The sequence below is a fragment of the Xylanimonas protaetiae genome, assembly GCF_004135385.1.
Lineage (GTDB): Bacteria > Actinomycetota > Actinomycetes > Actinomycetales > Cellulomonadaceae > Xylanimonas > Xylanimonas protaetiae.
Genome location: NZ_CP035493.1, coordinates 3,542,232 through 3,599,902, shown reverse-complemented (window position 1 = coordinate 3,599,902; position 57,671 = coordinate 3,542,232). Strand labels below are relative to the sequence as shown.

51 protein-coding genes, 2 tRNA genes and 1 pseudogene (1 of these 54 only partly in view) are annotated in these 57,671 nt (G+C 74.3%); 31 read left to right on the top strand and 23 right to left on the bottom strand.

Features of this window, described 5'->3' with window-relative positions; genetic code table 11:
* Positions 1-141: 141 nt before the first annotated feature.
* The 7 genes from ET471_RS16730 to ET471_RS16700 form a co-directional block, all read right to left on the bottom strand.
* On the bottom strand, positions 142-966 hold the full coding sequence (locus ET471_RS16730; RefSeq protein ID WP_129191103.1) for an ABC transporter ATP-binding protein: 825 nt from the start codon (positions 964-966) through the stop codon (positions 142-144).
* A gap of 62 nt (positions 967-1,028) precedes the next feature.
* Positions 1,029-2,060: a FecCD family ABC transporter permease gene (locus ET471_RS16725; protein WP_129190181.1), complete on the bottom strand. Its 1,032-nt coding sequence runs from the start codon at positions 2,058-2,060 to the stop codon at positions 1,029-1,031.
* Positions 2,061-2,177: 117 nt separating this feature from the next.
* Complete coding sequence (locus ET471_RS16720) at positions 2,178-3,242, bottom strand: FecCD family ABC transporter permease (protein WP_129190179.1); 1,065 nt, start codon at positions 3,240-3,242, stop codon at positions 2,178-2,180.
* 50 nt (positions 3,243-3,292) lie between these two features.
* Positions 3,293-3,706: a Fur family transcriptional regulator gene (locus ET471_RS16715; RefSeq protein WP_129190177.1), complete on the bottom strand. Its 414-nt coding sequence runs from the start codon at positions 3,704-3,706 to the stop codon at positions 3,293-3,295.
* Positions 3,703-4,668, bottom strand: a complete 966-nt coding sequence (locus tag ET471_RS16710; RefSeq protein ID WP_129191101.1) for a metal ABC transporter permease — start codon at positions 4,666-4,668, stop codon at positions 3,703-3,705. Before ET471_RS16710 ends, ET471_RS16715 begins: the two co-directional genes overlap by 4 nt.
* Positions 4,669-4,673: 5 nt before the next feature.
* Positions 4,674-5,486 (bottom strand): metal ABC transporter ATP-binding protein, encoded by an 813-nt coding sequence (locus ET471_RS16705; protein WP_129190175.1) that lies wholly within the window; start codon positions 5,484-5,486, stop codon positions 4,674-4,676.
* Positions 5,483-6,622 carry a metal ABC transporter solute-binding protein, Zn/Mn family gene (locus tag ET471_RS16700; RefSeq protein ID WP_129190173.1) on the bottom strand — a complete coding sequence of 380 codons (1,140 nt, stop codon included), beginning with the start codon at positions 6,620-6,622 and terminating at the stop codon, positions 5,483-5,485. Before ET471_RS16700 ends, ET471_RS16705 begins: the two co-directional genes overlap by 4 nt.
* A gap of 187 nt (positions 6,623-6,809) precedes the next feature.
* On the opposite strand from ET471_RS16700, the gene ET471_RS16695 reads away from it, so the two are divergent.
* Positions 6,810-8,210, top strand: coding sequence for a glycine--tRNA ligase (locus ET471_RS16695; protein ID WP_129190172.1), 1,401 nt, complete (start codon positions 6,810-6,812; stop codon positions 8,208-8,210).
* An 87-nt stretch (positions 8,211-8,297) separates the two neighbouring features.
* Here ET471_RS16695 and ET471_RS16690 read toward each other — a convergent pair whose 3' ends face one another.
* Positions 8,298-9,755, bottom strand: coding sequence for an MFS transporter (locus tag ET471_RS16690; protein WP_129190170.1), 1,458 nt, complete (start codon positions 9,753-9,755; stop codon positions 8,298-8,300).
* Positions 9,748-10,317, bottom strand: coding sequence for a PadR family transcriptional regulator (locus ET471_RS16685; protein WP_129190168.1), 570 nt, complete (start codon positions 10,315-10,317; stop codon positions 9,748-9,750). Before ET471_RS16685 ends, ET471_RS16690 begins: the two co-directional genes overlap by 8 nt.
* Before the next feature lie 120 nt (positions 10,318-10,437).
* On the opposite strand from ET471_RS16685, the gene ET471_RS16680 reads away from it, so the two are divergent.
* The 5 genes from ET471_RS16680 to dusB are packed head-to-tail and all read left to right on the top strand — an operon-like array spanning position 10,438 to position 15,361.
* Positions 10,438-11,367, top strand: coding sequence for an ABC transporter ATP-binding protein (locus ET471_RS16680; protein ID WP_129190166.1), 930 nt, complete (start codon positions 10,438-10,440; stop codon positions 11,365-11,367).
* Positions 11,364-12,191, top strand: a complete 828-nt coding sequence (locus ET471_RS16675; RefSeq protein ID WP_129190164.1) for an ABC transporter permease — start codon at positions 11,364-11,366, stop codon at positions 12,189-12,191. Before ET471_RS16680 ends, ET471_RS16675 begins: the two co-directional genes overlap by 4 nt.
* 31 nt (positions 12,192-12,222) lie before the next feature.
* Positions 12,223-13,425 carry a sensor histidine kinase gene (locus ET471_RS16670; protein WP_165350526.1) on the top strand — a complete coding sequence of 401 codons (1,203 nt, stop codon included), beginning with the start codon at positions 12,223-12,225 and terminating at the stop codon, positions 13,423-13,425.
* The gene (locus ET471_RS16660) at positions 13,422-14,027 is read left to right on the top strand and encodes a response regulator transcription factor (protein WP_129190162.1); all 606 of its coding nucleotides are present in this window, start codon (positions 13,422-13,424) and stop codon (positions 14,025-14,027) included. The genes ET471_RS16670 and ET471_RS16660 overlap by 4 nt, the downstream gene beginning before the upstream one ends.
* A 32-nt stretch (positions 14,028-14,059) precedes the next feature.
* Positions 14,060-15,361 (top strand): tRNA dihydrouridine synthase DusB, encoded by a 1,302-nt coding sequence (gene dusB / locus ET471_RS16655; protein ID WP_242496342.1) that lies wholly within the window; start codon positions 14,060-14,062, stop codon positions 15,359-15,361.
* A gap of 38 nt (positions 15,362-15,399) precedes the next feature.
* On the opposite strand, the gene ET471_RS16645 is transcribed toward dusB, so the two are convergent.
* Together ET471_RS16645 and ET471_RS16640 are read right to left on the bottom strand one after the other, a co-directional pair.
* Positions 15,400-17,103 (bottom strand): glycoside hydrolase family 13 protein, encoded by a 1,704-nt coding sequence (locus ET471_RS16645; RefSeq protein ID WP_129190160.1) that lies wholly within the window; start codon positions 17,101-17,103, stop codon positions 15,400-15,402.
* Positions 17,100-18,181: pseudogene (locus ET471_RS16640) on the bottom strand (LacI family DNA-binding transcriptional regulator). The gene ET471_RS16645 and the pseudogene ET471_RS16640 overlap by 4 nt, the downstream one beginning before the upstream one ends.
* A gap of 174 nt (positions 18,182-18,355) precedes the next feature.
* Here ET471_RS16640 and ET471_RS16635 point away from each other — a divergent pair.
* From ET471_RS16635 to ET471_RS16575, 13 genes are all read left to right on the top strand, one after another.
* Positions 18,356-19,594, top strand: coding sequence for a sugar ABC transporter substrate-binding protein (locus ET471_RS16635; RefSeq protein ID WP_242496341.1), 1,239 nt, complete (start codon positions 18,356-18,358; stop codon positions 19,592-19,594).
* A 72-nt stretch (positions 19,595-19,666) separates the two neighbouring features.
* Positions 19,667-21,022: a carbohydrate ABC transporter permease gene (locus ET471_RS16630; RefSeq protein ID WP_129190158.1), complete on the top strand. Its 1,356-nt coding sequence runs from the start codon at positions 19,667-19,669 to the stop codon at positions 21,020-21,022.
* Entirely contained in the window at positions 21,022-21,849 is an 828-nt protein-coding gene (locus ET471_RS16625) for a sugar ABC transporter permease (RefSeq protein WP_129190156.1), read from the top strand. The genes ET471_RS16630 and ET471_RS16625 overlap by 1 nt, the downstream gene beginning before the upstream one ends.
* A complete protein-coding gene (locus ET471_RS16620; RefSeq protein WP_129190155.1) occupies positions 21,846-23,828 on the top strand; it encodes a beta-galactosidase in 1,983 nt (660 codons plus the stop codon). Before ET471_RS16625 ends, ET471_RS16620 begins: the two co-directional genes overlap by 4 nt.
* Positions 23,825-25,705 (top strand): glycoside hydrolase family 13 protein, encoded by a 1,881-nt coding sequence (locus ET471_RS16615; RefSeq protein ID WP_129190154.1) that lies wholly within the window; start codon positions 23,825-23,827, stop codon positions 25,703-25,705. Before ET471_RS16620 ends, ET471_RS16615 begins: the two co-directional genes overlap by 4 nt.
* A gap of 9 nt (positions 25,706-25,714) precedes the next feature.
* Positions 25,715-27,040, top strand: a complete 1,326-nt coding sequence (locus ET471_RS16610; protein WP_129190152.1) for a deoxyguanosinetriphosphate triphosphohydrolase — start codon at positions 25,715-25,717, stop codon at positions 27,038-27,040.
* 58 nt (positions 27,041-27,098) lie between these two features.
* Entirely contained in the window at positions 27,099-29,021 is a 1,923-nt protein-coding gene (gene dnaG, locus ET471_RS16605; protein WP_129190150.1) for a DNA primase, read from the top strand.
* Between the two features lie 138 nt (positions 29,022-29,159).
* Positions 29,160-29,858: an HAD family hydrolase gene (locus ET471_RS16600; protein WP_129190148.1), complete on the top strand. Its 699-nt coding sequence runs from the start codon at positions 29,160-29,162 to the stop codon at positions 29,856-29,858.
* Positions 29,859-29,863: 5 nt separating this feature from the next.
* Positions 29,864-30,877, top strand: a complete 1,014-nt coding sequence (locus ET471_RS16595; protein ID WP_165350525.1) for a phosphate/phosphite/phosphonate ABC transporter substrate-binding protein — start codon at positions 29,864-29,866, stop codon at positions 30,875-30,877.
* Positions 30,874-31,704 (top strand): phosphonate ABC transporter ATP-binding protein, encoded by an 831-nt coding sequence (phnC, locus tag ET471_RS16590; RefSeq protein ID WP_129190143.1) that lies wholly within the window; start codon positions 30,874-30,876, stop codon positions 31,702-31,704. The genes ET471_RS16595 and phnC overlap by 4 nt, the downstream gene beginning before the upstream one ends.
* Positions 31,701-32,492 carry a phosphonate ABC transporter, permease protein PhnE gene (gene phnE / locus ET471_RS16585; RefSeq protein WP_129190141.1) on the top strand — a complete coding sequence of 264 codons (792 nt, stop codon included), beginning with the start codon at positions 31,701-31,703 and terminating at the stop codon, positions 32,490-32,492. Before phnC ends, phnE (ET471_RS16585) begins: the two co-directional genes overlap by 4 nt.
* A complete protein-coding gene (gene phnE, locus ET471_RS16580) occupies positions 32,489-33,334 on the top strand; it encodes a phosphonate ABC transporter, permease protein PhnE (RefSeq protein ID WP_129190139.1) in 846 nt (281 codons plus the stop codon). The genes phnE (ET471_RS16585) and phnE (ET471_RS16580) overlap by 4 nt, the downstream gene beginning before the upstream one ends.
* A 13-nt stretch (positions 33,335-33,347) precedes the next feature.
* On the top strand, positions 33,348-34,175 hold the full coding sequence (locus ET471_RS16575; protein WP_242496340.1) for a MurR/RpiR family transcriptional regulator: 828 nt from the start codon (positions 33,348-33,350) through the stop codon (positions 34,173-34,175).
* Between the two features lie 94 nt (positions 34,176-34,269).
* Here ET471_RS16575 and ET471_RS16570 read toward each other — a convergent pair whose 3' ends face one another.
* A complete protein-coding gene (locus tag ET471_RS16570; RefSeq protein ID WP_207207294.1) occupies positions 34,270-35,745 on the bottom strand; it encodes an MDR family MFS transporter in 1,476 nt (491 codons plus the stop codon).
* Between the two features lie 206 nt (positions 35,746-35,951).
* Between ET471_RS16570 and ET471_RS16565 the strand changes: the two genes are divergently transcribed.
* The 9 genes from ET471_RS16565 to ET471_RS16525 all read left to right on the top strand — a co-directional run bounded on the left by ET471_RS16565 (position 35,952) and on the right by ET471_RS16525 (position 46,586).
* Positions 35,952-36,794: a DUF2690 domain-containing protein gene (locus tag ET471_RS16565; RefSeq protein WP_129190135.1), complete on the top strand. Its 843-nt coding sequence runs from the start codon at positions 35,952-35,954 to the stop codon at positions 36,792-36,794.
* Between the two features lie 517 nt (positions 36,795-37,311).
* Positions 37,312-38,103, top strand: coding sequence for a hypothetical protein (locus ET471_RS16560; RefSeq protein WP_129190133.1), 792 nt, complete (start codon positions 37,312-37,314; stop codon positions 38,101-38,103).
* 79 nt (positions 38,104-38,182) lie between these two features.
* Positions 38,183-39,355 carry a hypothetical protein gene (locus ET471_RS16555; RefSeq protein ID WP_129190131.1) on the top strand — a complete coding sequence of 391 codons (1,173 nt, stop codon included), beginning with the start codon at positions 38,183-38,185 and terminating at the stop codon, positions 39,353-39,355.
* Positions 39,352-41,169: an AAA family ATPase gene (locus ET471_RS16550; RefSeq protein ID WP_129190129.1), complete on the top strand. Its 1,818-nt coding sequence runs from the start codon at positions 39,352-39,354 to the stop codon at positions 41,167-41,169. Before ET471_RS16555 ends, ET471_RS16550 begins: the two co-directional genes overlap by 4 nt.
* Complete coding sequence (locus tag ET471_RS16545) at positions 41,166-41,795, top strand: 4Fe-4S single cluster domain-containing protein (RefSeq protein ID WP_129190127.1); 630 nt, start codon at positions 41,166-41,168, stop codon at positions 41,793-41,795. The genes ET471_RS16550 and ET471_RS16545 overlap by 4 nt, the downstream gene beginning before the upstream one ends.
* On the top strand, positions 41,783-42,373 hold the full coding sequence (locus tag ET471_RS16540; RefSeq protein ID WP_129190125.1) for a double zinc ribbon and FHA domain-containing protein: 591 nt from the start codon (positions 41,783-41,785) through the stop codon (positions 42,371-42,373). Before ET471_RS16545 ends, ET471_RS16540 begins: the two co-directional genes overlap by 13 nt.
* Positions 42,374-42,388: 15 nt before the next feature.
* A complete protein-coding gene (locus ET471_RS16535; protein WP_129190123.1) occupies positions 42,389-45,094 on the top strand; it encodes a protein kinase domain-containing protein in 2,706 nt (901 codons plus the stop codon).
* Positions 45,091-45,810, top strand: coding sequence for a PP2C family protein-serine/threonine phosphatase (locus ET471_RS16530; RefSeq protein WP_129190121.1), 720 nt, complete (start codon positions 45,091-45,093; stop codon positions 45,808-45,810). The genes ET471_RS16535 and ET471_RS16530 overlap by 4 nt, the downstream gene beginning before the upstream one ends.
* On the top strand, positions 45,807-46,586 hold the full coding sequence (locus tag ET471_RS16525) for a hypothetical protein (RefSeq protein ID WP_129190119.1): 780 nt from the start codon (positions 45,807-45,809) through the stop codon (positions 46,584-46,586). Before ET471_RS16530 ends, ET471_RS16525 begins: the two co-directional genes overlap by 4 nt.
* Positions 46,587-46,710: 124 nt before the next feature.
* On the opposite strand, the gene ET471_RS16520 is transcribed toward ET471_RS16525, so the two are convergent.
* From ET471_RS16520 to ET471_RS16495, 5 genes are all read right to left on the bottom strand, one after another.
* The gene (locus ET471_RS16520) at positions 46,711-47,184 is read right to left on the bottom strand and encodes a hypothetical protein (RefSeq protein ID WP_129190117.1); all 474 of its coding nucleotides are present in this window, start codon (positions 47,182-47,184) and stop codon (positions 46,711-46,713) included.
* Complete coding sequence (locus ET471_RS16515) at positions 47,181-47,480, bottom strand: toxin-antitoxin system HicB family antitoxin (protein ID WP_165350524.1); 300 nt, start codon at positions 47,478-47,480, stop codon at positions 47,181-47,183. The genes ET471_RS16520 and ET471_RS16515 overlap by 4 nt, the downstream gene beginning before the upstream one ends.
* Positions 47,481-47,644: 164 nt before the next feature.
* Positions 47,645-47,717 (bottom strand) — tRNA-Asn (locus tag ET471_RS16510).
* Between the two features lie 86 nt (positions 47,718-47,803).
* Entirely contained in the window at positions 47,804-48,310 is a 507-nt protein-coding gene (locus tag ET471_RS16505; RefSeq protein ID WP_242496339.1) for a hypothetical protein, read from the bottom strand.
* Positions 48,311-48,988: 678 nt separating this feature from the next.
* Positions 48,989-49,065: transfer RNA gene (locus ET471_RS16495), tRNA-Ile, on the bottom strand.
* Between the two features lie 91 nt (positions 49,066-49,156).
* Between ET471_RS16495 and def the strand changes: the two genes are divergently transcribed.
* Positions 49,157-49,642 (top strand): peptide deformylase, encoded by a 486-nt coding sequence (gene def / locus ET471_RS16490; RefSeq protein WP_129190111.1) that lies wholly within the window; start codon positions 49,157-49,159, stop codon positions 49,640-49,642.
* A 137-nt stretch (positions 49,643-49,779) separates the two neighbouring features.
* Entirely contained in the window at positions 49,780-50,280 is a 501-nt protein-coding gene (locus tag ET471_RS16485) for a DUF3145 domain-containing protein (protein ID WP_129190109.1), read from the top strand.
* A gap of 70 nt (positions 50,281-50,350) precedes the next feature.
* Here the strand turns inward: ET471_RS16485 and ET471_RS16480 are convergent, their stop codons facing one another.
* The 5 genes from ET471_RS16480 to ET471_RS16460 form a co-directional block, all read right to left on the bottom strand.
* A complete protein-coding gene (locus ET471_RS16480) occupies positions 50,351-51,616 on the bottom strand; it encodes a beta-ketoacyl-[acyl-carrier-protein] synthase family protein (protein WP_129190107.1) in 1,266 nt (421 codons plus the stop codon).
* Between the two features lie 135 nt (positions 51,617-51,751).
* Complete coding sequence (locus ET471_RS16475) at positions 51,752-52,000, bottom strand: acyl carrier protein (RefSeq protein WP_129190105.1); 249 nt, start codon at positions 51,998-52,000, stop codon at positions 51,752-51,754.
* Positions 52,001-52,040: 40 nt separating this feature from the next.
* Positions 52,041-53,042: a beta-ketoacyl-ACP synthase III gene (locus ET471_RS16470; protein ID WP_129190104.1), complete on the bottom strand. Its 1,002-nt coding sequence runs from the start codon at positions 53,040-53,042 to the stop codon at positions 52,041-52,043.
* Entirely contained in the window at positions 53,039-54,001 is a 963-nt protein-coding gene (locus ET471_RS16465; protein WP_129190102.1) for an ACP S-malonyltransferase, read from the bottom strand. Before ET471_RS16465 ends, ET471_RS16470 begins: the two co-directional genes overlap by 4 nt.
* A gap of 91 nt (positions 54,002-54,092) precedes the next feature.
* Complete coding sequence (locus ET471_RS16460; protein ID WP_129190100.1) at positions 54,093-55,268, bottom strand: PucR family transcriptional regulator; 1,176 nt, start codon at positions 55,266-55,268, stop codon at positions 54,093-54,095.
* A 135-nt stretch (positions 55,269-55,403) separates the two neighbouring features.
* On the opposite strand from ET471_RS16460, the gene ET471_RS16455 reads away from it, so the two are divergent.
* Positions 55,404-56,111 (top strand): hypothetical protein, encoded by a 708-nt coding sequence (locus ET471_RS16455; RefSeq protein ID WP_129190098.1) that lies wholly within the window; start codon positions 55,404-55,406, stop codon positions 56,109-56,111.
* A 69-nt stretch (positions 56,112-56,180) separates the two neighbouring features.
* On the opposite strand, the gene aceE is transcribed toward ET471_RS16455, so the two are convergent.
* Positions 56,181-57,671, bottom strand: partial view of a pyruvate dehydrogenase (acetyl-transferring), homodimeric type gene (aceE, locus tag ET471_RS16450; protein ID WP_129190096.1) — the 3' portion only. Its footprint extends 1,272 nt past the window's final position; the window shows 1,491 of its 2,763 coding nt (coding positions 1,273-2,763); its start codon lies beyond the right edge, outside the window — the gene reads right to left on this strand; it ends in the stop codon at positions 56,181-56,183.

The window sequence follows — 57,671 nt, the reverse complement described above, 5'->3', positions numbered from 1 at the left end:
GGTGGGGTAAGGCTCGGCCCCGCGAGCGGCCGAGTGAGGTAAGGCTAACCTGGCCGCTCGCGAATAACGAAACGCGCGTATGACGTATCTCAGTCGGCGGGCAGCCGGCGGGCGGTCAGCAGGCGCAGTCAGCGGGCGCGATCAGTGGGCCGGCCGGCCCGGCCGGGGCCGCCCGATCGGCACCACGAGGGGCGTCCCCGACACCGGGTCCGGCACCACGCGGGCCTCGAGCCCGAACGCGTCACGCACCGACTCCGCCGTCAGCACGTCCGAGGGTGCCCCCTGCGCGACGACGCCGCCGTCGCGCATCACCACGAGGTGGTCCGCGTAGCGGGCCGCGAGGTTGAGCTCGTGCAGCACCATCACCACGGTGGTGCCGCGCTCCTCGTTGAGGGACGCGAGCAGGTCGAGAAGGTCGACCTGGTGGGCCACGTCCAGGAACGTCGTGGGCTCGTCGAGCAGGACGATGTCGGTCTCCTGCGCGAGCACCATCGCGATCCACACGCGCTGCCGCTGCCCGCCCGACAGCTCGGCCACCGGCCGGTCCGCGAGCGACGCCGTCCCCGTCGACTCCAGCGCGCGGGCGACGACGGCGTCGTCGGTCGACGAGTGCCGCCCGAACCAGCCCTGGTGCGGGTACCGCCCGCGGGCGACGAGCTCGGCGACCCGGACGCCGTCGGGCGCGATGGACGACTGCGGCAGCACGCCGAGCGCCTTCGCGAGCTCGCGGCGCGGCATCGCGGCGACGTCGCGACCGCCGAGCAGCACCCGCCCGGCGTCGAGCGGCAGCAGCCGGGCGAGGCCCTTGAGCAGCGTCGACTTGCCCGAGGCGTTGGGGCCGACGATCGCCGTCACCCTCCCGGCGGGCAGGTCGAGCGTGAGGCCGTCGACGACGGTGCGACCGTCGTAGCCGAGCCGCACGCCCTCGGCGCGCAGCGCGGGCGCGGCACCGGGGGCGCGGAGCACGGAGTCGGGCCCGGCGCCGTCGCGCCCGGTGCTGTCGGACACGGTGTTGTCGGGGAGCGCGGTCACGCGGCAGCCACCCTTCGGTCGGCGCGGCCGCTGAGCAGCCACAGGAGGTACGGGGCCCCGACGAGGCCGGTCACGACGCCCGCGGGGACGGTGAGCCCGCCGAGCGCGTGCTGGCCGAGCAGGTCGGCGGCGAGGACGAGGACCGCGCCCACCGCGGCCGAGGCGGTGAGGTCAGCCCCGCCGTCGTCGAGCAGGCGGCGCGCGATGGCGGGGGAGACGAGCGCGACGAACGCGACCGGCCCGGCCGCCGACGTCGCGACGGCGACGAGCCCGACGGCGACGAGCAGCGCGCCGGCGCGGGCGGCGGGGACGCGCACGCCGAGCGCGGCGGCGTGCTCGTCGCCGAGCGCGAGGGGCGGCTGGGTGCGGGCGAGCAGCGCGGCGGCCAGCGCGAGCACGCCCACGCCGACGGCGAGGATCGCCAGCGACGTGCCGCGGACGTCCGCGACGGACCCGATGGTCCACAGCAGCGCGGACTGCGCGTCGCGGACCTCGGCCCGGGCGAGGAGCCACGAGAGCACGGCCCCGCAGACGTACGAGATGCCGACGCCCACGAGCACGAACCGGATCGAGTGCAGGCCGCGCCGCCAGGCGAGCAGCCAGATCGCGGCGGCCGCGGCGAGCGCCCCGCCGAACGCCCAGGCGGCCACGACCACGCCGGACGCCCCGAGCACGAGCAGCGACCAGACGGCGCCGAGGCTCGCGCCCGTCGAGACGCCGAGGATGTCGGGGGAGGCGAGCGGGTTGCGCAGCGTCGACTGGAACAGCGCCCCGGCCAGCGCGAACGCGGCCCCGGCGAGCAGCGCGGCGAGCACCCGGGGCAGGCGGAGCCGCTGCACCACGAACAGGTCGGTCCGCTCGCCGACGCCGACCACTGCGGCCAGGGCGCGCCCGGGCGTCAGCCCGGCGGCCCCGAGCGTGAGCCCCAGGGTGCCCAGGACGAGGATCGCGACCACCGCGACGCCGACCACGACCAGGCTGCGCCGGCGCCGCGCGGCGCGCAGCCCCGCGACGGCCACGGCGGTCATGCGGCGCTCCCCGGCGCGCCCTGGTCAGCCCGGCAGTACGTCGTCGCACCGGCAGCTCGATCTGCCGGTCTGACGACGAGCTGCCGGGTCGACACGAGCCAGTGGGATCCGGTCATCTCACACCCCCGCCACGTGACGGCCGCGCGCCACGGCGACCAGGACGGGAGCGCCCAGGAACGCTGCGACGACGCCCGCCTCGAGCTCGGCGTTGGGCACGACGAGCCGCCCGATGACGTCGGCCCCGAGCAGCACGACCGGCCCGAGCAGCGCCGCCACGGGCGTCAGCCGCCGGTAGTCGGTGCCGACGAGCCGCCGGGCCGCGTGCGGCACCACGAGCCCGACGAGCGCGACGGGCCCGGCCAGCGCCGTCGAGACGCCCGCCAGCAGCACGACGGCCACGGCGGCGAGGCCGCGCGTGGTCCGCACGTCCTGCCCGAGCGCGGTCGCGACGTCGTCGCCCATGGCCAGCAGCGTGAGCCGCGGGGCGAGCATGGCCGTGAGCAGCACGCCGACCACCAGGAACGGCCACAGCGCGGAGGCGGCGTCGAGCCCGCGACCGGTGAGCGCGCCGACGGCCCAGAAGCGGTACTGGTTGAAGGCCTGGACGTCGCGCAGCAGGAGCAGCGCGATGACCGGCGTGACGAACGCGGTCAGCGCCGCGCCCACGAGGGCCAGGCGCACGGGCTGCGCCCGCCCGATGGAGAAGACGACGACGGCGGCCAGCGCGGCCCCCGCGAACGCGAACCAGACGAAGCCCAGCGGCGTCGCGACGCCGAGGAACGACACGGCGACGACGACGGCGAGCGACGCGCCCGGCGTGATGCCGAGCAGGCCCGGGTCGGCGATGGGGTTGCGCGTGACGCCCTGGATCACGGTGCCGACGCACCCGAGCGCGAGGCCCGCGAGCAGGCCGAGCACCGTGCGCGGCACGCGCAGCTGCGCGACGACGGCCTGGTCGGGGTTCGTCAGGTCGTGCCCGGCGGCCCCCGGCCACACGGCGTCCCACACCGCGGAGGCGGGCACGGAGCGCACGCCGAGCAGGAGGCTCGCGGCGACGACGAGGACGAGCAGCAGCGCCGTCCCCGCAAGGACGAGCGCGAGGCGCGTACGGCCTCGCGGGAGCGCGGCGCCGGCCGTCGCCGACGCCGCCGCACCCGGTGGCACGGCCGGTGAGGTAAGCATTGCCTTACTTTCTCACGCTGTGCGCAGTGCTCCGGACCACGCCCCCGGGATCAGTCGCCGGCCGCCCGGCAGTCGGCGCACGTGCCCCACAGCTCGATGGTGTGCTCGATGCCGCTGAAGCCGTGCTCGGTGCCCACCATCTGCGCCCACGCCTCGACGGTCGGACCGTCGATCTCGACCGTCTTGCCGCACGCGCGGCACACCAGGTGGTGGTGGTGCTCGCGGCGCGCGCACCAGCGGTAGACGCTCTCGCCGTCGTCGGTGCGCAGCACGTCGACGTCGCCGCCGTCCACGAGCGCCTGGAGGGTGCGGTAGACGGTGGCGAGGCCGACGGCGTCGCCGCGCTGCCGCAGCGTCTCGTGCAGCTGCTGGGCGCTGCGGAACTCGTCGACGCCCTGGAGCGCCTCGGCCACGGCGGCGCGCTGCCGCGTCATGCGGACCGGGGCGGGGTGCGACGCGCTCATGACGGGCACTCCTCGCCCGAGCCTGAGCCCGAGCCCGAGCCCGAGGTCGCCCCGGAGACCCCGCCGGACCCCGTCGCCACCGGCACGCGGACGTCGTCGGGGATGTCCGGGTGCGGGTCGTGCTGGGCCAGCGCGGCACGGCGGTGCAGCAGCGGGCGGACCATCGCCGCGAGCAGGTACACGACGATCGCGAGGACGACGATCGTCGCGCCCGGCGAGACGTTGTGCCAGTACGTGATCGACAGGCCGACGATGCACACGACGACGCCGACCGCGCTGGCCAGGCCCATCGTCAGGCGGAACGAGTGCGTGAGCTGCTGCGCCACGGCCACCGGCACGATCATGAGCGCCGAGACGAGCAGGAGCCCGACCACGCGCATCGCCACGGTCACGGTCAGCGCGGCGACGATCGCCACCGCCATGTTGAGCAGCCACACGGGCAGCCCGGACGCGATCGCGAACTCCTCGTCGTGCGAGACGGCGAACAGCGCGGTGCGCAGCCCGATGCCGACGGCGAGGATGATGACCGACAGCACGGCGGTGAGCACGAGGTCCGACACCGTGACCGTCGAGATCGACCCGAACAGGTACGCCATGAGGTTGCCCGACGTGCCGCCGGCGAGGCCGATGATCAGCACGCCGCCCGCGATGCCGCCGTAGAACATGAGCGCCAGCGCGAGGTCGCCCGAGGTGCGGCCGCGGCGGCGGACCACCTCGATGAGCACCGAGCCGATCACGGCGACGACGACGGCGCCGGGGATGGTCAGGGCGTCCGCGGGCCGCAGCCCCATGGCCGCGCCGACGAGCCAGCCGAGCGCGACGCCGGTCAGGGCGATGTGCCCGATGCCGTCGCCGAGCAGGGACAGGCGCCGCTGCACCAGGTAGGTGCCGACGATGGGGGCCGCGGCACCCACGAGCAGCGCCGCGAGCAGCGCCCGCTGCATGAGCGGGTCGGTGAGCATCTCGATCACGGGTGGACCTCGGTTCCAGGGTGGTCGGTCAACGCCGCGGTGGAGTCCTCGAAACCGGAGAAGCCGGTCTCGTCGCCGCGCTCCGCCGCGGTCGCCGCGGCGTGGGGGTGCACGTGCTCGTGGTCGCGGGCCGCGTGGCCGTCGAGCGCCGCCGGCGGGGCGCCGTCGTGCACCACGCGGCCGTGCCGCAGGACGACGGCGCGCGTGACGAGCGGGGCGAGCTCGCCGAGCTCGTGCAGCACCACCAGCACGGTGAGCCCCCGGGCGACCAGGCGGGTCATCGTCGCGGCGAACTGCTGCTGGGACGGCTGGTCGACGCCGGCCACGGGCTCGTCGAGCACGAGCACGTCAGGCCGGCGCACCAGGGCGCGCGCGATGAGCACGCGCTGCTGCTGGCCGCCCGAGAGGTGGTTGGTGGCGTCGTGGCAGCGGTCCACGAGCCCGACGAGCTCGAGCGCCTCGTGCGCGCGGGCGCGCCACCCGCGCGGCAGGCGCAGGCGGCGCGGCCCGAGCAGGCCCGAGGCCACGACCTCCTGCGCGGTGGCGGGGATGCCGCCCGCAGCGCTCACGCGCTGCGGGACGTACCCCATGCGGTCCGCCGGGGGCACGTCCACGGTGCCCGACGTCGGGGCCAGCGCGCCGACGAGCGTGCGCACCAGCGTCGACTTACCCGAGCCGTTGGCACCCAGGAGCGCCACGACCTCGCCGCGGCGCACCTGGAGGTCGACGCCGCGCAGCACGTTGCTGGTGCCGAGGCGGACGTGCAGGTCGCGGGCTTCGATCACGACGTCGTGCTCAGGGTCTGTCATGGTGCGGTGAGTCCCTCGGTGAGAGTGATGAGGTTGCGCTGCATGATGGTGACATAGTCCTCGCCGGCGTCGACCTTGGCCTGGGTGAGCCCCTCGAGGGTGTCGAGGACGGTGGCGTGGATGCCCAGGTCGGAGGCCAGGGTCTGGATCACGCGGGGGCTGACGAGGTTCTCGTAGAACAGCGTGGTGACGCCGTGCTGGCGGGCGATCTCGCCGATCTCGCGCATGCGGGCCGGGGACGGCTCGATGTCGTGGTCGAGGCCCGTGACACCCACCTGGCGGAGCCCGTAGCGCTGGGCGAGGTAGCCGAACGCCGTGTGGTTGGTGATGAGGGTGGCGCCGGCGAAGGGCGCGAGCGCGGCGGCGAACTCCTCGTCCAGTGCGTGCAGCCGCTCGACGAGCGCGTCCGCGTTGGCCGAGAACGTCTCGGCGTTGGCCGGGTCGGCGGCGCTCAGGGCGTCCGCGACCGGGTGGGCGAGCTCGGCCAGCTTGGTCGGGTCCAGCCAGAAGTGCGGGTCGTAGCCGGCCATGCCGTGGCTGTGGCCGTGGCCGCTGTCGGCGTCCGTGCCGGCGGCGTCTGCGTCGGCGGCGTCGGTCGCGGCGGCGTCGGTGTCGTGCGCGTGGTCCTCGTCGCACTCCTCGTCGTCGTGCGCGGTGGCGTCGGCGGTGGCGTCGGCGTCGGCGGTGGCGTCGTCGGTGGCGTGGTCGTGGGCGTGCGCGTCCTCGGTGGCGGTGTCGCCGTGGCTGCTGCAGTCGTGGCCGCCCGTGACGGACGCGCTCAGCAGGGTGACGATGTCGGCCGCGTCGACGAGGTTCTCGGGCTCGCGGGCGGCGATGGCGTCGTCGACGGCGGGCTGGAAGCCGCCGAGCGTGACGACGACGTCGGCCGACGAGATGACGCGGGCCCGGGCGGGGGACAGCTCGAGGTCGTGCGGGTCGGCCGCGGGCGGCGTGAGGTTGTCGACGTCGGCGAGGTCGCCGGCGACCGACTGGGCGACGAACTGCAGCGGGTAGAACGAGGTGATCACCTGGAGGCGGCCGTCGGCCGCGGCCTCCTGGCCGGTGCCGCAGGCGGCGAGGGTGAGGGGGAGGGCCAGGGCGGCGGTGGCCAGGGCGGCGGTCCGTCGGAACTTCATGAGAATCATTTTCAGAAGAAGCGAGAATGATTGTCAAGTTCGCGGGGTACCGGGCGTCGGTCGCCCGCGCACGCCGCGACGAGGAACTCCCCGGCGAGGCCACGTAGGCTTTGTGCGCCGACGCCGCCTGGCGTCCCACCCAGTTCCGCCGGAGCCACCGGCGGGCCGACCTCCCAGGAGTGATCCCGTGGCCGCTGCGCCTTCCGCCACCGCCCGCCTCGACGCCGTCGTCTCCCTCGCCAAGCGCCGAGGCTTCGTCTTCCCTGCGGGCGAGATCTACGGAGGCACCCGCTCCGCCTGGGACTACGGCCCCCTCGGCGTCGAGCTCAAGGAGAACATCAAGCGCCAGTGGTGGAAGGCCATGACGCGTCGCGACGACGTCGTCGGCCTCGACTCCTCCGTCATCCTGCCGCGCCAGGTCTGGGTGGCCTCGGGCCACGTGGGCGTGTTCACCGACCCGCTGACCGAGTGCCTCTCGTGCCACAAGCGGTTCCGCGTCGACCAGATGCAGGAGGCCGTCGCCGAGAAGAAGGGCCTCGACGACCCGGACGCCGTCGCCTTGGACACGATCGCGTGCCCCAACTGCGGCACGCGCGGCCAGTGGACCGAGCCGCGCGACTTCAACATGATGCTCAAGACGTACCTCGGCCCGGTCGAGGACGAGTCCGGCCTGCACTACCTGCGCCCGGAGACGGCCCAGGGCATCTTCGTGAACTTCCAGAACGTGGCCGCCGCCACGCGGAGCAAGCCTCCGTTCGGCATCGCCCAGATCGGCAAGTCGTTCCGCAACGAGATCACGCCGGGCAACTTCATCTTCCGCACGCGCGAGTTCGAGCAGATGGAGATGGAGTTCTTCGTCGTCCCGGGCACCGACGCCGAGTGGCACCAGTACTGGATCGACACGCGCACCGCCTGGTACACGGACCTCGGCATCGACCCGGAGAACCTGCGCCACTACGAGCACCCGCAGGAGAAGCTCTCGCACTACTCGACCCGCACGGTCGACATCGAGTACCGCTTCGGCTTCCAGGGCAGCGAGTGGGGCGAGCTCGAGGGCATCGCCAACCGCACCGACTTCGACCTCAAGACGCACACCGAGCACTCGGGCAAGGACCTCGGCTACCGCGACCCGGTGACGAACGAGAAGTACTTCCCGTACGTCATCGAGCCCGCCGCCGGCCTCACGCGCAGCCTCATGGCGTTCCTCGTCGAGGCGTACGACGAGGACGAGGCCCCCAACACCAAGGGCGGCGTCGACAAGCGCACGGTGCTGCACCTCGACCCGCGCCTCGCGCCGGTCAAGGCTGCGGTGCTGCCGCTGTCCAAGTCGGCCGACCTGCTGCCGACGGCGGAGAAGCTGGCCGCCGAGCTGCGCCAGCACTGGAACGTCGACTACGACGTCACGCAGGCCATCGGCAAGCGCTACCGCCGCCAGGACGAGATCGGCACGCCGTTCTGCGTCACCGTCGACTTCGACACGCTCGACGACCAGGCCGTGACGATCCGCCACCGCGACACCATGGCGCAGGAGCGCGTCGCGCTGGACCAGGTCGCGTCCTACCTGGGCGCCCGCCTGCTCGGCGCCTGACCGAGCCCGACGCGCACGAGGGCCGGAACCCGGTGACGGGTTCCGGCCCTCGTGCGTCGCCGGGGGTCGCCGGTCAGGGGTCGCCGGTCAGTGGGCGACGCGCTTCGGGAGGGCGAAGACCAGGGCGAACGCCAGCACCGCCAGGGCGGCCGAGACCGCCATCGCGCTCGCGGCCGCGTGCGCGAACGTGTCCGCCACGATCGCCGGGGTCGGCCGGCCGGCAGGGAAGTCCAGCGAGCCGAACAGCACCGAGCCGATGACCGCGATGCCCGCCGCGCTGCCGATGCGCTGCGACGTCCCGACGACGCCGGACGCCGCGCCCGCCTCCGCGCGGTCCACGGTCGCGACGATGAACTGGGCGTTCGGTGCGATGAACATGCCCGAGCCGACGCCGGCGACCAGCAGCGGCGGCAGCAGGATCCAGTGGTTGAGGTCCGCCGCGTCGACGGTCGTCAGGATGAGCCACACGGAGACCAGCCCCAGCGCGACCAGCCCGGTGCCGACGACGAGGACCGACCGGCCCAGGCGCACGGCGAGCCGGTCGCTCTGCGAGGCGCCGAGGATCGAGCCGATCGCGAACGGGATCGACACGAGCCCGGACTCGAGCGCGGTGTGGCCCAGGCCGGCCTGCCACAGGATCGAGATGGTGAAGAAGATGCTGGTGAACGCCGCGAAGTAGACCATGGCGAGGATCACGCCACCAGTGAAGTGCCCGTGACGGAACAGCCCCGGCGGCACGAGCGGCGTCGCGCCGCGCCGCGCCACGGCCGACTCCCACACGAAGAACAGCACCAGGAGCACGACGCCGCCGCCCAGCGAGAGCCACGTCCACAGCGGCCACCCGGCGTCCTGCCCCTGGATGAGCGGCACGAGCAGCGCGACGAGGCCGCCGGCCAGCAGCACCAGCCCGAGCAGGTCGACCCCGCGCGCCTGCGAGCCCGCGACGATGCGCGGCAGCAGCAGGATCGCGGCCGTCACGGCGACGACGCCGAACGGCAGGTTGACGAAGAAGATGGAGCGCCAGCCGTCCCCGGTGCCGAACGCCTCGATGAGCAGGCCGCCGACGATCGGGCCGAGCGCCGTCGAGAAGCCGATGGTCGCGCCCATGACGGCGAACGCCCGCCCGCGCAGCGGCCCCGGGAACATGAGCTGGATGAGTGCCGTGACCGCGGGGAAGAACATGCCGCCGAACAGGCCCTGGACCACGCGGGCGACGATGAGCGACGTCGGGCCCGTGGCCAGGCCGCACCACAGGCTGGCGAGGGTGAACCCGGCCAGGCCGACGACGAACACCCACGTGTGCCCGAACCGGTCGCCGATGCGTCCGGCGGGGATGAGGGCGAGGCCGAAGGCGAGCGCGTAGCCGGAGATGATCCACGACAGCGTCGACTCGGAGGCGTCGAGGCTGGTGCGGATGGTGGGCAGGGCGACGTTGACGATGGTCGTGTCGAGCAGCGCCATCGCGACGCCGAGCAGCAGCACCGACAGGGAGAGCCAGGTGCGGCGCGGCACGCTGAAGGCGGGTGCCGCGGTCGTGTCAGTCATGGAAGTCCTTCCGGGAGAGCTCGTCGGCGACGATCTCGGGGACGGCGGCGAGCAGCCGCTCGTGGAACGCGACCTCGGCGCCGAGCCGCTCGGTCGTGTGGGTCAGGGTGAGGCGTTCGGCGACGGTGAGGTGCTGGTCGATGGCGACCAGGTGCTCCTCGTGCTCCGCGACCTGGGCGCGCAGCTCGGCCAGCCGGCCGGCCAGGACCGTCGCGAGCTCCTCGAGCCGGTCGGGCTGGGGGCGGGCGAGCGCGTAGTCGGCGGGGTCGGGCCGCAGCCCGACGACGGCGAGCGTCGCCGCGTGCAGCTCGGCGAGGGCGGCGCGACCGGCGTCGGTGACACCGAGCACGCGCCGCGGGGGGTAGTTGCCCTCGCGCTCCGTGCGGACGGCCGCGACGAGGCCCTCGGCCTCGAGGCGCTTGAGCGTGCCGTACAGGGAGCCGACGGTGATGTCGGTCCACTCGTCGACGTGCTCCTGCTCCGCCAGTGCGCGCATCTGATGCCCGTGCATGGGGCCGTGGCGGACGAGCGAGTCGAGCACGAAGAGGCGGACGGTTGACACACGACTACTCTCGCACGAGTAGTTGCCCCGGGACAACGGTTCCCGGCATGACGGATGTCATGCCCGCTCCGTGACACGCGGCGGTGCCGCGCGGACCGCGGCCCCGGCAGGCTTCGAGCCATGAACACCACATCCGCCCCCGCCCTCATGCTGAGCGGGCTGGTCAAGGAGTTCGGCAGCCCGTCCGGCCCGGTCCGGGCCGTCGACGGCCTCGACCTGCGCATCGAGCCGGGCGAGGTCGTCGCCTTCCTCGGCCCGAACGGCGCCGGCAAGACCACCACCATCGACATGGTGCTCGGCCTGGCCGTGCCCACCTCCGGGACCGTGCAGGTGCTCGGTGGCACGCCGCAGGACGCCGTCGCGGCCGGCCGGGTCGCGGCCGTCATGCAGACCGGCGGCCTGCTGCGCGACCTCACCGTGGCCGAGACGGTCGAGCTCACCGGCGCGCTCTACGGGCGCGATGTCGACGCCCGCGTCTACCTGGAGCGCGCCGGCATCGCCGAGCTCGCCGACCGCGCCGTCGCCAAGTGCTCCGGCGGGCAGCAGCAGCGCCTGCGCTTCGCCATGGCGCTCGTGCCCGACCCCGACCTGCTCCTCCTCGACGAGCCCACCACGGGCATGGACGTCGAGGGCCGCCGTGAGTTCTGGGCCGCCATCCGCGCCGATGCCGCCCGCGGCCGCACGGTGGTCTTCGCCACCCACTACCTCGACGAGGCCGACGCGTACGCCGACCGCGTCGTCATGGTCAGCCACGGCCGCGTCGTCGCCGACGGCACGGCCGCCGAGGTCAAGGCGCTCGCCTCGGGTCGTGTGGTCTCCGCCGAGATCGACGACGACGCCGCCCGCGCCGCTGCCATCGCACAGCTCGCCGCGCTCGCCGGCGTCGAGGCGGTCGAGGAGCGCGGCGCGCGGCTCCTGGTCCGCGCCGAGGACTCCGACGCGGTCGCGCGCCACCTGCTCAACCACACCACCGCGCATGACGTCGAGATCGCCGCCCACAACCTCGAGGACGCGTTCGTCGCCCTCACCACCGAAGGGAGCGCGCGATGAGCGCCACGGTGAGCACGGCCACCGCCACCTCCACGACCGCCGGGACGGCGCGGCCTGCCCGCCCGCCCCGGCCGAGCGGGCTCGCCGCGCTGGTCAACACCCGCTACCTGCGCATCGAGCTGCGCCGCCTCGCCCGCAACCGGCGCGCGATGATCTTCTCCCTGCTGATGCCCCCCGTGTTCTTCCTCATCTTCGGCACGAGCGCCGGCTACCGGACCGAGGCGGTCGGCCCGCACGCCAACGTCACGGCCTACATCGCCGTCTCGATGGCGCTCTACGGGGCCATGCTCGCGGCCGTCTCGGGCGGCGCGAGCGTCTCCGTCGAGCGTGCGCAGGGCTGGACCCGTCAGCTGCGCCTGACGCCGCTGCGCCCGGCGGCCTACATCGTCACCAAGCTGAGCGGGGCGCTGGCCCTCGGCGCGGTGTCCGTCGCCGTCACGCTCCTCGTCGGGGCGTTCTCGCACGCCCAGATGAGCGCGACCGCATGGGTCGGCTGCGCGCTGCTCGCCTGGGGCGGGTCGGTCGTGTTCGCCGCGTTCGGCCTGTTCATGGGCTACCTGCTGCCCACGGAGAACGTCATGCAAGTGCTCGGCCCCGTCACCGCGCTCCTGTCGTTCGCCGGTGGCCTGTTCGTGCCGCTCGACGACGGGTCGCTGTTCCACGCCATCGCCCAGGTCACCCCGACCTACGGCCTGGCCGAGCTGGTGCGCTGGCCGCTGGGTGGCGACTTCTCGTGGGTGGCCGTGGTCAACGTCGTGGCCTGGGCCGTCGTGTTCGGCGTCGGCGCCGCCTGGCGGTTCCGGCGCGACACCGCGCGTGTCTGAACCCGGCGGCCGGTGTGCGAGCCTGGGCACCGTGACCACCCCCGAGACGCCCCACGCCGAGGCCGACGGCCGCGCCTTCCGGTGGCGCACGTCGTCGCTGGTGCGCGACCAGAGGGCCGCGCCGTTCGGCCGGGCGCCCGGGTGGCGACGGTTCGGCCCCCTGCTGGGGCTCGTCTGGGTCGTGTTCCTGAGCGAGCCGCTCACCACCTCGCTCGCCGCCGACTCGCCTGCGCTGCGCGTCCTCGGCGTCGTGGGCGTGGTCGGCGTCGGTCTCGTCTTCGGGTTCTCGATCTACGCCCTGCGCTTCCAGGGGGCGCCGCCCCGCGTCGTCGTCGCGGTCCTCGCGACCCAGGTGGCGTTCGTCGTGCTCACCACGGTCGCGGCTCGCCAGCACGGTCTCGTCGGGCTCGTCTTCGTCGGCGTCACGTCGGTGTTCCTCGTGCGCAGCCGCGCAGCGCTCGCCGTCGTCGCCGCGATCGTCGTCCTGCTCGTCGTCGTCCCGCGGGTGGTACCCGCGTGGGAGCCCGAGGACTCGACGGCGCTGTCGGCCGTGCTGTCCGGGCTCGCGGTCTTCGGGTTCACCCAGCTCGTCGCCCGCAACCGCCAGCTCTTCGTCGCCCAGGAGGAGGTCGCCACGCTGGCCGCCACGCAGGAGCGGGAGCGCCTCGCCCGCGACGTGCACGACGTCGTCGGCCACTCGCTCACCGTCGTCAGCGTCAAGGCCGAGCTCGCCGCACGCCTCCTGCGGGACGACCCCGACCGGGCCGCGGCCGAGCTCGCCGACATCCAGCGGCTGACGCGCTCGGCGCTCGCGGACGTGCGCGGCATGGTCACCGGCGCCCGGGCCGTGACGCTCCCCGGCGAGCTGGCCGCGGCCCGCGCCGCGTTCGATGCCGCGGGTATCGACGCGAGGCTGCCCGGCGCCGTCGACGCCGTCCGGCCCGCCCGGCAGGTGCTGTTCGCCTGGACGCTGCGCGAGGCGACCACCAACGTGCTGCGGCACTCGCTCGCGCGTCACGTCGTCGTCACGCTCGACGACGGGGCGCTCGTCGTCGACGACGACGGGCGCGGGCCGGACGCGGGCGCCGTCGTCGACGGCAACGGCCTCCGCGGCCTCGCGGAACGGGCCCGGGCGGCGGGGGCGAGGCTCGTCACGGGGCGCGGGCCGCTCGGCGGCTTCCGCATCGCGGTCGAGTTCGGGCCGGGTGCCGACGACGACAGGATCGCCCCGTGATCCGCCTGCTCCTGGCCGACGACCAGGCCCTGGTGCGTGGCGCGCTCGCCGCCCTGCTCGACCTCGAGGCCGACCTCACGGTCGTGGCGCAGGTAGGCCGCGGCGACGAGGTCGTCGCGGCCGCACGCGAGTCCGACGCGGACGTCGCCCTGCTCGACGTCGAGATGCCCGGGCTCGACGGCATCGCGGCCGCCGCGGCGCTGCACGAGGAGCTGCCGCGCTGCCGGGCGCTCATCGTCACGACGTTCGGCCGGCCCGGGTACCTGCGCCGCGCGCTCGACGCCGGGGCCAGCGGGTTCGTCGTCAAGGACACGCCCGCCGAGCAGCTCGCCGACGCCGTGCGGCGCGTCCACCAGGGCCTGCGCGTCGTCGACCCGGAGCTCGCCGTGGCGACGCTCGCCGTTGGGGACAGCCCGCTGACGGAGCGCGAGCGCGAGGTGCTGGGCCTCGCGGAGCGCGGCGGCACGGTCGCGCAGATCGCGCGCGCGGCGTTCCTGTCCGAGGGCACGGTACGCAACTACCTGTCCGCAGCCATCGGCAAGACGGGGGCGCGTACCCGGGCAGAGGCCGTCCACCTCGCACGCGAGAACGGCTGGCTGTAGGGGTCGTGGCCTCCGGTGGGAGGATGGAGCCCATGACCCCCACCACCGAGGCGCCCGCACGCGTCCTTCCTCCGCTGCAGATCGGGCCCATGACCGTGGACACCCCGGTCGTGCTCGCGCCGATGGCGGGTGTCACCAACCGGGCCTTCCGCACGCTGTGCCGCGAGGCTGGGGCGTCCACGGGGCACGACCCGGGGCTCTACGTCGCCGAGATGGTCACGAGCCGCGCGCTCGTGGAGCGCAACCCCGAGGCCGTGCGCATCGTGACGTTCGGCGAGGACGAGAAGCCGCGCTCGGCGCAGGTCTACGGCGTCGACCCGGCCACCGTGGGGGAGGCCGTGCGGATCATCGCCGCCGAGGACCGCGCCGACCACGTCGACCTCAACTTCGGCTGCCCCGTGCCCAAGGTGACGCGCAAGGGCGGCGGCGGGGCCCTGCCGTGGAAGCGGCAGCTCTTCACGGACATCGTGCGCGCGGCCGTGCAGGCCGCCGAGCCCTACGGGGTGCCGGTGACGATCAAGATGCGCGAGGGTATCGACGAGGACCACCTCACGTACCTCGAGGCGGGCACGATCGCCGAGGGCCTCGGCGTCGCCGCCGTCGCGCTGCACGCGCGCACGGTCGCGCAGCACTACTCGGGCGAGGCGCGCTGGCCGTCGATCGCGCGCCTCAAGGAGGCCGTCACCACGATCCCCGTACTGGGCAACGGCGACATCTGGTCGGGCGACGACGCCCTGCGCATGGTCGCCGAGACGGGCGCCGACGGCGTCGTCGTCGGGCGCGGCTGCCAGGGACGGCCGTGGCTCTTCGCCGACCTCGCGGCCGCCTTCCACGGCGAGACCGTGCGCGTGCAGCCCACGCTGCGCGAGGTCGCCGACGTCATCTACCGCCACGGCGAGCTCATGGTCGAGTACTACGACGACGGCGACCGCGCCGACACGACGTCCGAGGGCGTCTCCGACGCCGTGTCCATGGGCGCCTCCGGCGCCGTGTCGACGGGCGTCTCCGACGCCGCCTCCACGGGCGTCTCCGACGCCGAGCACCGGGGGGTGCGCGACCTGCGCAAGCACATGGCCTGGTACCTCAAGGGCTACGCCGTCGGCGGCGAGGCCCGGCACGCGCTCGCGCTCGTCTCCTCGCTCGCCGAGCTGCGCGAGCTGCTCGACGCGCTGGGCGACGCCCCGTACCCGGGCAAGGACGCCGAGGGCCAGCGCGGCCGCGCCGGCACGCCCAAGACGCCCCACCTGCCCTACGGCTGGCTCGACTCGCGCGACCTGTCGCCCGAGTGGGAGGAGAAGCTCCGAGAGGCGGAGCTCTCCGTCTCGGGCGGCTGAGACGGGGGCTCGGCCTCCGGCGGCCGAGCCCCGGCCCGCTACGCCTCCAGCCAGACCGTGACGTCCGCCGGCAGCGTCCCGTCGCCCGGCAGGTCCGCCGAGGCGAGCAGCACCGTCGCGCCGTCGGGCAGCGCCACCGGCGTCGTGCCCAGGTTGGCGAGGACGACGGCGCCCGTCTCGCCGGCGGCCGCCGTCCGGAACGCGACGACGTCGTCCGGGAACCCGTCGAGCCACGCCAGCCCGCCCGCGCCCAGCGCGAGCGAGCGCCGCAGGGCCAGCGCCGCCCGGTACAGCTCGAGCGTCGAGCCCGCGACACCCGCCTGGGCGTCGGCGGCGTAGGCCGCCCACGACGCCGGCTGCGGCAGCCACGTCCTCCCCGTGGGGGAGAACCCGAGGCCCGGCGCGCCCGCGACCCACGGCAGCGGGACGCGGCAGCCGTCGCGGCCCGCCTCCTCGTGCAGCGTGCGGAAGTACGACGGGTCCTCGCGCACGTCGTCGGGCAGGGACGTGTGCTCGGGCAGCCCGAGCTCCTCGCCCTGGTACACGTACGCCGACCCGGGCAGCGCCAGCATGAAGAGCGTCGCCGCGCGGGCGCGGCGCAGGCCGAGCTCCTCGTCGGGCTGCGGGTCGGTGGCGAAGATGCCGTTGGGCCGTGACCCCGGCACGGCGAGGCCGAGGCGCGAGGGGTGGCGCACGACGTCGTGGTTCGAGAGCACCCAGGTGGCCGGGGCGCCGACGGCGTCGAGCGCCGCGTACGACTCGGTGATGGTGCGGCGGTACGCGGCGGCGTCCCACAGCGTGGTCAGGAACGAGAAGTTGAAAGCCTGCTGCATCTCGTCGTCGCGCACGTAGCGGGCCAGCCGGGAGAGCGGCTCGACCCACGCCTCGGCCACCAGCGCGCGCGAGCGCCGCTCGCCGCCGGCGTCGAACTCGTCGAGGACCGCACGCCAGGAGCGGTAGATCTCGTGGACGCCGTCCTGGTCGAACATCGGGCCGGAGCCGAACGCGGGGGACTGGCCGTCCTCGGGGGCGCCGGGGTCGGTGCCGCTGACCATCTCGACGGTGCCGAACCAGTCCGGCAGGCCGGCCTCCTTGACGAGGCCGTGGGCGACGTCGATGCGGAACCCGTCGACGCCGCGGCGCAGCCAGAACCGCAGCACGTCCTCGATCTCGGCGCGCACCTCCGGGTTCGTCCAGTCGAGGTCGGGCTGGGAGGAGTCGAACAGGTGCAGGTACCACTGGCCGTCGGGCACCCGGGTCCACGCCGGCCCGCCGAACACGGACCTCCAGTTGTTGGGCGGCTCGACGCCGCCGTGCCCGCGCCCGTCGCGGAACAGGTAGCGGCCACGCTCGGGCGACCCGGGCGCCGCGGCGAGCGCCGCCTGGAACCAGGCGTGCTCGCTGGACGTGTGGTTGGGCACGAGGTCGACGACGACCTTGAGCCCCAGGTCGTGGGCGCGGGCGATCATCGCGTCGGCGTCGGCGAGCGTGCCGAACAGCGGGTCGATGTCCCGGTAGTCGGCGACGTCGTACCCGGCGTCGCGCTGCGGGGAGCGGTAGAACGGCGAGAGCCAGACGGCGTCGACGCCCAGCGCGGCCAGGTGCGGCAGGCGGGCGGTGATGCCGGGCAGGTCGCCGACGCCGTCGCCGTCGCCGTCGGCGAAGGAGCGCGGGTAGACCTGGTAGATGACGGCGGTGCGCCACCACTCGCTGGTGGCGGACGGCTCGTGGACGATCGTCATGGCTCTCCTGGTGCGGGTGTCGGCGACGTGGCGGGCTTCGGCGGCGTGGCGGGGGCGGCTCCGGTGGACCCGCGGACCACCAGCTCCGGTTCGACGAGCAGCTCCGCGCGCGTGGCCCGCTCGCCGCGGATCTCGGCCAGCAGCATCTGCACGGCCGAGCGGCACAGCGTGAGGACGGGCTGCCGCACGGTCGTCAGGGGCGGCTCGGTGAACGCCATGAGGGGGAGTCGTCGTAGCCGACGACGGAGACGTCGTCGGGCACGCGCAGGCCGCGCGAGCGGGCGGCCCGGACGGCGCCGAGGGCCATGGGGTCGGAGGCGCAGACGACCGCGGTGTGCCCGGTCGCGATGAGCTCGGCGGCGGCGGCGTGCCCGCCCTCGACCGTGTAGAGGCTCGCGACGACGTGCTGCGCGGCGTCGTCGGCGTCGGTGGCGAGGCCGGCGTCGACGAGGGCCGCGACGAACCCGTCGCGCTTGCGGCGTGACGGGACGAAGCGCTCGGGGCCCAGGGCCAGCCCGACGGACCGGTGCCCGAGGGCCGCCAGGTGGCGGACAGCGAGCCGCATGGCCGTGACCTCGTCGCACGACACCTGGGGGGCGTCGACGTCGGGCGCGAACCCGCCGACGAGGACGAGCGGCACGCCGTGGTCGCGCAGCCGGCGGTACCGGCCGTTGTCGGCGGTGGTGTCGGCGTGGAGGCCCGAGACGACCAGGATCCCGTCGACGCCGTGCTCGCGGAGGGTCTCGATGTACTCGTCCTCCGTGGTCCCGCCGGGCGACTGCGTGCACAGCAGCGGCGTGTACCCCGCCTGCGCGAGGAGCGACTCGGCGGCCTGCGCGATCGCCGGGAACACCGGGTTCGTCAGCTCGGGGACCACGAGCCCGACGAGCCCGGCCGAGCGGGGGCCCGGGGACGGGCGGGCGTACCCGAGCACGTCCAGGGCGGCGAGGACGGACTGGCGGGTCTCGGCCGACACCACGGTCTTGCCGTTGAGCACACGCGAGACGGTGGCCGTCGAGACGCCCGCGTGGGCGGCGACGTCGGCGAGCCGGACACGCCCGGGGGCGGCGGCTGACACAGGACCTCCTCGGTCGACGGGTGGGGCGAGACCTGATCGTGGCGTCTTTGTCTCTGTTGTGCAACGGTACCTGCAAGTTTGCGGTCGCATCTTGCAGCGACTCGCGAGGCGGTGCAGTATCTCCCTCCAGGTCGACGTCGACCGCGAAAGCTCATCTCGAGGAGGAGACGAACTGTGAAGATCACCAAAGGCGCAGCAGTCGCCGGGGTCGCCGTCCTGAGCCTCATGCTCACGGCGTGCGGCGGCGGGTCGGACACGCCGCCGAGCGCAGGTGACAACACGGCCGGCGGCGACGACGCCGCGCCGGTCACCCTCAAGGTCTGGGAGTCCCTCCAGGGTCCGGACGAGTTCATCAAGCAGGCGGGCGAGGCCTTCACCAAGGAGCACCCGAACGTCACCGTCGAGTTCGTCAACGTCGAGGTCGGCGACGCTGCCGGCCAGATCGCGCTCGACGGCCCCGCCGGCACCGGCCCGGACGTCTTCGTCGCCCCGCACGACAAGATCGGCGAGCTCGTCTCCGGCGGCCACATCCTGCCCGTCGCGAACCCCGACGCCGTCAAGGCCAACGTGCTGCCCGCCGCCGCCACCGGCGCCACCTACGACGGCACGCTCTACGGCTACCCCGTCGCCATGGAGACCTACGCCCTCTACTACAACAAGGACCTCATCCCCGAGGCCCCCACGACGTGGGACGAGGTCGCCTCGTTCGCGGAGACCTTCAACGCGGCCAACCCGGGCAAGTACGGCTTCGTCATGGACGTCGGCAACGGCTACTACACGATCCTGTTCACCACCTCGGGCGACAACCGCCTGTTCGGCCCCGACGGCGACGACACCGCGAACACGAACATCAACTCGGCCGCCTCGGCCGAGGGCATGGCCCAGTTCGCCGCCCTGCGCCCCGCGCTGAACGTCGCCGCCGCCGACCTCGACACGGCCACGGTCGACGCGCTGTTCGCCGCCGGCAACGCCGCGATGCACGTCTCGGGCCCGTGGAACGTCTCGGCGTTCACCGACGCCGGCATCAACTTCGGCGTCGCGCCGCTGCCGTCGCTCACCGCGGGCGGCGACCCCGCCGCGTCGTTCGCCGGCGTGCGCACGGCGTTCGTCTCGGCCTACACGGAGCACGAGGAGGAGGCCGCGGCCTTCGCCGAGTTCCTCACGACCCCCGAGATGCAGCAGCTCCGCGCCGACATCACCGGTGCGCTCGCGTCGTCGTCGTCCGACATCACCTACAAGAACGACCTGGTCAACGGCTTCGCCGACCAGATGAAGTTCGCGTTCCCGATGCCGTCCATCCCCCAGATGTCGAAGTTCTGGGACGCCATGAACGCGGCGTCCGCGAACATCTGGAACGGTGCCGACATCCAGACCGAGCTGGACGCCGCCAACGCGGCCATGCTCGCCCAGTGACCCGATCCGAGGGGCCCCCGCCGACACCGGAGGGGGCCCCTCGGGCCTGAGACGAAAAGGGGAGCGACACCGATGTCGGCGACTCTGACGCAACGCGACCTCCCGCTGGGCGACACCGACGTGACGGGCACCGGCCGATGCCGGACCGTCCTCGTCCTCGCCTGCGCATTCATGGGCCTGGCCCACCTCACCGTCCTGCGGCAGTGGGTCAAGGGGGCGACGTTCGCCCTCGTCGAGATCCTGCTGCTCACGTGGCTGCCCCTGATCGTCAAGAACCTGCGCGGGCTCGTCACGCTCGGCGAGCAGCAGCTCGACGTCCCCGTCCGGTTCCGCCAGAACTCGCTGTTCATGCTGGTCGACGGCGTCATGACGATCACCGTCCTGCTGCTGTTCGCCGCGATCTACTACATCTCGGTGCGCTCGGCGCTCGCGGCGGAGCGGAGCTGGAGCACCCACGGCGTCCGCCCGCGCGAGGAGAGCCTGCCGCGGACCTTCCTGGGCAAGGCGTTCCCCATCGTGGGCCTGACGCCCACCGTCGTCCTGGTGGCCTTCTTCGTCGTCGTGCCCCTGGTCTTCGCGGCGCTCGTGGCCTTCACGAACTACTCCGCGCCGCAGCACATCCCGCCCGCCAACACGATCGACTGGGTGGGGCTCGAGAACTTCCGGCGGCTGTTCGGCGGGTCCTCGGCCTGGACCGGGGCGCTCGGGCGGGTCTTCGCGTGGACGCTCGTGTGGGCCGTCCTCGCCACGGTGACCTGCTACTTCGGCGGCATGCTCATGGCCGTCCTGGTCCAGGAGTCGAAGTTCAAGATCACGCCCCTGCTGCGGGCGGTGTTCATCCTCCCGTACGCGATCCCGGGCGTCGTCTCCATGCTGTTCTGGAACGGCATGCTCAACGGCGCCTTCGGCACCGTGAACCGCACGTTGCAGTCGATCGGCCTGATCGACGGCACGATCCCGTGGCTCAGCGACCCGTGGCTGGCCAAGTTCACGGTCGTGACCATCAACCTGTGGGCCGGGTTCCCCTACTTCATGCTGCTCATCATCGGCACCATGACGGCCATCCCGGCCGACATCATCGAGGCCGCGCAGATCGACGGCGCCTCGAAGTGGCAGGTGTTCCGCCGCGTCACGCTGCCGCTGGTCATGTACCAGACGGCGCCGCTCATGATCATCTCGTTCGCCCACAACCTGAACAACTTCGGGGCGATCTTCTTCCTCACGGGAGGCGGGCCGGCCGTCGCCGACACGACGACCACGGGGGCCGGCGGCACCGACATCATGGTGAGCTGGATCTACAAGCTCACCATCACGCTGCTCCAGTACGGCAACGCGTCCGTGCTCGCGATCGTGATCTTCGTGCTGCTGGCGCCCGTCGCGATCTTCAACTTCCGCCGCACGAAGTCGTACAAGGAGGGTGAGCTCTGATGGTCAGGAAGCTCAACACCGTCGTGCTCGGCGCGATCTTCACGATCGTCGCGTTCGCGGTGCTGTGGCCCGTGGTCCACATGGTCTCCGCGGCGCTCGCCCCCGGGCAGTCGATCGCGAACCTCCCGGTGGTCCCGTTCGCCAACGGGGTGACCACGCAGCACTTCGAGTTCGTGTTCACCCAGACGCCGTACCTGCGCTGGTTCCGCAACACGCTGGTCATCGCCGTGTGCACGTCCGTGGGCACGATGCTGTTCGCCTCGATGGGCGCCTACGTGTTCTCGCGCTACCAGTTCTCGTTCAAGCGGCACATCCTCATGACGTTCCTGATCCTGAACATCTTCCCGGCGTTCGTCGGGATGGTGGCCGTGTACGTGGTGCTGCTGCGCATCGGCGGCCTGGACACGCTGTGGGGCATGGTCCTCATCTACCTCGCGGGCAACATGCCGTTCGCGACATGGATGGTGAAGTCGTACCTCGACCAGATCCCCAAGTCGCTCGACGAGGCGGCCCGCATCGACGGGGCGTCGGGCTTCCGCATCTACGCGCAGATCATCGTGCCCGTCGCACGACCGATCCTGACCTTCCTGGCCGTCACGGCCTTCACGGCGCCGTGGATGGACTTCATCCTGCCGAAGCTCGTGCTGCGCTCGCCGGAGAACCAGACCCTCGCGCTCGGCCTGTTCTCGTTCGTGACCGACAAGAACAACTTCTTCACCAACTTCGCCGCCGGGTCGCTCGTCGTGGCCGTCCCGTTCATGATCTTTTTCGTCGCGACGCAGAAGTCGCTCATCGCGTCGCTCGCGGGAGGGGCGGTCAAGGGATGACGCCGGGTCCGTCGTACGAGGGCTGGCTGCCCGGCGTGGAGAGCCTCTGCTACGGCGGGGACTACAACGCCGAGCAGTGGCCGCGCGAGGTGTGGGCGCAGGACGTCCGGCTCATGACCGAGGCCGGCGTCAACCTGGTCAGCGTGGGCATCTTCTCGTGGGTCAGGCTCGAGCCGCGCCCGGGGGAGTACGACTTCGCCTGGCTGGACGAGCTGCTCGACGGGCTGCACGCGGGCGGGATCCGGGTGGACCTGGCGACGCCCACCGTGGTGCCGCCCGCCTGGTTCTTCCGCGACCACCCCGAGGCGCGCGTCGTCACGCGGGACGGCGTGCCGCTCGGGCCGGGCTCGCGCGGGGCGGCGGCGCCGTCGTCGCCGCAGTACCGCGCGGCGGCGGCCCGCATCACCACGGAGCTGGCGCGGCGCTACGGGGACCACCCCGCCGTCGTGCTGTGGCACGTGCACAACGAGTACGGCGCCCCGGTGGGCTGGGACTACTCCGAGCACGCCCTCGTGGCGTTCCGGCGGTGGCTCGCGGACCGCTACGGCGGCCTCGACGCGCTCAACGCCGCCTGGGGCACCACGTTCTGGGGCCAGGTCTACGGCGGCTGGGACGAGGTGGCGCTGCCGGGCCCGACGCCCACGGCGGGCAACCCGGCGCAGCTCCTCGACTTCGCGCGGTTCAGCGACGAGATGCTGCGCGAGCTGTACCGCGCGGAGCGCGACATCATCCGGCAGCACTCCGACCGCCCGGTCACGACGAACTTCATGGCCGGCACCCACCTCGGCACCGACCTGTGGCGCTGGGGGCAGGAGGTCGACGTCGTCGCGAACGACAACTACCTCATGGCCGCCGACGTCGACAACCACGTGGGCCTGGCCCTCTCCGCCGACCTGACCCGGTCGGTGGCGGGCGGCAAGCCGTGGATCCTCATGGAGCACTCGTCGTCGGGCGTGAACTGGCAGCCGCGCAACGTCGCCAAGAAGCCCGGCGAGGAGAAGCGCAACGCGTTCTCGCACGTGGGACGCGGGGCCGACGCGGTGCTGTTCTTCCAGTGGCGGGCCTCCCGGTTCGGCGCCGAGAAGTTCCACTCGGCGATGGTGCCGCACGCCGGGACGGACTCGCGCGTGTGGCGCGAGCTCGTCGAGCTGGGCGGCGACCTGGCCGGGCTGGCCGCCCTGCGCGGCACGCGCACGGTGGCCGACGTCGCGATCCTGTGGGACTACGAGTCGTTCTGGGCGCAGGACCTCGACTGGCGGCCCAGCGTCGACCTCCGGCACCGCGAGCAGGTCGAGGCGTACTACCGGCGCCTGTGGCACGACGGCGTGACGGTCGACCTCGCCCACCCCGAGCAGGACCTGTCGGCGTACCGGCTCGTGCTCGCCCCGTCGCAGTACCTGCTCACGGCCGCGGGCGCGGCGAACCTCACGGCGTACGTCGCCAGCGGCGGGACGCTGCTCGTCGGGCCGTTCTCGGGCATCGTCGACGAGCACGACGCCGTCCACCCGGGCGGGTTCATGGCGCCCCTCAAGGACGTGCTGGGCGTGTGGGTCGAGGAGCTCCTGCCGCTGCGCGAGGGCGAGACGCTCACCGTCACGCACGGCGACGCGACCCTCGAGGGCCGCGTCTGGGCCGACCACCTGCGCGTCACGACCGCGCGGACCGTGGGCACGTACGCGACCGGGCCTGCGCCGGGCCTGCCTGCGATCACGCGCAACGAGCACGGCGCGGGCACCGGCTGGTACGTCTCCACGGTGCTCGACGGCGAGGCGCTGCGCACCGTCCTCGCGGACGTCTACGCCGACGCGGGTGTCGTCCCGGCGGCACCCGGCGCACCGGAGACGATCGTGCGCCGCGGCGCCGACGCCGACTACGTCGTCGCGGTCAACCACGCCGACCACGACGTCGACCTGGAGCTGCCGGGCGGCCCCACGGTCGTGCGCGCGGGCGACGTCGCCGTGTTCGAGGTCGAGCGATGAGCCTCCTCGACCAGCCCCACCACGACGGGTCGGCCGGGTACGTCCCGGCCGGGCCGCACGCCGCGGGCGACGTGGTGCCCGTGCGGGTGCGCGTGCCGCACGCCGCCGGCGTGCGCGGCGTGTGGGTGCGCACGGTGCGCGACGGCGAGCCGCGTGTCGCCGAGGCGCGGCTCGACCGCGCCGGCGAGCACGAGGACGTCTACGTGGCCGACGTGCTGGTGCACAACGAGCCGTCGCACTACCGGTTCCTGCTCGGCACGCCGGGGGAGCCGGGCGGCTTCCGCTGGCTCCACGGCGCGGGCCTCGCCGACCACCATCTGCCCGACGCCTCCGACTTCCGCCTCACGACGGCCCCGCCGGCCCCGCGCTGGCTGGGCGCCGGCACCGTCTACCAGGTGTTCCCGGACCGGTTCGCGCGCTCGGCGGCCGCCGACGCGCGCCCCGTGCCGGACTGGGCCGTGCCGACGGCGTGGGACGTCGTCCCCGACGCGCACTCGTACCTCACGCCCCGCCAGTACTACGGCGGCGACCTCGACGGCGTGGCCGAGCACCTCGACCATCTCGAGGACCTCGGCGTCACGACGCTCTACCTGACGCCGGTCTTCCCGGGCGGCTCCAACCACCGGTACGACGCCTCGACGTTCCACGCCGTGGACCCGGTGCTGGGCGGCGACGCGGCCCTGGCCCGGCTCACCGCCGCCGCGCACGCGCGCGGCCTGCGCGTCATGGGCGACGTCACCTCCAACCACACGGGCAACGGGCACGACTGGTTCCGGCGCGCGCAGGCCGACCCAGGCTCGCCCGAGCATGGCATGTACCTGTGGTCCGAGGCCGGCTCCGACGTCAACCCGCACCACCAGCCCGGCTACGTCTCGTGGCTCGGCTTCCACACGCTGCCCAAGCTCGACTGGTCCAGCGACGAGGTGTGGCGCCGCATGGTCGACGCCGACGACTCCGTCGTCGCGCACTGGCTGCGGGACCCGTTCGCGCTGGACGGCTGGCGCGTCGACGTCGCCAACATGACGGGCCGCTACGGCCGCGCCGACCGCACGCACGCGGTGGCCCGCCGCCTGCGCGAGCGCATCACGGCCGAGCGCCCGGACGGCGCGCTCGTCGCCGAGCACTTCCACGACTACACGGGCGACCTGCCCGGCGACGGCTGGCACGCGTCGATGAACTACGCGGGCTTCTCGCGCCCCGTGTGGGGCTGGCTCGCCGACCCGGCCACCGGGTACGCGCACCTCGGGCTGCCCGTGCCGTACGGGCGGGGCTCGGGCCGCGCGATGGTGGCCGCGATGCGCGAGTTCGCCTCCCGCGTGCCGTGGCAGGTGGCGGCCGCGCAGTGGAACATCCTCGGCTCCCACGACACGCCGCGCGTGCGCACCCTCCTGGGCGACGCCGGCACGGTCGAGCTCGCCGCCGCCCTCCTGTTCGCCTACCCCGGCACGCCCATGCTCTTCGCGGGCGACGAGACGGGCGCCGTCGGCACGACGGGCGAGCACTCGCGCACCACGATGGCCTGGGATCAGGCGGCCACGGGCGGCCCGCGCTGGGAGCGTGACACCCACGCGATGGTCCGGGCGCTGTCCCGGCTGCGCCGCGACAGCGCCGCCCTGCGCGACGGCGGCCTGCGCTGGGCCGTCGTCGAGGACGACGCCGTCGCGTTCCTGCGCGAGACGCCCGACGAGCGCGTGCTCGTCGTCGTCGCCCGCGGGCCGTGGGCCGGAGCGCGCCTGCCGCGGGGGGTGCTCGGCGACCAGCCGCCCGAGCTGCTGCACGGCGGGGCGCTCGTGGGGACGCCGCCGCTCGTCGTCGGGCCCGACGGGGTGGACGTCGGCGGCGCCGGGCCGGCCGTGGGGATCTGGCGGCTCGCCTAACATCTGAGCGTGCAGACCTTCGAGCAGGGCGCGTTCGACCCCGACGTCGTCGGAGGCGTGCCGCGCCCTGCCGAGGGCGAGGAGGGCCCCGGCGCCTACGGCGACCACGACGTCGAGCGGTACGCGCCCGAGCCGCCCAAGTCCCGGCAGCGCACCCCGTTCGAGCGCGACCGCGCCCGCGTGGTCCACTCCAGCGCCATGCGGCGCCTGGGCGCCAAGACCCAGGTGCTCACGCCCGGCACGGACGACTTCGTCCGCACCCGGCTCACGCACTCGCTCGAGGTCGCGCAGATCGGGCGCGAGATGGGGCGGGCGCTCGGCTGCGACCCCGACGTCGTCGACACCGCGTGCCTCACGCACGACCTCGGGCACCCGCCCTTCGGGCACAACGGGGAGCGGGCGCTCGCCGTGGTCGCCGAGGGCATCGGCGGGTTCGAGGGCAACGCGCAGACGCTGCGGCTGCTCACGCGCCTGGAGCCCAAGGTCGACGGCGCGGGCCTCAACCTCACGCGCGCGTCCCTGGACGCGTCGGTCAAGTACCCGTGGGCGCTCGGCGCCGGGCCCCGGCGGCCCGACGGGTCCGTGACCGCCAAGTTCGGCGTCTACCCCGACGACGTCCCCGTCTTCACGTGGCTGCGCCAGGGCGCGCCGGTGACGCTCGACGGCAGCGGCGTCCGGTCGATGGAGGCGCAGGTCATGGACCTGGCCGACGACATCGCGTACTCCGTGCACGACGTCGAGGACGCCGTCGTCGGCGGGCGCCTGGACCTCACGCTGCTGGAGTCGGCGGACGAGCGCGCCCGCGTGGTCCGCGCCGTGCAGGCCTGGTACGGGACGTGGCACACGTCCGACGCCCTCGAGGCGGCGCTGGAGCGGCTGCGCGCCTCGGGGCTGCTCATGACCGACTTCGACGGGTCGCGCCGCGCGCTCGCCCACCTCAAGGACCTCACGAGCTCGCTCATCGGCCGGTTCAGCGGCGCCGCGCAGGCCGCCACGCGCGAGGTCTACGGCCCCGGCGCGCTGACCCGGTACGACGCGCGGTTCCTCGTGCCCGAGGAGACGGCGCTCGAGATCCTCGCGCTCAAGGGCGTCGCGGTCGCCTACGTCATGGCGCCGCGCGAGGAGGAGCCCGTCTACCAGGCCCAGCGCGAGATCGTGGCCGACCTGGTCGCGGTGCTCGCCGACCGCGCCCCCGTGGCGCTCGAGCCGCCGTTCGCGGCCGACTGGGCGGCGGCGTCCGACGACGCCGCCCGCCTGCGCGTCGTGGTCGACCAGGTGGCGTCGCTCACGGACGTCTCCGCGCTGCAGTGGCACGCACGGCTCGTCGGCCGCTGACCGTGTGCGCGGCCGTGCGCGCGACCCCCGGTGGGCTGCCGGGCCCTAGACTCGGGGCGTGGCGGGCCTGATCAAGCGTGAGGACGTGGAGGCGGTCCGCGAGCGCGCCCGCATCGAGGACATCGTCTCGGCGCACGTCACGCTCAAGCCCGCCGGCGTCGGGTCGCTCAAGGGGCTGTGCCCCTTCCACGACGAGCGGTCGCCGTCGTTCCACGTGCGGCCCGGCGTCGGGCGCTACCACTGCTTCGGGTGCGGCGAGTCGGGCGACGTCATCGCGTTCGTGCAGAAGACAGACGGGCTCGGCTTCGCGGAGGCCGTCGAGTACCTGGCCGGCCGCGTGGGCATCCAGCTGCGGTACGAGGACTCGCGCGGGGACTCGACCGGGGTCCGGCGCGAGGAGCCGGGCCGCCGCCAGCGCCTGGTCGAGGCCAACCGCGTGGCCGCCGAGTTCTACCAGTCCCAGCTCTTCGGGCCCGACGCCGCCGCCGGCCGCAAGTTCCTGGCCGAGCGCTCCTTCGACCGGTCCGACGCCGAGAAGTTCGCCGTCGGGTACGCGCCCACCGGCTGGGACGCGCTGACCCGCCACCTCAGCGGCAAGGGCTACACGCAGGCCGAGCTCGTGGCCGCGGGCCTGGTCTCGCAGGGGCAGCGCGGCGTCTACGACCGGTTCCGGGGCCGCCTCGTGTGGCCGATCCGCGACACGACCGGCGCCGTCGTCGGCTTCGGCGCGCGGCGCCTGTACGACGAGGACCAGGGGCCGAAGTTCCTCAACACCCCCGAGACGACGCTCTACAAGAAGTCCCAGGTGCTGTACGGCATCGACCTGGCGAAGAAGGCGATCGCGCGCGACAAGCGCGTCGTCGTCGTCGAGGGGTACGCGGACGTCATGGCCGCGCACCTGTCGGGCGTCGAGACGGCCGTGGCCACGTGCGGCACGGCGTTCGCCGGCGACCACGCCAAGATCGTGCGCCGCCTCATGGGCGACTTCGGCGCGGGCGGCGGGCTCCAGCTCGCGTCGGGCCAGTCGCTGGGCGGCGAGGTCATCTTCACGTTCGACGGCGACGCCGCGGGCCAGAAGGCGGCCGTGCGCGCGTTCGGCGAGGACCAGCGCTTCCACGCCCAGACGTTCGTGGCCGTGGCCGCCGACGGCATGGACCCGTGCGACCTGCGCATCGCCAAGGGGCCGCAGGCCGTCCGGGCGCTCGTGGACTCGCGCGTGCCGCTGTTCGAGTTCGTGGTGCGGCGCGTCGTCGACGGGTACGATCTCGACACCGTCGAGGGGCGGCTCGGCGCGCTGCGCGAGTCCGCCCCGCTCGTGGCGGGCATCCGCGACCGCGGCATGCAGCTCGGGTACGTGCGCTCGCTGGCCCGGTGGACGGGGATGGACACCGAGGAGGTGCGCCGCGAGGTGGCGCGCGCCGCGGAGCGCCCGCGCCAGGCCGACCGCCCTGCGGCGGTCGAGCCCGTCGACACCGCGCCGGCGCCCCGCCCCAGCCTGCCGACGCCCGACCCGCGCGACCCCGTGGCCCGCACCGAGCGCATGGCCCTGGTCACCGCGCTCCAGTACCCGCAGCACGTGCCGCCCGCGTTCGACGCCCTCGACGACGACGCCTTCGTCGTCCCCGCCTGGCGGGCCGTGCACGCCGCGATCCGCGCGGCCGGCGGCACCGCCGTCGGGCGCTCGCTGGCCGGGCCCGCGTGGGTGACCGCCGTGCAGGAGCAGGCGGGCGAGCTGGTCGGCGGGCTCGTGGACGAGCTCGCCGTCGCGCCGCTGCCGGAGGACCGCGAGGACGCCATCGGCCGGTTCGTCGCCGACGTCGTGCGGGCCGTGCAGGACCTCGGCTTCACGCGCCGCATCGCCGACGCCAAGAGCCGCCTACTGCGGCTCGACCCGGGCGCGGACCCGGACGGCTACCGCGCCGCGTTCCAGACGCTGCTGAGCGTGGAGGCGCAGCGCCGCACGCTGCGCGAGACCGCCTGACCCGGGGCGACCTCCGCCCGCCTTCCCCGCCGAGACCGGACCGTGACCGGCCCGCCACCTGCCGTTCACCTGCCTGTGGCCCATCCGTCCACAATGAAGGTCTACGGTGGCCGCATCGTCCACAGGAAGGCAGGGCAGATGCGGCAGCCGACCGTCGTCTTCGACTTCGACGGAACCCTGGCCCTCGGGCACGGGCCCGTGATCGCGTACGCGCGGCACGTCGCCGACACGCTCGGCGACCGACGGCTGGTCGACGACGCGATCGACGCCCTCGCCCTCGTCGACGCCGGCGACGCCGCGTTCCTCGACGGGTACGACGCCGTGCGGCGGCTCGCGCTGGCGCGCGGGGCCGGCGCCGGGGAGCTCGAGGACGCCTACCAGGCCAGCCGCGCACAGCTCGGGACGGCGGCCGCGCCCGTCGTCGCACCACCCGGGTTGGGGGCGTTCCTCGCCGCGCTCCGCCGCGACGCCCGGCTCGTGCTCGCCACCAACGCGCCGGCCACCGGCGCCGCGGCGGCGCTCGAGCAGCTCGGCGCCGCGGAGCACCTCGTCGAGCGGCACTACGCGATCGGCAAGCCGGCCGGGCTGGCCGCCGTCGTCGGCGCCCACCTGGCCCGCGGGCCGGTGCTCTCCGTCGGCGACATCTGGGACTACGACCTCGCGCCCGCCGCCGCGCTCGGCGCGGCGACGGCGCTCGTGGGCCCGGCCGCGACCCGCACGGACCTGATGCCCGACCTGCGCGGGGCCACCCTCGCGGACCTGTACGACGACATCCGCTCCTGGGCCGCGTCCGCGGCACGGGGACTCACCGCACCATCCCTCGACCGAAAGGCATGACGGACATGCGCACGACCCCCCTCGCGGTGCTCGGCATCGCAGCGCTGGCCCTCACCCTCGCCGCGTGCAGCGCGGACGCCACCGCGTCCGGCGGCGCCTCGGCCGCGCCGTCGGCCGCGTGGCCCTCGGAGATCACCCTCGCCCTCATCCCGAACGAGCAGGTCAACGACCTGGTCACGTCGGCCGAGCCGCTCACCGACTACCTCTCCGAGCAGCTCGGGGTCACGGTCAAGGGCGTCGTCACCAAGGACTACCAGGCCGCCGTGGAGGCCGTCTGCTCCGGCCAGGCGCAGATCGCCATCGCCGACGCCGGCTCGCTCGCCGCCGCCCAGGACGAGTGCGGCGCCTACCCGGTGCTCCAGGACGTCCGCAACGGGGCGTCGTCGTACGCCTCGGAGTTCTTCACCTCCGTCGACAACGCGGGCAAGTACTGCACCGACACCCCGGTCAAGGCCACCTACGCGGCCAGCGGCGCCGAGTACCTCTACTGCAACGGCGTCGCCGACGGCGCCACGAACACCGGCGTCGGCCCCGTGGCGCTCGACGCGCTGAAGAAGATCACGCCCGGCACCAAGGTCGCGTTCGGCAACACGACGTCGCCCGCGGGCTACCAGCTGCCCGTGCTCGACCTCGAGGCCGCGGGGGTCAAGGTCGACGACCTGACCCAGGTGCCCGTGACCGGCAACGACAACCTCATCATGGCCGTCTACAACGGCGACGCCGAGGTCGGCTTCGCCTACTGGGACGCGCGGTCCGCCATCGACGCCACCGAGGTCCCCGACCTCGGCGACAAGGTCGTCGTCTTCGGTCTCTCGGAGATGTACCCGAACGGCGGCGTCGTGCTCGGCGCCGACCTGCCCGCCGACCTGCGCGGCAAGATCACCGACCTCATGGCCGGGTACGGCAAGGTCGACCCGGAGACGCTCAAGAACATCTTCAGCCAGACCGGCTGGGTCCCCGCCGACGCCGACCAGATCGACCTCGCCCGCAAGGTCACCGCGCGGTTCGCCGGCAAGTGAGCACCCACCCCGTCACCAGCAGCCCGGAGGCGGCCCGTGCCGCCTCCGGGCCCTGGCCCGTGCGCCTCGACGACGTCTCGGTGCGCTACCCGGACGGCACGGTCGCGCTGCGCCACGTCTCGCTGGCCGTGGAGCCCGGCGAGATGGTCGCCGTCGTCGGGCTGTCCGGCTCGGGCAAGTCGACGCTCGTCCGCACCGTCAACGGGCTCGTCCCGGCCACGTCCGGCACCGTCACCGTGGGCCCGCACGACGTCGGCTCCCTGCGGGGCCGGCGGCTGCGCGAGCTGCGCGGCGGCATCGGGATGATCTTCCAGGCGTTCAACCTGGCCGACCGGGCCAGCGTCTACCAGAACGTGCTCGTGGGACGGTTCGCCCACACGCCGACGTGGCGGACGCTGCTCGGGGTCGCCGGGCGCGAGGACCGCGAGATCGTCCTGGCCGCGCTCGACTCCGTCGGCTTGCTCGAGAAGGTGTGGGGCCGCGCGGGCGCGCTGTCCGGCGGGCAGAAGCAGCGCGTGGCCATCGCCCGGGCGCTCAGCCAGCAGCCGCAGGTGATGCTCGCCGACGAGCCCGTCGCGAGCCTCGACCCGCCCACGGCGCACTCCGTCATGGCCGACCTCCGGCGCATCAACACCGAGCGCGGCCTGACGGTGCTGGTCAACCTGCATCTCATGGACCTCGCCCGCCAGTACACGACCCGCATGATCGGGCTGCGCGACGGCGAGCTCGTCTACGACGGCCCCGCGGCGACGGCCGACGACGCCGTGTTCGAGGAGATCTACGGCCGTCCTCTCCAGGTCCGCGACCGGCTCGGGGCCGGGTCGTGAGCGTCGCCGCGCCGCCGCGACCCCGCACCTGGCCGCGCACCGCCGGCGTCCTCGGCGTGCTCGCCGCCCTCACGGCCGTCACGGTGACGCCCGCGCTCGGCGGCATCCGCGTCGACCTGCGGGGCATCGCCCAGCACTGGCACTTCGGCTGGTCGAAGGTCCGGCAGATGCTCGACCCCGACTGGAGCATCCTGCCGCGCACCGTCGAGCCGCTGCTCGAGACGCTCGAGATCGCCGTCGTCGGCGCCGCGGTGGCCGCGCTGCTCGCGCTGCCGCTGTCGCTGTGGGCCGCGCGGCCCACCAACCCGAGCCCCGCGCGCCGCGCGGTGCGGGCCGCGCTCAACGTGGTGCGTGCCGTGCCCGACCTCGTCTACGCGACGCTGCTCGTCGCGATGGTCGGCGTCGGGGCGCTGCCCGGCGTGCTCACGCTCGTCGTCTTCGACCTGGGCGTGGTGGTCAAGCTCGTCTCCGAGGCGATCGACTCCGCCGACGCCGCCTACCTCGAGTCCGGTCTCGCGGCCGGCGGCACGCAGACCCAGGCCAACCGCGTGCTCGCCGTGCCGCAGACGTGGCCCGCGTTCGCCGGCCAGACGCTCTACTCGCTCGAGCTCAACGTGCGCATCTCCGCCGTGCTGGGCCTCGTGGGCGCGGGTGGCATCGGCCGCCTCGTCGACGAGGTGCGCGGGTTCTACCGGTACGGAGCGCTCGGCGTGATCATCCTCGAGATCCTCGTCGTCGTCGTGCTCATCGAGGCGGCCTCGACCGTGCTGCGTGCGAGGCTCCGATGACCGCCGCGACGCTCACGGCCGCGCGGCCCGTTGTCGCCGCGCCGGCCCGCCCGCGCCGGCTCGCCGTGCGGGCCGTGCAGGGGGGCGCGACCGCCGTCGTGCTCGCGGCCGTGCTGCACCTGCGGCTCGACTGGGCCGCGCTGCGCGACCTGCCCTCCGACCTGGTCCGCTACCTCGGCCTGATGTTCGCCCACCCGGACTGGTCGCGGCTGCCCTACGCGCTCGAGCAGACGTGGGTGTCGGTGCAGATGGCGTGGCTCGGGGCGCTGCTCGGCGTCGTCGTCTCGACCGTCCTGGGCGTCCCGGCCGCGCGGGGCGTGGGCCCCTGGTGGCTGCGGCTGCCCCTGCGGGCCGTGTTCGCCGTCGTCCGTGCGGTGCCCGAGGTGATCATCGCGATCGTCATCCTCACCGTCACGGGGCTGACGCCCTTCACGGGCGCGCTCGCCCTGGCGATCGGCGGCGTCGGCACCCACGCCCGGTGGACGTACGAGACCATCGAGGGTGTGCCGCCCGGGACGGCCGAGGCGGTCCGCGCGGCCGGCGGGAACCTGTTCGAGACGGCCCGCTGGGGGCTCTGGCCGGCCGCGGCGCCCGAGCTCATGTCGCTCGCGCTGTACCGGTTCGAGCTCAACGTCCGCACGTCGGCGATCCTGGGCCTCATCGGCGTCGGTGGTGTCGGCGACCTGCTCACGGGGTACACCCAGTACCGTCAGTGGGACGCCGTCGGGGTGCTGATCGTGGTCGTCGTCGTGGTCACCATGGCGATCGACGCGGTCTCCGGCGCGATCCGACGCCGCATCACGAAGGGGGCACGCGCACGTGTCGTGGAAGGGACCGAGTGACGCGCCACCGTCGGTGCGGATCGCCGCGCTGGCGTCGTCGCTCCAGCCGAGCGAGCGGCGCGTGGCCGACGTCGTGGCGGACGACCTCGCGCGGTCCGTCGAGTGCACCGCGCAGCAGCTCGCCGACCTCGCCGGCGTCGGGCGTGCGTCGGTGGTCCGCACCGCCCGGACCCTCGGGTACGAGGGCTACCCGCAGCTGCGGGTCGCGGTCGCGCGCGAGCTGGCGTTCGGCCCGGCGCCCGACGCCCCGGCCGGCGACGGGACCGCCGTCGGTGCGCTGCGCGCCGCGATCGAGACGTTCGGCCGCAGCCTGCCGCGCATGACGGCGGCGCTCACCGAGGACGCCGTCGAGGACTTCCTCGGCGCGCTCGACACCGCCGGCCGCGTCGTGGTCGCGGCGAGCGGGCTGTCGACGCCGCTCGGGCTCGACGTCGCCATGCGTCTCGGGGCGGCCGGGCGGCCGTGCGAGTTCCTCCCGGACACGCTCGCGCAGCACATCGCCGCCAGGCAGCTCGGGCCCGGGTCCGTGTGCCTGGCCCTCTCGGGCTCGGGCGCCAGCCGGCCCACGCTCACCACGGCTGGCGCCGCGCGCGACGCCGGGGCGCACGTCCTGGCCGTCACCTCGTTCGCGGGCTCGCCGCTCGTCGGCATCGCGCACACCGCGCTCGTCGTGCCGCCCGTGACCGGGTCGTTCCGCGACGAGCTCCTGCACACCTCGCGCGCCGCGCTCGGGCTCGTGCTCGAGCACCTCGTGGAGCTGCTCGTCGAGCGGCGCGGCGGCCGCTCGGCCGCGGCGCGGGCGGCCGTGCTCGCCGTGCTGGGGGAGAGCCTCGGCGAATAGTCCCGCAGCGTCGTCGGCCCGGCGCGCCTGCCTGGGGACCGCGTGCGCCGGGACCGCGCTGGCCTGCACCGCGTCGGCCTGCACCGCGTCGGCGTCAGGCGACGGCCTCGGCCTTCGCGCCGGCCTCGGACGCGACCGCCTCGGACGCGACCGCCTCGGACGCGACCGCCTCGCGGCGGGCCACGGCCTGCGCGCGGTCCTTCGGCATCGCGGCGGCCGCCGCGAGCAGCACGACGGCGACGCCGGCGAGCACGCCGAACACCCACCGCATGGCCTCCATGACGCCCGGGCCGTGCGGGGCGCCGTCGGCGCCGAGCACGGCGTGCGAGTTGACGATGGCGCCCAGCACCGCGACGCCGACCGCGGAGCCGATCGACCGGGCGAACATGTTGGTGCCGGTCACGGCGCCCCGCTCGGTGGGCCCGGCCGCGGCCTGCGCGGCGATGAGCGTCGGCACGGCCGTCAGGCCCATGCCCGCGCCGATGACGAAGCAGAACACGGCCACGAGGACCAGCGGCGTCGTCGGACCGAGCAGCAGCGTGAGCGCCGACCCGGCCAGCACGAGCGTCGACCCGATCACGGCGGTGACGCGGAAGCCGAGCCGCAGGTAGACCTTCCCGGCCTGCGAGGCCGAGATGGGCCAGCCGATCGTCAGCGCCGCCAGAGCGAACCCGGCCAGCAGCGCCCCGAAGCCCAGCACCTCCTGGGCGTAGATCGGCACGTACGTCGACAGTCCCACGACGACGACGCCGACCAGCAGCGACACCGTCGTCGAGGCGCCGATGACGCGCCGCCGCAGGATCGTGAGGTCGAGGATCGGGAAGCGCGTCGTGCGCGAGCGCACCACGAACGCGGCGAGCAGGACGGCGGCGCCCGCGTACCACGGCCACGCCGTCTCCGACAGGCCGAGCAGCAGCAGCGTGCTGCCGCCGCTCAGGAGCACCGCCCCGAGGTAGTCGATCGGCTCGCGGTGCGAGGACTGCTGCGACTCGCGGTACCGGACGGCGAGCGTCACGGCCGCGACGACGGCCAGCGGCAGGTTGACCCAGAAGATCCACCGCCACGACACGAACTGGCTGAACACGCCGCCGAGCGTCGGCCCGACCACCGACGAGATGCCCCACACCGACGCCAGGTAGCCCTGCGTCTGGGCGCGCTCCTCGAGCGTGTAGATGTCCGACGTGATCGTCATCGACACGGGCATCACGGCGCCCGCGCCGAGACCCTGGATCGCGCGGCCCGCGATGAGCATGCCCATCGTCGGGGCGGCGCCGGCCACGGCCGACCCGACGAAGAACAGGCCGATGCCCACGAGCATGAGCCGCTTGCGGCCCACGATGTCGGCGAGCCGCCCGTAGACCGGCGTGCTGACCGCCTGCGCGAGCAGGTAGCTCGAGAAGAGCCACGGGAGCTGGTTGAACGAGCCGAGCTCGCGCGCGATCGTCGAGGACGCGGTCGCGATGATGGTCGCGTCGAGGGCGACGAGCGCCGTCGACAGCATCAGCGACAGCAGGACCGGACCGCGCTCGGAGCGCAGCCCGACGCCGGGGCGTGGGGTGGGGGAGGGCACGTGGGGTCCAAGTCCCGGGCGGCCGCCGGGTATTCCCCACGTCCCACATCGTGACCCGCCGCCGTGCCCGGAATCACCCGGTCCGGAGATGTGACCAGGCCTGATGCCCGGCTAGTTTGCCGTTGTCCGTCCCGTTGCCCCGGCCCTTCGGAGCCGCACCCACGATCGGTTGACCCGGTGCGGTGAACCGGAACCCGAGGAGTCCCATGTCGCCTGCGCCCGAGACCGACAACACCGTCGAGCACCTCGCGAACGACCTGCGCACGTTGCGGTCCGGGGCGGGCAACCCGACCCTGGAGGCGCTCGCCCGCCGCACGGGCATCTCCAAGACGGTCCTGTCGGACGCGTTCGCCGGGAAGCGCCTGCCGACCGCGCGCACCGTGGCAGCCGTCGTCCGCGAGCTCGGCGGCGACGTCGAGGAGTTCGCGGCCCGGCGTGCGGGGCTGGACCCGGCCGGGCGTGAGCCCGCGCCGCGCCCGGCCGGGACCGCGCCGTCGCCGGCGCAGCGCACGGTCCGGGTCGCCGTGGCCGCCTGGGTCGCCGTGGCGACCGGCGTCGTCGGCATCGCGGCCGGTGCGGCGGGTGCGACCCTGGTGGGTCCTGGGACCTCCGCGGCCGCCTCGCGCACGCAGGCCACGCCGGCGCCGGGGCCGTCGTCGGACCCCGGGACCGCGACAGACGCGAGGACGGCGGTGACCACGGGCGACGACCCGGCGATGACGGACTGCGTGAACGACGCCGCGGTGGCGGCGGCCGAGACGCGGGCGCGCGACACGCTGCTGGAGATCATCTGGTCCGACGCCTGCCAGGCCGGGTGGGCGCGCGTCACGCGGTACGACGGCGCCGCCGCGGGCAACCAGGTCTCCGCGAGCATCTACCGCGAGGTGGCCCCGGACGCCGACGACCGGCAGGACACCACCGAGCCCGGCGTCCAGGGGGCGTACACGACGCTCCTCGTGCGGCCCACGCCCGACACCCGCCTGTGCGCCGTCGGGGAGATCACCGTCGACGGCGAGCACTTCGGCCTGGGCGACCCGCTCTGCCTGTAGCGGAGAGTGCGTCCGCAGGGTGAAACGCGGGCTCCGCAGGGGCGGGAAACCGCAGGATCCCGGGGTTCGTGCGTCCGTCCGGACCCGGACGGAAGACCCGGATGCGGCTTTGGGCAGGGGACGGGACGGTGGTTCGCCACGATGTGCACGTCGCGCCGGGTCGCCCGCCGCGACGCCCCCGGCCCGGACCTCCGGACCGGGGCCGACGCCCACCCGACGGGAGCAAGACCATGAAGTGCACCAGGTGCGGACGCCCGCTCCACGACTGCCCCGACTGCAACGGCGGACGGGCCAGCGGGCTCCTCGGCAAGCTCACGTGCTCGACCTGCCGCAACACGGGGGCCCTGTGCCGGGAGCACGGCGGTCACTGGAAGTGACACGCCCCTCCCCGATGCCGGCCAGCCCCGAAGGAACACCCATGACCACGTGGTCGGACGTCCGCCTGCACCCCCGCACCGTCGGCGGCGAGCACGCCCCGACCGGCTCCGGACCGCTGCCCGGCAAGGCGGTGATCTAGATGTCCTCAGGCTCCGTCTTCGTCGTCCTGGCCGTCGTCGGCGTGGCGGTCTTCGTCGGCCTCCGCCTGCTGCTCCGGGTCGAGGGCAGCCTGCGCGCCGGCACCGAGGTCGTGTCCCCCCTCGCGCCCGCCGACGTCGCGGCCGCCGTCGAGCGAGCCGTGCCGAGGCTGCTGCGCCGGTTGACGCGCACCAGCGGGTCCTCCGCCGCGCTGCGCCCCGTCGGGGAGCGGTCGGAGCTCGCGCTGGAGGTCTCCTGGAGGTCCGCGCCGGACGGTGGGAGCATCGTCTCCGTGCAGCTCGCCGGCGGAGCGGAGCACCCGAGGAACGTGCTGCGCTACCGCGCCATGGCCGCGAAGGTCCTCGCCGCCGTGGCCCCGCCGGACGCCGGCGGGGCCGAGACCGCTGGGGCTGAGACCGCTGGGGCGGAGGCTCGGGCGCCGCAGCCCATACCCCACCCTGCGCCCGTCCCCGTCCCCGGCGCGGTCGAGGACGTGAACGTCCGCGAGGCGATCGACGAGATCCTCGCCGTCGTCCAGCCGATCTACGAGAAGGACGACTCGGAGGAGCTCAAGGCGCACGTCCCGCACCTCGTGGACCGGTGCGTGGCGCTGGTCCGGGCCGACCCCGGCCTGGTCGAGCTCGTCCGCGAGCTGCGGGACATGGCCGTGCGCGGGGCGCTGTCCGACTGGGCGGCCAACGGCAAGCCGCTCACCGACCAGGGATGGCACCACCTGCAGGTCGCCCTCGACACGGCGTTCCCCGAGGTGGACCTCACGCCGGCCGAGCGGTGACCCGCGTCGGCACCTGGCAGGAGCCCCGAGCCCGGCCGCAGGCCTGGGGCGCTCGAGAAGAGATCGGAAGGAGCGGTCCGTGAGCGGACCCAAGGGGTACGGATACACGGTGGAGTCCGCCGAGGCACGCAACCGCCGCGAGTGCGCAGAGGCGCGAGGGCGGTGCGCAACCCTGCGCGACCGGGCCCGCCAGACGGCGCTGGAGGTCGTCGCGCTGGGCGGGAAGCGGGCGTCGCTGCCCACCGTGGGCTCGGCCGACGACCGCTCCGCGCTGGAGGCCACCGAGGCCCGGCTCCGCACCCTCGTCGCGAACCTGGGCGCGGAGCGCGACCAGCTCCGCGCCCGGCGCCGGGCGGCCGCCATCGCCGACCGGCTGGCCGGCGTCGGCGGCTTCACCCTCGCGCTCGCCGCCGCCCGGCGCGCCGACGCGACCCCGACGCAGGCGCCCGCGGTCGCGTCGCACGACGACGGAGCGGCGCTCGCCGCGATCGTCGGCGCGCTGGCGACGGTCGAGGACGACGACGCGCGCGACCGCCTGGAGGCGCTCGCGGCACGCACGGGCCAGGCCGTCGCGGACGGGGCTCCGGACGCGCAGGTGCTGCTGCTGCGGGTGTCGACGGAGGCCGCGGCCGCCCTGCACGCGCAGCGCGAGGCGCACCTGGTCCGCTCCGACGCCGCCGAGGCGGAGCTGGCGCTCGGTGACGCGGACGGTCCCGAGGCGGCCGCCGTGCGCGCCGCGCTGCGCTCGGCGACCACGCCGGCCGACGTCGCGCGGCTGCGCGCACGCGTCGACGAGGTCGTGGCCCGGCGCCGGTCGCAGGCCGACCGCGCGTTCGTCGTCGAGCAGACGGCCGAGGTGCTCCGGCAGCTCGGCTACGAGGTGGACGACGGCTTCGTCGAGGCCGCCGCCGCGGGCGAACGGACGCGCGTGGGCCGTGCTGACCTGCCCGACCACGCGCTCCAGCTGCGGTTCCTGCCCGGTCAGGACCGGGTGCTCGCGCGCACCGTGGCGCTCCGCGACACGGACGAGGAGACGGACGCCGCAGCCGAGGAGGCGAACTGCGGCCGGCTCGAGGCTCTCCAGGTGCGATGGGCCGCGGTCGGGGTGGCGTCCACGCGGGACCACGAGATGCCGGTGGGTGTGGTGCCCATGCAGCACGTCGAGGGGCAGACCGTCTCGCGCGGGACCGGGCGCCCGGCGGCCACCACCCGGACGCACGAGCGGCCCTCCGAGCGGGGAGCGCAGCGGTGACGGCCGCGACCGTCGCCGGGACGAGGACCCCCGTGGCGCCCGCCTGGCTGCGCGACATCTCCGCGTCGCTGCCCGTCACTGCGCAGTACGTGCTCCACGGGTCGATCCGTGACCTGCACATGTGCCCGGTCGGCGAGCGGGTCGTGCCGCTCGACACCGTCTCCGCCCTCACCGGCACGCTGGCCGCGGAGGGGTTCGGGGCGGTGCTGTACCACTCGCCGGTGCACGGCCTGACCGTCCTCGGCGGGGGCACGGCGGCCGGCTCGGAGGCGGGCGACCTCGCCCGCGCCGTGCTCGGGCCGCACGCCGGGCTCCTCGGCACCGCCGTCGGCTACCCCCGGCTGGGGGACGTGCTCCTCGCGGTGGGCTCGACGACGCAGGCCCGGGTGGCGCTCGTCCTGGACTATCTGTCGCAGGCCCTCGCGGACGACGAGCTCGCGCCGGGCCTGAGCACCTTCTTCCTGACGGCGGTCTCGCACGTGCACTCCGCGCGGGCCCGCGTGCGCCCCGGGACGGGTGGGGGTGCCGAGCGCGGGGCGTTGCACAACCCGGTGCTCGTCCTCGTCGACAAGCCGTCCGACCTGCCGTCCTGGATGGTCGGCGGCGACGGCATCCGGCAGGTCCCGCTGCCGGTGCCCGACCTGGGGTCCAGGATGGCGGCGGCACGCGCGCTCCTGCCCGGCGGCGGCGACGCCGTGACGCAGTTCGCCGACGCGGCCGAAGGGCTGAGCCTGCGGGCCATGCGGGACATCGTGCAGCTGCAGCGCGACACGCGGCGCGACCCGGGCCAGATCGTCGAGTCGGTCCAGGCGTATCGCACCGGGGTGCGCGACAACCCGTGGAACGGGGCGGAGCTGCGCGCCCGCGTCGCCCACGGCCGTGACGCGCTGTCTGCGCGCGTGCTGGGCCAGTCCCGGGCCGTCGCGCACACGATGGACATCCTCGCGCGGACCGCGACCGGCATGACGGCGGCGCACCTGCCGCAGCGGGGGTCGGGCCCTCGCGGCGTGCTGTTCTTCGCCGGCCCCACCGGCACGGGCAAGACCGAGCTGGCCAAGGCGGTCTCGCAGCTCGTGTTCGGCGGCGACGCCGGCGGGTCGGGCAGCTTCCGGCGGTTCGACATGAGCGAGTTCGCCGCCGAGCACACGGAGGCGCGCCTCATCGGCGCACCGCCCGGCTACACGGGCCACTCCGCGGGCGGCGAGCTGACCAACGCCGTGCGGCAGAACCCCTACAGCCTGCTCCTGTTCGACGAGATCGAGAAGGCGCACCCGCTGATCCTCGACAAGTTCCTCCAGATCCTCTCGGACGGGCGGCTCACCGACGGGACCGGCGCCACGGTGCACTTCGCCGAGACGCTCATCGTGTTCACCTCGAACCTCGGCGTGGGCGGCGTCGAGCCCGACGACCCCGAGATCCAGACGAAGGTGCGCGCCGAGATCGTCGGCCACTTCCGAGACGTGATCCGGCGCCCGGAGATCCTCGGGCGCATCGGCGAGGAGAACATCGTCGTCTTCGACTACCTGAGCCGGGACGTCGCTCGCGGCCTGGCCCTGCGCTACCTCGAGAACGTCAAGGGCCGCGTCCGCGCCGAGCACGCCAGCACGCTTCGCATCGGGCCGCGGGCCGTGGAGCAGCTCCTGGAGCTCGCCGTCGAAGGCCGCCTGCTCGGCGGGCGCGGGGTCGCCGACGCCGTCGTCGTCAACCTCGTCAACCCCCTCGCCGAGGTTCTCCTGGAGCGCGGGAGCCGCGACGTCACCGTCACCGCGCTCGGCTCCGAGACCGACGGCGTCCGCACGCTGGAGCTCGCATGACCGCGACGCTGCGCCTGTCCCGGACGCTCTCGCCCGTCACCGCGCTCGGGCCGGGCCGGCGCGTCGGCCTGTGGGTGCAGGGGTGCACGATCGGCTGTGCCGGCTGCGCGTCCCAGGACACCTGGGACGCGGGCGGCGGGGACGAGGTGAGCGTCCCGGGCCTCGCGGCCCTGCTCGCGGCCCGTGTCGACGCCGAGGGCCTCGACGGCCTCACCGTCACGGGCGGGGAGCCGCTCCAGCAGGCCCAGGCCGTCACGGCCGTGCTGCGGCTCGTCCGGGCGGCGCACCCGGAGCTGGACGTGCTCGTGTTCACCGGCTACGCCGCCGCGGCCGCACGCCGCCGCGCGCCGGAGCTGTTCGCCGTGGCGGACGCCGTCGTCGCCGGTCCCTACCGCCGGGACCGGCCGTCGGACCACCCGCTGCTCGCCAGCGCGAACCAGACGCTCGAGCTGCTCACCGCGCGGGCGCTCACCCGATACGCGGGCCTGCGGCCCCGGATCCAGGTGGGCGCCGACGACGACGACCTGTGGCTGCTGGGCCTCCCGGAGCCCGGTGACCTGGACCGGGTCCGCGAGGCGCTCGCCGCGCGCGGCATCCACCTGGAGGGAGCCTCGTGGGAGAGCTGACCGCGTGCCCCGAGTGCGGCAGGCCCGTCCCCGCCGACTCATGGCTGTGCCCGCACGCGGACTGCAACGCGGAGATCGGCGGGTTCGCGGCCCCGGCCCTCACGGCGGCCCCGGTCCGGGTCGCCGCGGTGACCCCGCCGGCCGAGGCCGCTCCGCCGGTCCGGACCACCGCGTGCCCCGGCTGCGGCGAGCCGGTCCCGGACGGAGCGGCGGACTGCCCCGAGTGCGGCCACCGGCGTGTCGTGGCGGCCGTCCCCGGCCCGGACGCCGCCGTCGCCGCGCACCTCGTGCTGCCCGACGGGTCGCGCGTCCCGCTGCTCGCGGGCGAGCGCGTGGAGGTGGGCCGCGACGTCCCCGACCCGCGGATCAGCCGGGGGCTCGCGGGGTCGGCCACGGCGTCGAGGGTGCACGCGGCGCTCACGGTGCGCGCCGGGACGGTCGCCGTCGAGCACCTCAGCAGGACCAACAACACCTACGTCAACGGCCGCGAGGCCGTGGGCCGTCACGTGTTCGCCCTCGAGGACGGCGTCGTCGTCGGCCTCGGGCGGCAGGTGACCGTCCGCGTCCTGCCGGCCTGAGCCGAGAGGACGGCGATGACCACACGCGACGAGGCAGGGAGCCTCGCACCGACCCAGGGTGACGCCCTGGGTGCCGCACCGACCCAGGCTGACGGCCTTCGTGCCGCGGTACCCACGCGGGGAGACGACCTCGGCCGGGCCGCGCCCACCCAGGGCGACGACGCCGACGGGGCGGCGCTGACGCGCGCGGACGGGCTCGAGGGCGCCGTCCCCCTGCTCGGTGGCATCCCGCCGGCCGTGCTGGAGGGGTTCGAGCCCGTGCGTGCGCTGCCGTCCGGGGCTCAGGCGCACCTCGTCGTGTGCCGGGAGCGCGCCAGCGGCAGGGAGGTCGTGGTGAAGTACTACGTCGGCGGCCACGCGACGCAGTACGCGGCGCTGCGCGCGGTGTACGACGAGCTGCGCGCCGACCGGTCGCGGCGTCTGGTCGTCCCCGCCCTCCACTGGGACGGACGGCATCTCTGGGAGGTGCAGGAGTACTTCCCCGAGGGCACGCTCCAGCAGCTGGTCGGCCCGCAGGGCGTGGCCAGGGACCGGGCCCGCGCCGTGCTCGTCGAGCTCGTCGGCGCCCTCCATGACGCCCACGCCTCCCGCGTCGTGCACCGTGACGTCAAGCCCGACAACGTGTTCGTCCGGAGCCGCAGCCCGCTGACGCTCGTGCTCGGCGACCTCGGCGCGGCCGCTCTGCTCTCGCTCGACACCGAGGTCCGCTCGTCCGTGGGGAGCTGGTACTACATCGCCCCCGAGATGTACGCCGGCGAGGTCGACGTCGCCGGCAAGGCCGACTACTGGTCCCTCGGGATCATCGTCCACGAGCTCCTCACCGGGCGGCACGTCCTCTCGGACGAGCAGGGGCGCCGGCTCGGCGACCGCCTGGTCCGCCACGCCGTGCTGAACCACAACGTCCCGGTCGAGCACCCGGACCCCCGCTGGAGGCTGCTGCTGGAGGGCCTGCTCACCTACGATCCCGACCACCGCTGGGCCGAGCCGGAGGTTCGCGACTGGCTCGCCGGCGGCTCGCCCACGGTCAACCGCCTGGGGTCGCTCACGGCGCCACCGGGGCCCGGAGCCTCGCTCGCGGACCTCCCGTTCACGCTCGCGGACACGGTGCACCGGGACGCGGCGTCCCTCGCGGCGACCCTGCGGCGGAGCTGGCGTCCGGCCGCCGAGGAGCTCGTCGACCCCCGCAAGCGCGAGGAGCTCACCCGCTGGCTCGACCGCGCCGGCGTCGACCCCAAGATCCTCGCCACCCCCTACGACGACCCGGCCGTGCTCCCGCTCGCGCTCCAGGTGCTCCTCGCCCCGGCGACGACCCCCGAGTACCGGGGGCGCGGCCTGACCGAGGAGTCCCTCACCGCCGTCGCCCGCGAGGCCATGGGCGGCAGCCCGGAGGCCGCCGCCTGGGTGCGCGAGCTGCGCACCGGCGAGGCCCTCACCGTCTGGGCGGCGGCGCTCGCCGAGCCCGACCAGGTGCTCAAGGCGCAGAACCGCCTGGCGACCTGGTGGTCGGCGGCGGAGAGCCAGGCCCGGCCGCTCGTGCAGCGCGACCGTCTCGTCGCGGACCGGGCCGAGGGCGACGCGCTCGTCGCGTCGCTGAGCGACGCCCACCGCGCCGACCGGCTCCGGGCCGGGGCGCAGGCGCTCTCGCTCGAGCCGCTCCCGGCGGGCGAGCAGGCGCTCCGGGCGGCCGCCGTCCCGCTCGTCGAGGCGGGCAACGCCGTCGCGGCGATCCTCGCGGACCTCCTGCTGCGGCCCGCCCACGCGGACGAGACCACCCGGCGTGCGGCCGAGGCCGCGGCCGAGCGCGTCGCCGCCCGGGAGCGGGCGCGCCAGGCTCACGCCGCGGAGCGTGCCCCCCGGGTCCTCGCCGCCCGGCAGTCCCTGAAGAGGCACGTGGCGGCGCTGGTGGCGTACGCCGCGCTGCTCGTCCTGTACCGCCTCACCTGGGCGGGCGGTGGGCTGCCGGTCGGCCTCCGGCCGGTCCTGACCGCCGTCGGCGTCCTCGCGCTCGGGTACGCGGCGGTCTACGTGTGGGACACGTCCACGGCCCCCCGACTCTTCGCGCACGGGACCCTGCTGTTCCTCGCCCTCGTCGTGTCCACCTACGGCGTGCTCGGCGATCTCGCGGCACGGCACGTCGACGGCCTCCGGCTCCCGGTCCTCGTGATCGGCGCGATGGCGTTGTCGCGCCTGCTCGGGCTGCTCTTCGCCGTCCCACGGCGCGGCCAGCCGGCCGACAGCCGGGGAGGCGACGCGGCCGCACGCACGGCCCGGCTCGTCCTGCGGTGGGGGCTGGTCGCCTTCGTGCCCAGCGCCCTGCTCGGCGCGACCTGGGTGACGACCGCGTTCGCGGATCGGGTCCCGTTCCTGCAGCAGCTCCTGCTCGGCGACACGCCCGACCCGCTGTCCGCCGCCACGTGGGCCCAGGGCGTGCTGCCGCACGCGTCGTCGGGCTGGATCGCGCAGCACGCGCAGGGCATCTGGCTCGCGCTGCCGCTCGTCGCGATCGCGTGGATCACCGTCTGGAACGGCATCGGGCGGGCGAGGCGCCGCGGCGTCGCCACTGGCGCAGCGGCCGCGACGGTCGCCGCGGCGGCGCTGTCGGTATGGCTCGCGCTCCCGCTGGCCGTCCACCCGGTGCTCGTCACCGCCGCGGGCATGTGTGCCGTCCCGCTCGCGGTCGCCGTGACCTGGGTCGCCAGGGTCAAGGGTGACGGCGCGTGACGGCGCTGCGGGTCGCCGCGGTGAGCCACCCCGGCCTCGTGCGCGGGGAGCACCAGGACCGGGTCGTCGTCGACGGCTGGATGAGCGCGGTCCCCGGAGCCCGCGTCTCGCTCGACGTCGAGGTCACGACGGCGACCGTGGTCGCCGTCGTCGACGGCATGGGCGGGCACCGCGGCGGCGCGCTCGCCGCCGCCACCGCCGCCCCGCTGCTCGCCGCCGGCCTGCCCGCCGCCCGCGAGGCCGGCGCGGCGCAGAAGATCCTGGAGTCCGTGGCCGACGCCGTCGCCGAGACGGGCGCCCGCGCCGGCGCCCCGGACATGGGCGCGACGGCGGCGGTCGTCGTCGTCGGGCCCGACGACGTGCAGGTCGTCAACGTCGGCGACTGCCGCGTGTACCGCGCGGCCGCCGGGATGCTGACGCAGCTGACCAGCGACGACCGCGCGGAACGCGCGGGCCGGATCGTCGTCACCCAGTACCTCGGCGGTCCGCCGAAGGTGCTCGACCCGCACCACGTCGAGGTCGAGCACGGCAGCCGGCGCGTCACCTACCTACTGTGCAGCGACGGGCTCACGGACGTCGTCGACAAGGACACGCTGCGCGCGGTGCTCAACGCGGGAGGGGAACCGGCGGACACGGTCGAGGCGCTGCTCGAGCGTGTGCTGAGCGGGGGAGCGCCGGACAACGTGTCGATCGTCGTCGCGCGGGTCGACCCGTGACGGGCCGCGACCTCCTCGGGGCCCTCCTGCTCCTCGTGTCGCTGGTCGGGATCCTCTCCTTCATGCTGCGCGGCATGCGCCCGGCCCGGCGCCCCGGCCGGACCAGGCCGCGACTGGCCGACTACGGCGAACGGGGCGTCTTCGTCCCCGGCTTCGTCTCCGTGCTCGCGCTCGTGACCTTCGCCGACGTCGTCGGCGTCCCCGGCACGGGCACGCAGGCGCTCGCGGCGGTGCTGGCAGTCGCCTGCGTGGCGATCGGGCGGGTACCGGTGCTCGTCACCCAGGTGTGCGGCGGCCTCGGCACGCTCGCGGCGGGCATCGACTTCGTCCGCACCGTCGGCTGCACCGGCGACGACGTCGTGTTCACGACCGCCGTGCTCGTGCTCGCCGTCGTCCTGTGCGCGATGGCGGCAGGGGCATCGTCGTTGCTCGTCGGCCGCCTCTTCTCGATGGACCTGCTGGCCGCGTTCGGGGCGCTCGAGGTCCTGGCGTTCCTGGCCCAGCCGCTCGGCGTGCCGATCCTGGAGACTGTCAGCCCCGGCGGCGCGACGATCCTCCTGATCGTCGCGGCCGTCCTGTTCGGGTCTCTCGTCGGCGTGGCACCCGGGCTCGCCGTGGCGCTCGGTGGCCTGGCGGGCGGGTTCGCCGCCGTCTACGCCGAGGCGGCCTGGGGCACGATGTGCGGCCCGGCCGACAGCGGGACGCTCGTCGCCCTCGTCGTCTTCGTCGTCGTGTGCGGCCTCGGCGGCTTCGTGCGCTCGCTCGTGAGGCGCTGAGCGCGGGGCTGTCCGGGTTCGGGAGGGCGGTCGCGCTGTGGCCTTTCCGAGCGATTGCTCGTGGCGGCGACGGGCCCGAGGTCGCCGAGGCGCTGCTCGCCGGGTGGGGCCAGTGGCGAGGCTCCTAGACGAGCGCGGCGAGCGCGTCACGCAGCCGCTGCGCGACGTCGGCGCCGTTCGCGACGGCACGCGCAGGTGAGAGGCGATGGCCCGAGGAGTGTGGCGTCAGCAGGGACTCGATGTCTGTGCGTGAGATCTCCCGGGCCCAGTCGATCGCGAAGGTCGTCGCGTCGAGCCTGACCAGGATCGCGACGTCGAACTCGAGGTTCTTGAACGTGAACGGTCGGCGGGCCCCGGGGTCGAGGAACCGTGTCTTGACCTGCAGCCGTCGGTTGTCGGCGTCGATGGCGTCCCACCCGGCGTTCACGGGCGCCTCGAGTCGTGCTCCGTAGGCGCGAGCCACCACGTGTTCCATCAGCTCGCCGGCCAGGGACGTACCCGTTCGGACGTACCCGCGCTTGCGCAGCTCCGAGGTGATGGAGACGGACGCCTCCAAGAGTTCGCGCAGCGTCAGGGTCGCCACCTCGAGGTCGTTCACGCTGTGACTGTAGCCATCAGTTCGCGCATCCGAAGCCGCGTCACCGCGTTGCCGGCCAGCGGGTCGTGCTCCTTGGCGGCCTTCTCCACGAGACGACGGTGCGTCTGCGGAGGGATGCGGACACGGAACTCGCCGGAGTAGGTGCGCTCGGACAGCGCAACAGGAACTGTGTCTCCGTTGGCCTCGAGGTCCTCGACGACGTCGTGCGCCAGCTTCTGGATGCCGGCGAACGCGGCGCCCGAGACAGGCTCAAGCCAGGAGAGGGAGGGCAGGGACGTGTCCAACCAGTTGGGCACGTCGTGACGAAGACGACCACCGACCTCTACGCGTCCCGCAAGACCGTGGCGCGGGGCGCAGCCGACCACCGGTAGCCCGAACGAATGAGGTACCAATCGGGTGCCAAGGCAGGGTCTGGCCGAAAGCAGAAGGCCCGGAATCGTTGAGATTCCGGGCCTCTCGGCTCCCGCGACTGGACTTGAACCAGTGACCGTCCGATTAACAGTCGGATGCTCTGCCAGCTGAGCTACGCGGGATCGTTCGACCTCGTTCCCGAAGCCGTGGAGAACACTACCAGGCGTTCGAGCGTGCTCCGAACCGGCGGATCAGCCTGCGCCGCACGTCACTCCGGCAGCCCGGCCGCCGCCCGGGCGTGCCGTTCCGCGGCGTCGACGAGGGGCGCGACGGCGGGGTCGTCGAGGTCGACGCCGGGCCCGGCGAGCACCTGGGAGAACATCGTCCCGTCGACGCTCCGCCTCACGGCGACGCGGGCGGACCGGCCGCCGGGGAGCGGCACCTCCTCGCCCAGCACGACCGACCACTCGACGCGCTCGCGCACCACCTGCGGCAGGCGCGACCGCGCCGGGTCGACGGGCCGCACCTTGAGGGGCGCCGTGCCGTCCACCCACGTCACCGTGACGAGACCGTGCTGGGGGTCGAACGACGCCCGGTCGACGTCGGACCAGGGGCGGCCCTGGACCGGCCCCTCGGCCGGGGCCACCAGGAGCGCGGCGGGCACGGCGGCGGCCCAGCCGCCGCCCTTCAGCTCACCCGCGGCGAGGGTGCGCTCGGCGGGGCCGAGGCCCAGGCGCACGCGGACGTCGTCGGGCAGGCGGGGCGGCGGGACCACATGGCGTCACCGTAGCGGGGCGGGGACGAGGGGCACGACGCGTGGCGACGTATCAGCGTCGGCAGCCGGGATCTCGTTCCGTGTGCGTCTTCGCGCAGCACCAGCACCTGGGGGAGAGATGGACACGACGGAACCGGCGTTCCAGGACCGCGACGAGCGCCCTGACGACGTCCGAGGGATCGCACGCAAGCAGAGGCGGGCAGCCGCGACGCGGGACGGGACGTCGGTCCGCGACTACCTCGAGGAGCGGTGGGCGCGACGCGAGGTCGTGGCGTCCACGCGCACGCCCAGCGGCCAGGTGGTCGACTGGGTGCCGCGGGAGTCCCAGGTGCGGGACGGCGCCGTCGCCTCGCCGCCGGCCGATCCCCCCGTCCGGGAGGCCCTGCGCGGCGAGTGGGCCGACCGACGGGCCCTGTTCGAGCTGGAGCTCCCCGACGCTGAGGTCGGACCGGCAGGGACCGTGCCGCTGCTGCGCAAGGACCTGTCCCGGACCCGGTCGGACCTGTCGCTGGAGCAGCTGCTGAACAAGTACCCGCCGGGCCACCGCAGGGGAGCCCTGGGGACTCCGACGAGGTCTAGGGCAAGACTGGGACCGACCTGGGCAGCGGCTACTGGCCCGAGTACGGCTTGGTTCGGCGGACCCGGCGCCTGACCCTGCTCGCGCCGACACCATGGCCGTGGTGCCCCGTCCAGGACTTGAACCCGGGACCGAGGAATTATGAGTTCCCTGCTCTGACCAGCTGAGCTAACGGGGCGCGCGGCGAGCCTACCGGCTGGGACCGCCGGTCGGCTCGTCCGCGACCGCCGGACGGCCCCCGTCGGGCACGGCATGGAAGAATGCCGACCATGGCGATGCGAGAGATCCGTGTGATTCCCGACCCCGTGCTGCGTACCGCGTGCGACGAGATCACCACGATCGACGACCGCGTCCGCTCCCTGGTGGCCGACCTTCTCGAGACCGTCGACGCCGAGGGCCGCGCCGGCCTCGCCGCCAACCAGATCGGCGTCAACCTGCGCGCCTTCTCGTGGAACATCGACGACGAGATCGGCTACGTCCTCAACCCGCGCATCGTCGCGCTCGGCGACGACGTCCAGGACGGCGACGAGGGCTGCCTCTCCGTCCCGGGCCTCTGGTACCCGACGACGCGGGCCGGCTACGCCCGCGTCGAGGGCATCGACCTCGACGGCAACCCCGTCGTCGTCGAGGGGACGGGCCTCATGGCTCGCTGCCTCCAGCACGAGTGCGACCACCTGGACGGCAAGCTGTACCTGGACCGCCTGGAGCGCAGCGTGCGCGTCAAGGCCATGCGCGAGCTGCGCGAGCGGCTCTAGCAGCGACTTCCTCTCGCGCTCGCCCACGACGTCGGGCATGATGGCGCGAGACCACGCGACACCACTGGTGACACGCCGCAGCACACCCACCTGATCGAGGACGTAGGGGAAGACGGACCTCGACCCAGGGAGGAACAATGTCCGGCGCCATCACCCGCGGTGTTCTTTTCGTGCACTCAGCACCTCGTGCCCTGTGCCCCCACGTGGAGTGGGCGGCGGGCAACGTGCTGGGCTCGCGCGTGTCCTTCGACTGGACGGTGCAGCCCGCCGCGCGCGGCCTGCACCGCGCCGAGCTGTCCTGGCAGGGCCTGCAGGGCACGGGCGCGCGTCTGGCCTCCGCGCTGCGCGGGTGGGACCACCTGCGCTACGAGGTCACCGAGGAGGCCTCGCACGGCGCCGACGGCGCCCGCTGGTCGCACACCCCGGACCTCGGCATCTTCCACGCGATGACGGACGTGCACGGCAACGTCGTCGTGCCGGAGGACCGCGTGCGGGCCGCGCTCGAGCTCGCGCACGACCCGCGGGCCATGCAGGACGCCCTCGGCCTCGCCCTCGGCACGGCCTGGGACGACGAGCTCGAGGTGTTCCGCTACGCCGGGGCCGGCGCCCCGGTGCGCTGGCTGCACCGCGTCGGCTGACGCTCCGCTCCCTGGGTAGACGACGGCGCCCTGTCCCCTCGGGGGACAGGGCGCCGTCGCGTGTCTCGGGTCAGGCGTTCGTCACCACGAGGGCCACGTTGTGCCCGCCGAAGCCGAACGAGTTGTTGACCGCGACGACGTCGCCCGCCGGCAGCGGGGCCGGCGCGTCCCGGACGAGCGGCACCTTGAGCTCGGGGTCCGGGTTGGCCACGTTGATGGTCGGGGGAGCGAGGCGCTCCTGCACGGCCTTGACCGTGAACACGGTCTCGAGCGCGCCCGCGCCGCCGAGCAGGTGCCCGGTCATCGACTTGGTCGCCGAGAGCAGCACGTGGTCCGCCTCGCCGCCCAGCAGGGTACGGATCGAGTTCGTCTCGGTGAGGTCGCCGACCTTGGTGGACGTGGCGTGCGCGTTGATGTGCGCGACGTCGGCGGCGGTCGCCCCGGCCATCTCGAGCGCGCGGCGCATCGCGGCGATCTGCCCCTTGCCCTCGGGGTCGGGGGAGGTGATGTGGTAGGCGTCCGAGCTGAGGCCGACGCCGGCCAGCTTCGCGTACACGCGCGCGCCGCGGGCGGCGGCGTGCTCCGCCGACTCCAGCACCACGATCGCGGCGCCCTCGCCGATGACGAACCCGTCGCGGTCGACGTCGTAGGGGCGCGAGGCGCCCTGCGGGTCGTCGTTGCGCAGCGACAGCGTGCGCGAGGCCGCGAACGCGGCGATCGGCATGGGGTGCATGGTCGCCTCGGTACCACCGGCGACGACGACGTCGGCACGGCCGCTGCGGATCATCTCGATGCCGTAGCCGATCGCCTCGGCACCCGACGCGCAGGCCGAGACCAGCGCATGCGCACCGGCCTGGGCGCCGATCTCCAGCTCGACGTACGCGGACGGCGAGTTCGGCATGAGCATCGGCACCGTCATCGGGAGCATGCGGCGGGCGCCACGCTCGCGCAGGGTGTCCCACGCGTCGAGCGTCGTCCAGATGCCGCCGATGCCGGACGAGACCACGGCGCCGAGGCGCTCCGGGTCGACCTGCTGGTCGCCCTCGGCGGCGGTGCCGAAGCCCGCGTCGGCCCACGCCTCGCGCGTCGCGATGATCGCGTACTGCGCGGACGGGTCCATGCGCTTGATCTCGGGGCGGGGGAGCACCTCCTCGGGCTTGACCTTGATGGTCGCGCCGAAGGTCACGGGGATGCCGTACTGCTCCGCCCAGTCGTTCTCGAAGGTGCGCGCCCCCGACTCGCCGGCCAGGGCTGCGGCCCAGGTGGACGCCGCGTCGCCGCCGAGCGGGGTGGTGGCACCGATGCCGGTGACGACGACATCGCGGGGTGCGGTCATGGTGAGGGCTCCTGGGTCGGGGGTGGTGCGTGGTCGACGTGCTGCCCACCGTCATCCTGCGGCCGCGGAGCGGTCGCGGAGCCCCGGACGGGTCCTGCGTCTCCGCGCAGGATGACGGCGGGCGGGAGCGCCAGGTCAGGCCTGGGCGCCGACGATGAAGGTGACGGCGTCGCCGACGGTCGCGAGGTTCTTGACCTCCTCGTCGGGGATGCGCACCGAGAACTTGTCCTCGGCGTGCGTCACGATCGTCATCATCGACAGCGAGTCGATGTCGAGGTCGTCGGTGAAGGACTTCTCGAGCTGCACGGCGTCGGTCGGCAGGCCGGTCTCCTCGGCGACGATCTCGGCGAGGCCCTCGAGGATCTCGGTGTCGGTGTAAGCCATGGTGGTTCCTTCTCTCGGTGGGTTGGTCAGACGGAGTGTCTCAGGGGAGGACGACGACCTGGGCCGCGTAGACAAGGCCGGCGCCGAAGCCGATCTGCAGGCAGACGTCGCCCGACCTGGCCTGGCCCTCGGCCAGCAGCCGCTCGATCGCGAGCGGCACGGACGCGGCCGACGTGTTGCCGGTCTCGGCGATGTCGCGCGCGACGACGACGGTCTCGGGCAGCTTGAGCTGCTTGACCATCTGGTCGATGATCCGCATGTTCGCCTGGTGCGGCACGAACACGTCGATGTCCTCAGGGCCGACGCCCGCGGCGTCCATCGCGGCCTGCGCGAACTTGCCGACCTGGAAGCTGGCCCACTTGAACACCGTCTGGCCGTCCTGGCGCAGCGTGGGCCAGCCGAGCGAGGAGTCCTCGCGCAGCTCGAGCCACGAGTGCGTCTGGCGGATGGTGGCGGCCTTCGAGCCGTCCGAGCCCCACACGGTCGGGCCGATGCCCGGGACGTCGGAGGCGCCGACGACGGCGGCGCCCGCGCCGTCGCCCAGCAGGAACGAGATGGACCGGTCGGTCGGGTCGATGATCTCGGAGAGCTTCTCGGCGCCGATCACGAGCACGTTGCGCGCGGCGCCCGAGCGGACGAGCGCGTCGGCCTGGCCGATGGCGTAGCAGTAGCCCGCGCACGCGGCCGAGATGTCGTAGGCGGCGGCCGGGGTGATCCCGAGGCGGTCGGCGAGGATCGCGGCGCCCGACGGCGTCTGCACGAAGTGCGTGATCGTCGACATGATGATCGCGTCGATCTCGTCGAGGGGCACGCCCGCGGCGGCGATCGCCTTCGTGGCGGCGACCTCGGACAGGTCCAGGACGTCGCGGTCGGCGCCCGCGCGGCGCCGTGTCACGATGCCGGTGCGCTGGCGGATCCACTCGTCGGACGAGTCGATCGGGCCAGCGATGTCGTCGTTCGTGACGACGAGCTCACCGCGCTCGCCCCCGATGCCGAGGATGCGCGAGTACGCGACCGGCTGGGCCTGCCTGAGGACGGTCATGCCTGGGCTCCGTTCGGGACGATGTTCGAGGCGGCGATGCTGTGGCGGGCGACGAGGTCGCGGGCGGCCTCGACGTCGTCGGGCGACTTCACGGCGACGAGCTCGACGCCCTTGAGCGCGCGCTTGGCGAGGCCGGTGAGCACGCCGCCCGGGGCGAGCTCCAGGACCGCGGTGACGCCGCGGGCGGCAAGCTCGTCCATGACGAGGTCCCAGCGCACGGGGGCCGTGACCTGCCCGGCGATGGTGCGCATCGTCGTCGCGGCGTCGCCGTGCGGCCGCCCGTCGACGTCGGCGAGGAACGTGACCTGCGGGTCGTGCGCGGGCCACGACGTGGCGACCGGCTCGAACTCGTCGCGCGCAGCGTCCATGAACGGCGTGTGGAACGCGCCGGCCACCTGCAGCGGGATGACGCGGGCGCGGGCGGGGGCGTTCTCGGCCAGGGCGGCCAGGCCGTCGGGCGAGCCGCCGGCGACCGTCTGCCCGGCCCCGTTGACGTTCGCGGGCCACAGGCCTGCCGCCTCGATCGCGGCCGTCACCTCGGCGGCGTCGCCACCCACGACGGCGCTCATGCCCGACGGCGCGGCGGCCGCGGCCTTGGCCATGGCCTGCGCGCGGCGGGTCACCAGGGCGACGGCGCCGGCGTCGTCAAGCACGCCCGCGACGGCGGCCGCGGCCACCTCGCCGACCGAGTGGCCCGCGGTGACGTCCACGACGTCGGCGGCCTCGCGGCCGTCGAGGATCACGCGCAGCGCGAGCAGCGACGACGCGACGATGAGCGGCTGGGCCACCGCCGTGTCACGGATGGTGTCGGCGTCCGACGTCGTGCCGTGGGCGACGAGGTCGAGCCCCGCCGCCTCGGAGAACGACGCCAGGAGGGCGGGTACGCCCGGAAGCTCGAGCCAGGGGGCGAGCATCCCGGGGGTCTGAGAGCCCTGTCCAGGGCAGACGACGGCAAGCACGGGACCAACATTCTCAGACGACAGGCCTCCCAGCCCGTACCGCTGGGAACCAACCTGCCGGAACCGGCTTGTGGGGTTCCCACAACTCCGGCTAGCCGAGCGCGCCCAGGGCGAGCGCCACCTGGAGCACGAACGACTCGCGCGCGTCCAGCGGGTCCCACCCGGTGACCTCCGTGACCTTCCGCAGGCGGTAGCGCACGGTGTTCGGGTGCACGTAGAGCTGCCGGGCGGCGGCCTCGAGCGACCGCCCCGTGCCCAGGTACGCGGACAGCGTCTCCAGCACCGACCCGCCGGCGCCCGCGAGCGGCTTGTAGGCCTGCTCCACGAGCGTGGCACGGGCGGCGGCGTCGCCGATGAGCACGCGCTCGGGCAGCAGGTCGTCGGCCAGCACGGGGCGCGGCGCCTGCGGCCACGCGGGCGCCGCCGCGAGCCCCGCGAGCGCGGCGGAGGCCGACCGGGACGCGTCCGCGACCGACGGCACCAGCGCGCCGATGACCACGGGCCCCGGCCCGAACCGGGGCAGCAGGCTCGTGGCCGACGCGACCAGGTCGCCCTCGCCGCCCAGCACGAGCACCACCCGGTCGCCGTGGATCCCCACGAGCGCGTCCCCGGCCGCACGCCGCGCGGCACGCCTCAGGTCGGCGGTCCGCAGCTCGTCCAGCGTCGTCGTCGTCGTGCCGACCACCACGAGCGTCTGGCCGCGACCCGACCAGCCGAGGGCCGAGACGCGCGACCGGACCGCGTCGTCGCCGTCGCCGCGCACCAGCGCGTCGACCACGAGCGCCTCCAGGCGCGCGTCCCACGCGCCGCGCAGCTCCGCGGCCCGCGCGTACACCTCGGCCGCCGAGAACGCGACCTCGCGCGAGTAGCGCAGCACCGCCTCGCGCACCTCGCGCTCCGCGCCCGGCGCCGCGATCTGGTCCGCCTGCGTCTCGACGACGTCGACCATGAGCCGCACGAGCTGCAGCGCCTGCTGCAGCGAGATCGACTGCGTCAGCTCGCGCGGCGCCGCCGAGAACATCTCGCCGACGCCCGACGGCGTGGCCGACGGGTCGGCGAACCACGTCACGAACGACGTGATGCCGGACTGCGCGACCAGGCCCACGTAGGAGCGGTCCTCGGCCGGCAGGTCGCGGTACCAGGGCAGCTCCTCGTCGAGCCGGCGCAGGGCCACGTTCGTCAGCACGCCCGTCGCCTCGCGCACGCGCTGCACCGTCGCAGCACGATGCTCGAAGTTCTTGTCCGCGTTGGTCGTCGAGGTGGGCACGTCACGAGGATACGGGCCGCACGGCCACGAAACCCGCCGAGACGTTGTGGAGAAGCCACAAACGGCGCCGGGCGGGCGGGCGCCGGAGGACCATCTGCCCTCCCCCTGGAACGGCGTTGTGGTTATGGTCAAGGCATGGCTCTGATGCCCCGGCTCCGTGCCCTGCTCCGCCGGCCGTTCTCGGCCTCGACCGTCGGCGCCCGGCGGCCCATGCCGTCCGACCGCCGCCGCGGCGACACCGTCCAGGAGGATGCCTTGCGCGCCATGCTGCTCGACGACCCCAACGACGCGCGGGCGTTCGACGCCCTCGCCGAGCTCGTGCGGCGTCGCGCCGCCGAGTCCACGAACCCGGAGGACCCGCTGACCGCGCCCGCCGACGAGGAGACCGCCGCGGAGCAGCGCGAGCGCGCGGCCGACCTCGCCGTGTGGGCGCTCGCGGAGGAGCTCGCCGGGCACCCGCGCGGCTGGTACCCGCTGCTCGAGCTGGGGCGGCTCTCGCTCGCCTCGGACCCCGAGGGCGCCGTCCGCCGGCTGGCCACCGCCGCCGAGCGCGACCCCGAGGGGAAGGCGCTCGCCGCCGGCCTGGAGATCCTGCGCGACGCCGGCATGCCGGTCGAGGCCCTCGGCCTCGGCGTCGGGCACTGGCGCGTCAAGGAGCACCACCCGTCCGTCGGGCAGCACCTGGTCCTGGCGGCGCTGGAGGCCGACCGGCCGCTCGAGGCCAAGCAGCACCTGGCCAACCTGGACCTGCACCCCGACACCGCCGCGGTCGCCCAGCTGCGCCCGCCGCTCGAGCAGGCGATCGCGGACCACGCGTCCGCGCAGGAGCAGCCGAGCCTCTGACACCGAGAGACGACGAGAGGGCCTCCACCCGATGGGTGGAGGCCCTCTCTCATGCCGTCACGGGACGGGTCAGCTGTCGCCGCCCGCGTTGCCCGAGGTCCCGGCGTTCACGTCGAGCAGGCGGTACTTCTCGATCGCCTTGCCGACGACGCCCGCGTCGACCTCGCCACGGCGGGCGAGGGCCTGCAGCGTCTTGACCACCATCGACGGGCCGTCGATGAGGAAGAAGCGGCGGGCGGCGGCGCGCGTGTCCGAGAAGCCGAAGCCGTCGGCGCCCAGCACCTCGTAGTCGCCCGGGACCCACTTGCGGATCTGGTCGGGGACCAGGTGGTCGTAGTCGCTCGACGCGATGAACGGGCCACCGGTGCCCTGGAGCTTCTCCGTGACGTACGGCAGGCGGACGGGGGCGGACGGGTCGACGAACGCCTCCCGGTCTGCGGCCAGCGCGTCGCGACGCAGCTCGCTCCACGAGGTCACCGACCACACGTCGGCCGAGACGCCCCAGTCGTCGCGCAGCAGCTGCTGCGCCTCGAGCGCCCACGGCACGCCCACGCCGGAGGCGAGGAGCTGAGCCTTCGGGCCCTCGATGTCGGACACCGAGACGCGGTGGATGCCGCGCTTGATGCCCTCGACGTCGACGTCCTCCGGCTCGGCCGGCTGGGCCATCGGCTCGTTGTACACCGTGAGGTAGTACATGACGTTCTGGTCGCGGCCCTGCTCGTCGTGCTCGCCGTCGGCCGAGGCGCCGAACATGCGCTCGATGCCGTCGCGCACGATGTGGCGGATCTCGTAGCCGTACGCGGGGTCGTAGATGACCATCGCGGTGTTGGTCCCGGCCAGGATCGGCGAGTGGCCGTCCATGTGCTGGAGGCCCTCACCGGCGAGGGTCGTGCGACCCGCGGTGGCGCCGATGATGAAGCCGCGCGTGAGCTGGTCGCCGGCCGCCCAGAACTGGTCGCCCGTGCGCTGGAACCCGAACATCGAGTAGAAGATGTAGACCGGGATCAGGTGCTCGCCGTGCGTCGCGTAGGACGTGCCGACCGACTGGAACGCCGCTGCAGAACCGGCCTCGTTGATGCCGGTGTGCATGATCTGGCCGGCCTCGGACTCCTTGTAGGAGAGCATCAGCTCGCGGTCCACCGCGAGGTAGTGCTGGCCGCCCGTGTTGAAGATCTTCGCGGACGGGAAGATCGCGTCCAGGCCGAACGTGCGGGCCTCGTCCGGGATGATCGGCACGATGCGCTTGCCGAACTCCTTGTCCTTGATGAGGTCCTTGAGCAGGCGGACGAACGCCATCGTCGTGGCGACCTCCTGCTGGCCCGAGCCCTTCTTCAGCAGCTCGTAGACCTTGGGGTCGGGCAGCGCGACGGCCTTCGGCGCGTGACGGCGCTCGGGCACGAAGCCACCGAGCTGACGGCGGCGCTCCAGCATGTACTGGATCGCCGGGTCGTCGTTGCCCGGGTGGTAGTACGGGGCCGAGTACGGGTCCTCGAGCTGCTCGTCCGGGATCGGGATCCGCAGCGAGTCGCGCAGCGCCTTGAGGTCGTCCGACTTCAGCTT

Bases quoted from the DNA above. Each gene is read 5' to 3' on its own strand.
- ET471_RS16725 (WP_129190181.1), bottom strand. From the start codon at position 2,060: ATGACCGCCGTGGCCGTCGCGGGGCTGCGCGCCGCGCGGCGCCGGCGC.
- ET471_RS16720 (WP_129190179.1), bottom strand. From the start codon at position 3,242: ATGCTTACCTCACCGGCCGTGCCACCGGGTGCGGCGGCGTCGGCGACG.
- ET471_RS16715 (WP_129190177.1), bottom strand. From the start codon at position 3,706: ATGAGCGCGTCGCACCCCGCCCCGGTCCGCATGACGCGGCAGCGCGCC.
- ET471_RS16710 (WP_129191101.1), bottom strand. From the start codon at position 4,668: ATGCTCACCGACCCGCTCATGCAGCGGGCGCTGCTCGCGGCGCTGCTC.
- ET471_RS16705 (WP_129190175.1), bottom strand. From the start codon at position 5,486: ATGACAGACCCTGAGCACGACGTCGTGATCGAAGCCCGCGACCTGCAC.
- ET471_RS16700 (WP_129190173.1), bottom strand. From the start codon at position 6,622: ATGAAGTTCCGACGGACCGCCGCCCTGGCCACCGCCGCCCTGGCCCTC.
- ET471_RS16690 (WP_129190170.1), bottom strand. From the start codon at position 9,755: ATGACTGACACGACCGCGGCACCCGCCTTCAGCGTGCCGCGCCGCACC.
- ET471_RS16680 (WP_129190166.1), top strand. From the start codon at position 10,438: ATGAACACCACATCCGCCCCCGCCCTCATGCTGAGCGGGCTGGTCAAG.
- ET471_RS16675 (WP_129190164.1), top strand. From the start codon at position 11,364: ATGAGCGCCACGGTGAGCACGGCCACCGCCACCTCCACGACCGCCGGG.
- dusB (WP_242496342.1), top strand. From the start codon at position 14,060: ATGACCCCCACCACCGAGGCGCCCGCACGCGTCCTTCCTCCGCTGCAG.
- ET471_RS16645 (WP_129190160.1), bottom strand. From the start codon at position 17,103: ATGACGATCGTCCACGAGCCGTCCGCCACCAGCGAGTGGTGGCGCACC.
- ET471_RS16630 (WP_129190158.1), top strand. From the start codon at position 19,667: ATGTCGGCGACTCTGACGCAACGCGACCTCCCGCTGGGCGACACCGAC.
- ET471_RS16625 (WP_129190156.1), top strand. From the start codon at position 21,022: ATGGTCAGGAAGCTCAACACCGTCGTGCTCGGCGCGATCTTCACGATC.
- ET471_RS16620 (WP_129190155.1), top strand. From the start codon at position 21,846: ATGACGCCGGGTCCGTCGTACGAGGGCTGGCTGCCCGGCGTGGAGAGC.
- ET471_RS16615 (WP_129190154.1), top strand. From the start codon at position 23,825: ATGAGCCTCCTCGACCAGCCCCACCACGACGGGTCGGCCGGGTACGTC.
- ET471_RS16600 (WP_129190148.1), top strand. From the start codon at position 29,160: ATGCGGCAGCCGACCGTCGTCTTCGACTTCGACGGAACCCTGGCCCTC.
- ET471_RS16595 (WP_165350525.1), top strand. From the start codon at position 29,864: ATGCGCACGACCCCCCTCGCGGTGCTCGGCATCGCAGCGCTGGCCCTC.
- phnE (WP_129190139.1), top strand. From the start codon at position 32,489: ATGACCGCCGCGACGCTCACGGCCGCGCGGCCCGTTGTCGCCGCGCCG.
- ET471_RS16565 (WP_129190135.1), top strand. From the start codon at position 35,952: ATGTCGCCTGCGCCCGAGACCGACAACACCGTCGAGCACCTCGCGAAC.
- ET471_RS16560 (WP_129190133.1), top strand. From the start codon at position 37,312: ATGTCCTCAGGCTCCGTCTTCGTCGTCCTGGCCGTCGTCGGCGTGGCG.
- ET471_RS16545 (WP_129190127.1), top strand. From the start codon at position 41,166: ATGACCGCGACGCTGCGCCTGTCCCGGACGCTCTCGCCCGTCACCGCG.
- ET471_RS16535 (WP_129190123.1), top strand. From the start codon at position 42,389: ATGACCACACGCGACGAGGCAGGGAGCCTCGCACCGACCCAGGGTGAC.
- def (WP_129190111.1), top strand. From the start codon at position 49,157: ATGGCGATGCGAGAGATCCGTGTGATTCCCGACCCCGTGCTGCGTACC.
- ET471_RS16485 (WP_129190109.1), top strand. From the start codon at position 49,780: ATGTCCGGCGCCATCACCCGCGGTGTTCTTTTCGTGCACTCAGCACCT.
- ET471_RS16480 (WP_129190107.1), bottom strand. From the start codon at position 51,616: ATGACCGCACCCCGCGATGTCGTCGTCACCGGCATCGGTGCCACCACC.
- ET471_RS16475 (WP_129190105.1), bottom strand. From the start codon at position 52,000: ATGGCTTACACCGACACCGAGATCCTCGAGGGCCTCGCCGAGATCGTC.
- ET471_RS16470 (WP_129190104.1), bottom strand. From the start codon at position 53,042: ATGACCGTCCTCAGGCAGGCCCAGCCGGTCGCGTACTCGCGCATCCTC.
- ET471_RS16455 (WP_129190098.1), top strand. From the start codon at position 55,404: ATGGCTCTGATGCCCCGGCTCCGTGCCCTGCTCCGCCGGCCGTTCTCG.